66 protein-coding genes and 1 pseudogene are annotated in these 52599 nt (G+C 63.2%); 28 read left to right on the forward strand and 39 right to left on the reverse strand.

The window, feature by feature from the left end; translation table 11 throughout:
- The first annotated feature begins 143 nt into the window (after positions 1 to 143).
- From NKI24_RS28305 to NKI24_RS28320, 4 genes are all read left to right on the forward strand, one after another.
- Positions 144 to 884, forward strand: a complete 741-nt coding sequence (locus NKI24_RS28305; protein WP_036238341.1) for an ABC transporter permease — start codon at positions 144 to 146, stop codon at positions 882 to 884.
- Between the two features lie 10 nt (positions 885 to 894).
- Positions 895 to 1677 (forward strand): ABC transporter ATP-binding protein, encoded by a 783-nt coding sequence (locus NKI24_RS28310; protein WP_352451005.1) that lies wholly within the window; start codon positions 895 to 897, stop codon positions 1675 to 1677.
- A 204-nt stretch (positions 1678 to 1881) separates the two neighbouring features.
- Complete coding sequence (locus NKI24_RS28315; RefSeq protein WP_352451006.1) at positions 1882 to 2283, forward strand: YciI family protein; 402 nt, start codon at positions 1882 to 1884, stop codon at positions 2281 to 2283.
- Positions 2284 to 2369: 86 nt separating this feature from the next.
- Complete coding sequence (locus NKI24_RS28320; RefSeq protein ID WP_352634581.1) at positions 2370 to 3626, forward strand: RNA polymerase sigma factor; 1257 nt, start codon at positions 2370 to 2372, stop codon at positions 3624 to 3626.
- A gap of 87 nt (positions 3627 to 3713) precedes the next feature.
- Here NKI24_RS28320 and NKI24_RS28325 read toward each other — a convergent pair whose 3' ends face one another.
- From NKI24_RS28325 to NKI24_RS28340, 4 genes are all read right to left on the reverse strand, one after another.
- Positions 3714 to 4121: a PIN domain-containing protein gene (locus NKI24_RS28325; protein ID WP_352451008.1), complete on the reverse strand. Its 408-nt coding sequence runs from the start codon at positions 4119 to 4121 to the stop codon at positions 3714 to 3716.
- Positions 4111 to 4341, reverse strand: a complete 231-nt coding sequence (locus tag NKI24_RS28330) for an AbrB/MazE/SpoVT family DNA-binding domain-containing protein (protein WP_023676182.1) — start codon at positions 4339 to 4341, stop codon at positions 4111 to 4113. The genes NKI24_RS28325 and NKI24_RS28330 overlap by 11 nt, the downstream gene beginning before the upstream one ends.
- Positions 4342 to 4448: 107 nt before the next feature.
- Entirely contained in the window at positions 4449 to 4877 is a 429-nt protein-coding gene (locus NKI24_RS28335; RefSeq protein WP_352743996.1) for a type II toxin-antitoxin system VapC family toxin, read from the reverse strand.
- Positions 4874 to 5116, reverse strand: a complete 243-nt coding sequence (locus NKI24_RS28340) for a type II toxin-antitoxin system Phd/YefM family antitoxin (protein ID WP_352451010.1) — start codon at positions 5114 to 5116, stop codon at positions 4874 to 4876. Before NKI24_RS28340 ends, NKI24_RS28335 begins: the two co-directional genes overlap by 4 nt.
- Positions 5117 to 5375: 259 nt before the next feature.
- Here NKI24_RS28340 and NKI24_RS28345 point away from each other — a divergent pair, with 259 nt between their 5' ends.
- The 6 genes from NKI24_RS28345 (at position 5376) to NKI24_RS28370 (ending at position 7853) form a co-directional block, all read left to right on the forward strand.
- Positions 5376 to 5699 carry an ArsR/SmtB family transcription factor gene (locus tag NKI24_RS28345; protein WP_023716560.1) on the forward strand — a complete coding sequence of 108 codons (324 nt, stop codon included), beginning with the start codon at positions 5376 to 5378 and terminating at the stop codon, positions 5697 to 5699.
- Entirely contained in the window at positions 5696 to 6106 is a 411-nt protein-coding gene (locus NKI24_RS28350) for an SRPBCC family protein (protein WP_352451011.1), read from the forward strand. Before NKI24_RS28345 ends, NKI24_RS28350 begins: the two co-directional genes overlap by 4 nt.
- Before the next feature lie 98 nt (positions 6107 to 6204).
- On the forward strand, positions 6205 to 6570 hold the full coding sequence (locus tag NKI24_RS28355) for a VOC family protein (protein WP_352750015.1): 366 nt from the start codon (positions 6205 to 6207) through the stop codon (positions 6568 to 6570).
- Positions 6571 to 6657: 87 nt separating this feature from the next.
- Complete coding sequence (locus NKI24_RS28360; protein WP_352750016.1) at positions 6658 to 6888, forward strand: hypothetical protein; 231 nt, start codon at positions 6658 to 6660, stop codon at positions 6886 to 6888.
- A gap of 4 nt (positions 6889 to 6892) precedes the next feature.
- A complete protein-coding gene (locus tag NKI24_RS28365) occupies positions 6893 to 7363 on the forward strand; it encodes a DUF1801 domain-containing protein (RefSeq protein WP_023676176.1) in 471 nt (156 codons plus the stop codon).
- Positions 7364 to 7454: 91 nt separating this feature from the next.
- Positions 7455 to 7853, forward strand: coding sequence for a DUF1801 domain-containing protein (locus NKI24_RS28370; protein ID WP_352623196.1), 399 nt, complete (start codon positions 7455 to 7457; stop codon positions 7851 to 7853).
- Here the strand turns inward: NKI24_RS28370 and NKI24_RS28375 are convergent, their stop codons facing one another.
- Entirely contained in the window at positions 7854 to 8762 is a 909-nt protein-coding gene (locus NKI24_RS28375; protein ID WP_352750017.1) for a dihydrodipicolinate synthase family protein, read from the reverse strand.
- Positions 8763 to 9001: 239 nt separating this feature from the next.
- Here NKI24_RS28375 and NKI24_RS28380 point away from each other — a divergent pair, with 239 nt between their 5' ends.
- The 6 genes from NKI24_RS28380 to NKI24_RS28405 all read left to right on the forward strand — a co-directional run bounded on the left by NKI24_RS28380 (position 9002) and on the right by NKI24_RS28405 (position 14774).
- A complete protein-coding gene (locus NKI24_RS28380) occupies positions 9002 to 10099 on the forward strand; it encodes a Gfo/Idh/MocA family protein (RefSeq protein ID WP_352750018.1) in 1098 nt (365 codons plus the stop codon).
- An 11-nt stretch (positions 10100 to 10110) separates the two neighbouring features.
- Positions 10111 to 10770: a ThuA domain-containing protein gene (locus tag NKI24_RS28385; RefSeq protein WP_352750019.1), complete on the forward strand. Its 660-nt coding sequence runs from the start codon at positions 10111 to 10113 to the stop codon at positions 10768 to 10770.
- A 155-nt stretch (positions 10771 to 10925) separates the two neighbouring features.
- A complete protein-coding gene (gene uxuA / locus NKI24_RS28390; RefSeq protein ID WP_352750020.1) occupies positions 10926 to 12125 on the forward strand; it encodes a mannonate dehydratase in 1200 nt (399 codons plus the stop codon).
- Entirely contained in the window at positions 12122 to 13036 is a 915-nt protein-coding gene (locus NKI24_RS28395; RefSeq protein WP_352750021.1) for a PfkB family carbohydrate kinase, read from the forward strand. The genes uxuA and NKI24_RS28395 overlap by 4 nt, the downstream gene beginning before the upstream one ends.
- A 99-nt stretch (positions 13037 to 13135) precedes the next feature.
- Positions 13136 to 13918: an SDR family NAD(P)-dependent oxidoreductase gene (locus NKI24_RS28400; RefSeq protein ID WP_352750022.1), complete on the forward strand. Its 783-nt coding sequence runs from the start codon at positions 13136 to 13138 to the stop codon at positions 13916 to 13918.
- Positions 13919 to 13988: 70 nt separating this feature from the next.
- Positions 13989 to 14774, forward strand: a complete 786-nt coding sequence (locus NKI24_RS28405) for a GntR family transcriptional regulator (protein ID WP_352451507.1) — start codon at positions 13989 to 13991, stop codon at positions 14772 to 14774.
- A 17-nt stretch (positions 14775 to 14791) separates the two neighbouring features.
- On the opposite strand, the gene NKI24_RS28410 is transcribed toward NKI24_RS28405, so the two are convergent.
- From NKI24_RS28410 to NKI24_RS28420, 3 genes are read right to left on the reverse strand one after another with little or no spacing between them, the layout of a single operon-like run.
- Entirely contained in the window at positions 14792 to 14980 is a 189-nt protein-coding gene (locus NKI24_RS28410) for a hypothetical protein (RefSeq protein ID WP_352451508.1), read from the reverse strand.
- An 8-nt stretch (positions 14981 to 14988) separates the two neighbouring features.
- Positions 14989 to 15117, reverse strand: a complete 129-nt coding sequence (locus NKI24_RS28415) for a hypothetical protein (RefSeq protein ID WP_280952094.1) — start codon at positions 15115 to 15117, stop codon at positions 14989 to 14991.
- 5 nt (positions 15118 to 15122) lie between these two features.
- Entirely contained in the window at positions 15123 to 15338 is a 216-nt protein-coding gene (locus tag NKI24_RS28420; protein ID WP_023676165.1) for a DUF2934 domain-containing protein, read from the reverse strand.
- A gap of 240 nt (positions 15339 to 15578) precedes the next feature.
- Here NKI24_RS28420 and NKI24_RS28425 point away from each other — a divergent pair, with 240 nt between their 5' ends.
- The 6 genes from NKI24_RS28425 to NKI24_RS28450 are packed head-to-tail and all read left to right on the forward strand — an operon-like array spanning position 15579 to position 19667.
- Positions 15579 to 15956: a hypothetical protein gene (locus tag NKI24_RS28425; protein WP_352451509.1), complete on the forward strand. Its 378-nt coding sequence runs from the start codon at positions 15579 to 15581 to the stop codon at positions 15954 to 15956.
- A complete protein-coding gene (locus tag NKI24_RS28430; RefSeq protein WP_352750023.1) occupies positions 15953 to 17173 on the forward strand; it encodes an NRAMP family divalent metal transporter in 1221 nt (406 codons plus the stop codon). The genes NKI24_RS28425 and NKI24_RS28430 overlap by 4 nt, the downstream gene beginning before the upstream one ends.
- A complete protein-coding gene (locus tag NKI24_RS28435) occupies positions 17173 to 17535 on the forward strand; it encodes a hypothetical protein (RefSeq protein ID WP_352451511.1) in 363 nt (120 codons plus the stop codon). Before NKI24_RS28430 ends, NKI24_RS28435 begins: the two co-directional genes overlap by 1 nt.
- Positions 17532 to 17873 (forward strand): hypothetical protein, encoded by a 342-nt coding sequence (locus NKI24_RS28440; protein ID WP_352750024.1) that lies wholly within the window; start codon positions 17532 to 17534, stop codon positions 17871 to 17873. Before NKI24_RS28435 ends, NKI24_RS28440 begins: the two co-directional genes overlap by 4 nt.
- 34 nt (positions 17874 to 17907) lie before the next feature.
- Positions 17908 to 19194 carry an SDR family oxidoreductase gene (locus tag NKI24_RS28445; protein WP_352743978.1) on the forward strand — a complete coding sequence of 429 codons (1287 nt, stop codon included), beginning with the start codon at positions 17908 to 17910 and terminating at the stop codon, positions 19192 to 19194.
- Positions 19194 to 19667: a DUF2269 family protein gene (locus NKI24_RS28450; RefSeq protein ID WP_352451514.1), complete on the forward strand. Its 474-nt coding sequence runs from the start codon at positions 19194 to 19196 to the stop codon at positions 19665 to 19667. The genes NKI24_RS28445 and NKI24_RS28450 overlap by 1 nt, the downstream gene beginning before the upstream one ends.
- A 39-nt stretch (positions 19668 to 19706) precedes the next feature.
- Here the strand turns inward: NKI24_RS28450 and NKI24_RS28455 are convergent, their stop codons facing one another.
- The 9 genes from NKI24_RS28455 to NKI24_RS28495 are packed head-to-tail and all read right to left on the reverse strand — an operon-like array spanning position 19707 to position 28241.
- On the reverse strand, positions 19707 to 20276 hold the full coding sequence (locus NKI24_RS28455) for a c-type cytochrome (RefSeq protein WP_023676158.1): 570 nt from the start codon (positions 20274 to 20276) through the stop codon (positions 19707 to 19709).
- Positions 20257 to 21141: a cytochrome c oxidase assembly protein gene (locus tag NKI24_RS28460; protein ID WP_352451515.1), complete on the reverse strand. Its 885-nt coding sequence runs from the start codon at positions 21139 to 21141 to the stop codon at positions 20257 to 20259. The genes NKI24_RS28455 and NKI24_RS28460 overlap by 20 nt, the downstream gene beginning before the upstream one ends.
- Entirely contained in the window at positions 21138 to 21479 is a 342-nt protein-coding gene (locus NKI24_RS28465; RefSeq protein ID WP_352743974.1) for a hypothetical protein, read from the reverse strand. The genes NKI24_RS28460 and NKI24_RS28465 overlap by 4 nt, the downstream gene beginning before the upstream one ends.
- A 1-nt stretch (position 21480) precedes the next feature.
- A complete protein-coding gene (locus tag NKI24_RS28470) occupies positions 21481 to 22086 on the reverse strand; it encodes a cytochrome c oxidase subunit 3 (protein WP_352451517.1) in 606 nt (201 codons plus the stop codon).
- The gene (ctaD, locus tag NKI24_RS28475; protein WP_352451518.1) at positions 22083 to 24059 is read right to left on the reverse strand and encodes a cytochrome c oxidase subunit I; all 1977 of its coding nucleotides are present in this window, start codon (positions 24057 to 24059) and stop codon (positions 22083 to 22085) included. The genes NKI24_RS28470 and ctaD overlap by 4 nt, the downstream gene beginning before the upstream one ends.
- Positions 24056 to 25072: a cytochrome c oxidase subunit II gene (gene coxB, locus NKI24_RS28480; protein WP_352750025.1), complete on the reverse strand. Its 1017-nt coding sequence runs from the start codon at positions 25070 to 25072 to the stop codon at positions 24056 to 24058. The genes ctaD and coxB overlap by 4 nt, the downstream gene beginning before the upstream one ends.
- Positions 25069 to 25602, reverse strand: coding sequence for a c-type cytochrome (locus tag NKI24_RS28485; RefSeq protein ID WP_352750026.1), 534 nt, complete (start codon positions 25600 to 25602; stop codon positions 25069 to 25071). Before NKI24_RS28485 ends, coxB begins: the two co-directional genes overlap by 4 nt.
- A gap of 1 nt (position 25603) precedes the next feature.
- Entirely contained in the window at positions 25604 to 26467 is an 864-nt protein-coding gene (locus NKI24_RS28490; protein ID WP_352451521.1) for a substrate-binding domain-containing protein, read from the reverse strand.
- Positions 26448 to 28241, reverse strand: a complete 1794-nt coding sequence (locus NKI24_RS28495; protein WP_352750043.1) for a methanol/ethanol family PQQ-dependent dehydrogenase — start codon at positions 28239 to 28241, stop codon at positions 26448 to 26450. The genes NKI24_RS28490 and NKI24_RS28495 overlap by 20 nt, the downstream gene beginning before the upstream one ends.
- Positions 28242 to 28570: 329 nt before the next feature.
- Between NKI24_RS28495 and NKI24_RS28500 the strand changes: the two genes are divergently transcribed.
- From NKI24_RS28500 to NKI24_RS28510, 3 genes are all read left to right on the forward strand, one after another.
- Positions 28571 to 29401 carry an SIR2 family NAD-dependent protein deacylase gene (locus tag NKI24_RS28500; RefSeq protein WP_502894793.1) on the forward strand — a complete coding sequence of 277 codons (831 nt, stop codon included), beginning with the start codon at positions 28571 to 28573 and terminating at the stop codon, positions 29399 to 29401.
- Between the two features lie 92 nt (positions 29402 to 29493).
- The gene (locus NKI24_RS28505) at positions 29494 to 29679 is read left to right on the forward strand and encodes a hypothetical protein (protein WP_352451523.1); all 186 of its coding nucleotides are present in this window, start codon (positions 29494 to 29496) and stop codon (positions 29677 to 29679) included.
- Between the two features lie 188 nt (positions 29680 to 29867).
- Positions 29868 to 30362: a hypothetical protein gene (locus NKI24_RS28510; protein WP_352750027.1), complete on the forward strand. Its 495-nt coding sequence runs from the start codon at positions 29868 to 29870 to the stop codon at positions 30360 to 30362.
- A 32-nt stretch (positions 30363 to 30394) separates the two neighbouring features.
- Here the strand turns inward: NKI24_RS28510 and NKI24_RS28515 are convergent, their stop codons facing one another.
- The 3 genes from NKI24_RS28515 to NKI24_RS28525 form a co-directional block, all read right to left on the reverse strand.
- Positions 30395 to 30694 carry a DUF982 domain-containing protein gene (locus tag NKI24_RS28515; protein WP_023676146.1) on the reverse strand — a complete coding sequence of 100 codons (300 nt, stop codon included), beginning with the start codon at positions 30692 to 30694 and terminating at the stop codon, positions 30395 to 30397.
- 70 nt (positions 30695 to 30764) lie between these two features.
- Complete coding sequence (locus NKI24_RS28520) at positions 30765 to 31058, reverse strand: DUF982 domain-containing protein (RefSeq protein ID WP_352451524.1); 294 nt, start codon at positions 31056 to 31058, stop codon at positions 30765 to 30767.
- 125 nt (positions 31059 to 31183) lie between these two features.
- On the reverse strand, positions 31184 to 31387 hold the full coding sequence (locus NKI24_RS28525) for a hypothetical protein (RefSeq protein ID WP_023676144.1): 204 nt from the start codon (positions 31385 to 31387) through the stop codon (positions 31184 to 31186).
- Positions 31388 to 31700: 313 nt separating this feature from the next.
- On the opposite strand from NKI24_RS28525, the gene NKI24_RS28530 reads away from it, so the two are divergent.
- Both NKI24_RS28530 and NKI24_RS28535 read left to right on the forward strand, forming a co-directional pair.
- Positions 31701 to 32264: a sigma-70 family RNA polymerase sigma factor gene (locus NKI24_RS28530; protein ID WP_023676143.1), complete on the forward strand. Its 564-nt coding sequence runs from the start codon at positions 31701 to 31703 to the stop codon at positions 32262 to 32264.
- A 52-nt stretch (positions 32265 to 32316) separates the two neighbouring features.
- Positions 32317 to 32445: a hypothetical protein gene (locus NKI24_RS28535; RefSeq protein WP_352743966.1), complete on the forward strand. Its 129-nt coding sequence runs from the start codon at positions 32317 to 32319 to the stop codon at positions 32443 to 32445.
- 188 nt (positions 32446 to 32633) lie between these two features.
- On the opposite strand, the gene NKI24_RS28540 is transcribed toward NKI24_RS28535, so the two are convergent.
- The 10 genes and pseudogenes from NKI24_RS28540 to NKI24_RS28585 all read right to left on the reverse strand — a co-directional run bounded on the left by NKI24_RS28540 (position 32634) and on the right by NKI24_RS28585 (position 41224).
- A complete protein-coding gene (locus NKI24_RS28540) occupies positions 32634 to 32852 on the reverse strand; it encodes a hypothetical protein (protein WP_023676213.1) in 219 nt (72 codons plus the stop codon).
- Positions 32853 to 33101: 249 nt separating this feature from the next.
- A pseudogene (locus NKI24_RS28545) lies at positions 33102 to 33842 on the reverse strand (class I SAM-dependent methyltransferase); the annotation flags it as partial.
- Positions 33839 to 34828 carry a GNAT family N-acetyltransferase gene (locus NKI24_RS28550; RefSeq protein ID WP_352451526.1) on the reverse strand — a complete coding sequence of 330 codons (990 nt, stop codon included), beginning with the start codon at positions 34826 to 34828 and terminating at the stop codon, positions 33839 to 33841. The gene NKI24_RS28550 and the pseudogene NKI24_RS28545, both read right to left, overlap by 4 nt.
- A complete protein-coding gene (locus NKI24_RS28555) occupies positions 34815 to 35900 on the reverse strand; it encodes a glycosyltransferase family 4 protein (RefSeq protein ID WP_352743963.1) in 1086 nt (361 codons plus the stop codon). Before NKI24_RS28555 ends, NKI24_RS28550 begins: the two co-directional genes overlap by 14 nt.
- 20 nt (positions 35901 to 35920) lie before the next feature.
- Positions 35921 to 36853, reverse strand: a complete 933-nt coding sequence (locus tag NKI24_RS28560) for a glycoside hydrolase 5 family protein (RefSeq protein ID WP_023676139.1) — start codon at positions 36851 to 36853, stop codon at positions 35921 to 35923.
- The gene (locus tag NKI24_RS28565) at positions 36846 to 37607 is read right to left on the reverse strand and encodes a TIGR04290 family methyltransferase (protein ID WP_023676138.1); all 762 of its coding nucleotides are present in this window, start codon (positions 37605 to 37607) and stop codon (positions 36846 to 36848) included. The genes NKI24_RS28560 and NKI24_RS28565 overlap by 8 nt, the downstream gene beginning before the upstream one ends.
- Positions 37608 to 37609: 2 nt before the next feature.
- On the reverse strand, positions 37610 to 38410 hold the full coding sequence (locus tag NKI24_RS28570) for a nucleotidyltransferase family protein (protein WP_352593695.1): 801 nt from the start codon (positions 38408 to 38410) through the stop codon (positions 37610 to 37612).
- Positions 38410 to 39513 (reverse strand): CgeB family protein, encoded by a 1104-nt coding sequence (locus NKI24_RS28575; protein ID WP_352451531.1) that lies wholly within the window; start codon positions 39511 to 39513, stop codon positions 38410 to 38412. The genes NKI24_RS28570 and NKI24_RS28575 overlap by 1 nt, the downstream gene beginning before the upstream one ends.
- A gap of 14 nt (positions 39514 to 39527) precedes the next feature.
- Positions 39528 to 40124: a histidine phosphatase family protein gene (locus tag NKI24_RS28580; protein ID WP_352743960.1), complete on the reverse strand. Its 597-nt coding sequence runs from the start codon at positions 40122 to 40124 to the stop codon at positions 39528 to 39530.
- Entirely contained in the window at positions 40121 to 41224 is a 1104-nt protein-coding gene (locus NKI24_RS28585) for an inositol-3-phosphate synthase (protein WP_352451533.1), read from the reverse strand. The genes NKI24_RS28580 and NKI24_RS28585 overlap by 4 nt, the downstream gene beginning before the upstream one ends.
- A 239-nt stretch (positions 41225 to 41463) precedes the next feature.
- Here NKI24_RS28585 and NKI24_RS28590 point away from each other — a divergent pair, with 239 nt between their 5' ends.
- Positions 41464 to 43209 carry a protein kinase family protein gene (locus NKI24_RS28590; RefSeq protein ID WP_352750028.1) on the forward strand — a complete coding sequence of 582 codons (1746 nt, stop codon included), beginning with the start codon at positions 41464 to 41466 and terminating at the stop codon, positions 43207 to 43209.
- Here NKI24_RS28590 and NKI24_RS28595 read toward each other — a convergent pair.
- From NKI24_RS28595 to NKI24_RS28635, 9 genes are read right to left on the reverse strand one after another with little or no spacing between them, the layout of a single operon-like run.
- Positions 43146 to 43430, reverse strand: coding sequence for a hypothetical protein (locus NKI24_RS28595; protein WP_352750029.1), 285 nt, complete (start codon positions 43428 to 43430; stop codon positions 43146 to 43148). The two genes, NKI24_RS28590 and NKI24_RS28595, sit on opposite strands and share 64 nt — an antisense overlap.
- A gap of 23 nt (positions 43431 to 43453) precedes the next feature.
- Positions 43454 to 44500 (reverse strand): UDP-glucuronic acid decarboxylase family protein, encoded by a 1047-nt coding sequence (locus NKI24_RS28600; protein WP_352750030.1) that lies wholly within the window; start codon positions 44498 to 44500, stop codon positions 43454 to 43456.
- Positions 44501 to 44523: 23 nt separating this feature from the next.
- Positions 44524 to 45633, reverse strand: a complete 1110-nt coding sequence (locus NKI24_RS28605; RefSeq protein WP_352750031.1) for a CgeB family protein — start codon at positions 45631 to 45633, stop codon at positions 44524 to 44526.
- The gene (locus NKI24_RS28610; protein ID WP_352750032.1) at positions 45630 to 46724 is read right to left on the reverse strand and encodes a CgeB family protein; all 1095 of its coding nucleotides are present in this window, start codon (positions 46722 to 46724) and stop codon (positions 45630 to 45632) included. Before NKI24_RS28610 ends, NKI24_RS28605 begins: the two co-directional genes overlap by 4 nt.
- Entirely contained in the window at positions 46721 to 47851 is a 1131-nt protein-coding gene (locus tag NKI24_RS28615) for a CgeB family protein (RefSeq protein WP_352750033.1), read from the reverse strand. The genes NKI24_RS28610 and NKI24_RS28615 overlap by 4 nt, the downstream gene beginning before the upstream one ends.
- A gap of 2 nt (positions 47852 to 47853) precedes the next feature.
- Positions 47854 to 48957 carry a glycosyltransferase family 4 protein gene (locus NKI24_RS28620; protein WP_352750034.1) on the reverse strand — a complete coding sequence of 368 codons (1104 nt, stop codon included), beginning with the start codon at positions 48955 to 48957 and terminating at the stop codon, positions 47854 to 47856.
- Positions 48942 to 50234: a TIGR04295 family B12-binding domain-containing radical SAM protein gene (locus tag NKI24_RS28625; RefSeq protein WP_352750035.1), complete on the reverse strand. Its 1293-nt coding sequence runs from the start codon at positions 50232 to 50234 to the stop codon at positions 48942 to 48944. Before NKI24_RS28625 ends, NKI24_RS28620 begins: the two co-directional genes overlap by 16 nt.
- A complete protein-coding gene (locus NKI24_RS28630) occupies positions 50231 to 51310 on the reverse strand; it encodes an NAD-dependent epimerase/dehydratase family protein (RefSeq protein WP_352750036.1) in 1080 nt (359 codons plus the stop codon). The genes NKI24_RS28625 and NKI24_RS28630 overlap by 4 nt, the downstream gene beginning before the upstream one ends.
- Positions 51307 to 52413, reverse strand: a complete 1107-nt coding sequence (locus NKI24_RS28635) for an NAD-dependent epimerase/dehydratase family protein (protein WP_352750037.1) — start codon at positions 52411 to 52413, stop codon at positions 51307 to 51309. Before NKI24_RS28635 ends, NKI24_RS28630 begins: the two co-directional genes overlap by 4 nt.
- Positions 52414 to 52599: the final 186 nt, after the last annotated feature.

A 52599-nucleotide genomic window follows, 5' to 3' on the forward strand; every position in this document is an offset into this window, starting at 1 on the left:
CCCCCCCCCCCTATTTTTTTAACACGACAAACCCCCAAACCCTCATTCCCTCAAGTGCTGGGGGGCCGCTCTTGTTTAATAACACCCCGCCCCTGCCCTTTTCCCCGGGCTGCGCCGCGCCCATCGCACGCTCGCGCTTCCTGATGATAGCAGTGGCGGTTTTTGCCGGCCTCGGTCTCGCCTGGTGGGCGGCAACGGGGCTGGGGCTGGTAAAGCCGATTTTCCTGCCCTCGCCGGGGAGCGTGGTGACCCAGCTCGGCAAGCTCTCGGGTGACGGCACGCTGTGGCTGGATGTCAGAGCCTCGATATACCGTATTTCCATTGGCTTCCTCATCGCCTCGGCATTGGCGATTCCGATTGGCGTGCTGATCGGCAGCTTCAGGACTTGGGAAGCGGCGATCGAGCCGCTTGTCGATTTCATCCGCTACATGCCGGTGGTCGCTTTCGTGCCCCTCTCCATCCTGTGGTCGGGGACGGGCGATGCCCAGAAGTTCCTGATCATCTTCATCGGCACCTTCTTTCAGCAGGTGCTGATGATCATGGACAATGTGAAGCGGGTTCCCGCTGATTTCATTGGCCTTGGCAGGACACTCGGCCTGCCGGATCGCAGGATCTTGACCCGCATCGTGGTTCCCAGCGCCTTGCCAGGCATCTGGGACACGTTGCGCATCAGTCTCGGCTGGGCATGGACGTGGCTGGTGTTGGCGGAACTTGTCGCGGCGACATCAGGGCTCGGCTACCGCATCACCGTGTCCCAGCGTTATTTCCAGACAAACACCATCATCGGCTACATCCTGCTGCTGGGCGTGCTTGGCCTCATTACCGACCAGGTCATGAAGGCACTGGGAAAAGTGCTGTTCCGGCAGGAGGGCCACGTGCAATGAGGCCGGGCCGATGAGTTTGCCCAAACTGCGGATCGAGGGTCTCCACAAGAGCTTCGGCACGGGCGCGCGGCGCACGGAAGTGCTGCGCGATATCAATCTCGATCTTGCCGACAACGAGTTCGTCTCGCTGGTGGGCACGTCGGGTTGCGGCAAGAGCACGCTGCTGTCGATCGTTGCCGGACTGCAGGATTTCGACGCGGGAGATCTTGCCATCGATGGCGCGCCAATCCTGCAGCCGGGCCTCGACCGCGGCGTCGTCTTCCAGTCCTACACCCTGCTTCCCTGGCTGACGGCGCAGCAGAATATCGAGTTCGCCCTCAAGGCCGCGGGTCATGATCGCGCGACCTGCCGCAGGATAGCACGCGAGCATCTCGATCTGGTCAAGCTCCCTCACAGCGCCAATCGTTATCCGTCTGAGCTTTCGGGCGGCATGAAGCAACGGGTGGCCATAGCGCGTGCTCTTTCCTATCGACCCAAAATGCTTCTGATGGACGAGCCCTTTGGCGCGCTCGATGCCTTGACCAGGCATCAGATGCAGGAACTCCTGACGCAGATCTGGGAGGAGCACAGGCTCACCGTGCTCTTCGTCACCCATGATGTGGAAGAAGCCGTCTACCTGTCGGACCGCATCGTCGTGATGGGGATCGGCCCGGGACGCATCATGCAGACCTTCAATGTCGATATCGAGCGCCCGCGCCGGGAAGAGGTCATGGAAACCCCGGCCTTTATGGATTTGCAGCGCAGCGTACACAAGGCGATCCGCGAGGCTTCAAAACGTCCCGAAATGGTTTAGGCGAGCCACTCAATTACTTACAATCGGCGACCAGCGTTGCGCCCAATCTCGATATCGCGCCATCGCGATTCCTGACCAGACGAGCCGCGATCGGCGGCTTTCTCCTCAACCTCGAAAAAAATTTGCAGGACAATGTCGATTTCCTAAACTCCGTTCGTCGTTTCGATGCCGGCCGGTGAGTCCGGCTCAACAAGGAGACAGACGATGCGTGTGATGGTGCTCGTGAAGGCTACCGAGGACAGCGAAAAGGGCTTTGTCCCCACGCCCGAGGCGAAGGAGGCGATGGAGGCGATGGGCAGGTTTAACGACGAGCTGCGCAATGCCGGCATCTTGCTCGACGCCGATGGCCTCAAGCCCTCCTCGCAGGGCAAGCGCGTTGCGTTCGATGGTCCCCGCCGGACGGTCATCGACGGGCCTTTCGCCGAGACCCGCGAACTGGTCGCCGGCTTTTGGCTCTGGGAAGTCAAGGACATGGACGAGGCGGTCGCCTGGGTGAAGCGCTGCCCCAATCCCATGCCGGGACCGAGCGAGATTGAAATCCGGCCGCTGTACGAGATGGCTGATTGGCAATGGGAATCTGATGCCGGAGGTCGCGGAAATCCATGACCGGGCGCGTGAGAAGCTTAGCGGCAACTGAACCTGTCGGCCGCAACCTGCTTTGCCTTCGTTATGGCTTTGGCCGATAAGGCAGCATGACGGCAGGCGAGACGCAGCAGGCGATCGAGGCGATTTTTCGCATTGAACGAGCCCGGCTCATCGCGGGCCTGGCCCGCCTCGTGCGCAATGTCGATCTTGCAGAGGAACTGGTGCAGGACGCCCTGGTCATAGCCTTATCCGAATGGTCCAGGACCGGCGTTCCGGCCAATCCCGGCGCTTGGCTGATGACGGTCGCCAAACGCCGCGCCATCGACGCGATCCGTCACGACAAGATGCGCGAGCGCAAGCATGAGGAGATCGCGCGGGAGCTGGACGGCGAGTGCGATGGTACGGCCGAGGGAAACGAAATGGCCATGAACGACGATCTTGGCGACGAGCTGCTGGGCCTCATCTTCACAGCCTGCCATCCCATACTTTCGGCCGACGCCCGCGCGGCCCTCACGCTGCGTGTCATCGGCGGCCTGACGACAGACGAGATCGCCCGTGCTTTCCTGTCGAGCGAGGTGACGATCGCCCAGCGCATCGTCCGCGCAAAGAGGACGATCGGAAAGGCCGGGCTCAGCTTCGAGGTGCCGCGCGGCGCCGAGCGTGCGGCGCGTCTGTCCTCGGTGCTGGAGGTCATCTATCTCATCTTCAATGAAGGCTATGCTGCCACGGCAGGCGACGACCTTGTCCGGCCGAGCCTGTGCCTGGAGGCACAACGGCTCGGCCGCATGCTGGCGGGGTTGATGGCCGAGGATGCCGAGGTGTTCGGCCTGCTGGCTCTGATGGAAATCCAGGCATCGCGCCTGCCGGCACGCATCGGGCCGGACGGCGCCCTCTTGACCCTGACCGAGCAAAACCGCGCGCGCTGGGACCAGCTGCTGATCCGCCGAGGCCTTGACGCGCTGGCCCGTGCCGAAGCCCTCGGGGGCGATGGCCCCTATGTGTTGCAGGCCGCGCTTGCAGCCTGTCACGCGCGGGCGCGCAGTCCGGCCGACACCGACTGGCCCCGGATCGCAGCGCTCTACGACCGGCTGCGTGCAGTGATGCCCTCGCCGGTGGTCGATCTCAATCGAGCGGTCGCCCACAGCATGGCCTTCGGGCCCGAAGCGGGCCTGCGGTTGGTAGACGAGATTGCCGACGCCGCCGCCTTGCGCAATTATGCGCCATTGCCGGCGGCGAGGGGCGATTTTCTGTTTCGGGCCGGCCGGCTGGCCGAGGCCCGCGCCGAATTCGAGGCTGCGGCCAAGCTCACCCGCAACGTGCGCGAAGCGGCCTTTCTCCTCGCCCGCGCAGACGCTTGTGGTTGACAGCATCGCTCTCCGTGCCCGACGCGCCGCTCGGCAACATCGAAAGCCGCCAGTTCGCTCCCGGCCAGCCCCCTTCAATGAGCGTGATCAGCTCGCAACGCGAAAGGGATTAACGATGCGCAAGCCTTCGTCGAGCGCCATTGCGTGCTGCATGTCCTCCGACCAAAGTGTATCGCAGCCAGCGTGAACCGCCGCGGAGGCGATCATCGCGTCATAGGTGGAAAGGCCGTACCGCTCGGCGAGCCTCAATCCTGTTTCGTGGGTCTCGAGCGTGAGCGGATGAACCGTCAACAGGCCGCGCAGCGTGGTCAGCAGCGCATGCGTGTCGTCCCATGACATTTGCATCTTCCGACGCGCGACATTGGTGAGTTCATTGAGAACCTGCACGCTGATCGCCCCGCCATCGGCGATGGCCGCCTCGGCCCGATCCGCCTTCGCCGTGTCGCCTGACGCGATATGAAGAAGGACATTGGTATCGAAAAAACTAACGGGCATTTGCCTCGTCCCGATCGAATTTGAAGTCAGCGGGAAGCCGACCGCGGAAGGCGCGGAGACGCTTCAGCAACTCCTCACGCCCGGGCTTCCGCGCGACGCCAAGCTGGCGGGCGTCAGCGACATGGATTTCGATCTCATCGCCTTCCCTGAGTTCAAGCGCTTCGACCACAGCGGCGGGAAGGCGGACCGCAAGACTGTTTCCCCATTTGGCGACCTGCATGCCACTTCCTCTCTTAGATATACGCTGGAAGAAATGTATATCCACAAGTCGTCAAGGTCAAGAATTGCAGCCAATCGGTTTATTCATTTTGGAGGAGAGGGCCTCGATCATGCCAGCAACTGCGTCGGCACGCCGAGAATCGGTCCTGCCTCGGCGAGCCGCTGGTCGAGGGTCCACACCGTGGCGCCATGCTCCGATGCCGTCGCGAGGTGCAGGGCGTCGCCAGCACGAAGCCCGAGCATATGCTGATCGGCGAATTTCGCGGCGACCCGAAAATGCCCGCCCGTCACCGGCAGCACGGTGAAGCTCTCAGCGACAAGCCTATTGAACATCGCGAGCGCTGCCGCGCGTTGCTCCAGGTCGATCTGTCCGGTCCGAAGCTTGATCGCCATGGCGGAGGACATCTCGGTGATGGTCCAGCCGCTGATCACAAGTTGCGCTGGGTCCTGCTCCACCAGCCAGCCCTGAACGCGCGCGGTCATGGCTTCGTTGGATAGCGCCGCGATGATCAGCGAAGTATCGAGATAGGACGTCAATAGCGATCGCCATCTCGCATCGATCGCACCAGATCGGCGGCAGCCTGAGCCTGCAGAGGCATGGTTGCGGTCAGGGATTGGAGCACGACGGCGTCGATCCGTTTGCGAGGGCGGGCCACGGCCGTGAGCCTGGCGACCGGCTTGCCACGCCGGGTTATGTCGATCGAGTCTCCAGCTTCAACCCGGTCGACGAGCTCACTCAGATGTGCCTTGGCGTCCGCCAGATTGACCGCGTCCATGTCACGCTCCTGACCATGTAGATAGTCATATAGCGCATCATACTTGACGATTCCAGCGCAGAGTACTTTGGCACACCAGGCTGCCCCAGGTCAGCGACTGTCGCGGCGCGCGACCATTTTCTCGTTCCACTTCTTGAAGACCGCTGTGTGAGCGAAGCAGGTGATCGCTCCTGCAACGAGAATTATGCCGCTTCCCGCTTGACTCACACATATCCCGGTGGTTATACATCGATCAATAGCCGAAGGGTTATCGATCCCAATGCCAAACGCTCACGATGTACTCTTCAGAACGCTTGCCGATCCGACTCGGCGCGCTATTTTTGAGCGGCTGTGTCGCGAAGGAGAGCAGACGGTCGGGGCTCTAACGGCTCAGGCCGGGATCTCGCAACCGGCCGTGTCAAAACATCTCGGCGTTTTGAGGCAGGCCGGGCTCGTGCGCGACCGCCATGCAGGGCGACAGACCCATTATAGCGCGCAGCTTGCTGCGCTTGCCCCCCTGATTGACTGGACAAGCCAGATGACCGGGTTCTGGCAGAGCCGGTTCGACGACCTCGAAGACCTGCTCAAAAGGATGGACCAGTGAACGAAATGGCGACCGAAACGCTCTCCGTCGTTGTCGAACGGGAAATCGCTTATCCGCCCGAGAAGATCTGGCGCGCGCTCACGCAACCACACTTGATCGAGGAGTGGCTCATGAAAAATGACTTCAAACCTGTCGCGGACCACCGTTTCAATCTTCACGCAGACTGGGGCGCTGTCGAATGTCAGGTGCAGACGGTCGAGCCGAACAGAACACTGACTTACACGTGGGATACCAAGGATCTCAAGAGTGTCGTCTCCTGGACCCTCACCCCCACGAGCACCGGAGCCCGCTTGCGCATGGAACAGTCGGGCTTCCGGCCGGATCAGCAGCCTTACTTCCGGGGTGCCAAAGTGGGCTGGCCGAGGTTCTTTGACGACCTGGAGCAGGTTCTGGCGCGGACGGACTGAGATCCGCTGGGCTATCCAAGCAAGGGCTCTGTTACAGAGCGACATCACGAGGCGATAATGGAGGCAAGCCAATGAAGATCAAGTTGGCCAAAGTATACGTGGACGACCAGGAAAAGGCACTGGGCTTTTACACCGAAACGCTCGGCTTTACCAAGAAGGCCGATTTCAGCAATGGGCCGTTTCGCTGGCTGACCGTTGGATCACCCGACGAGCCGGACGGTGCCGAGCTGCAACTCGCGCTCAATGAAAACCCCGCTGCAAAGACCTACCAGCAAGCCATTTTCCAGCAGGGCCAGCCCGCGGTCATGTTCTTCACCGATAACGTCAAGGGCGACTACGAGCGCATAAAAGCGCGCGGCGCCGAGTTCACGATGCCGCCGACCGAAGTAACCGGCTCGACCATCGCCCAGCTGAACGACAACTGCGGCAATCTCGTTCAAATCACCCAACTGGCGCGCTGGTAAAGCATGCGTTCAGTGGCGTGGCTGCCCGGCGGGAGTCGCCAAACGGGCCGCCCGATCCGCTTCGGTTCGTCTTCAGAGGAGGTCTCAATGGATTGGAACAAATGGGTTCGGCAGATCCACCGCTGGCTGTCGATTATCTTTGCGGCGGTCGTCGCCGCCATCTTCATCAGCCTGGGAGTAGGCAAGGAACCCGCCTACTGGGTATACCTGTTGCCGCTGTTTCCAATCGGCTTGCTCCTGCTTACCGGTCTGTACATGTTCGTGCTGCCTTACGCGCCCAAGTGGCGCAACGCAGGGGGCACCGGCGCATTGGAGTGAACGCATGGCCAACAAGACGTCCATCAAGTCAGCGGCGGTCGCGAAGAAGCCCGCCGCCAAGCCTGCAGCCGCCAAGCCGGTCCTCCTCGCAGGCGGCAACCCGCAGATCCCGAAGGGTGATGGTGACGCTCCTGTGCAGGCCTACATCGCGGCCATGCCGGGCTGGAAACGCGACGTCGGCCGCCGCCTCGACGCACTCATCGAGCGCAACGTTCCCAACCTGCGCAAGGCCGTCAAATGGAACTCGCCCTTCTATGGCGTAGAGGGTCAAGGCTGGTTCCTCAACTTCCATTGCTTCACAAAGTACATCAAGCTGGCTTTCTTCCGCGGCACGTCGCTGCATCCTGTCCCTCCAGGCGAGTCCAAGCACAAGGACGTGCGCTACCTCGACATCCGCGAGGACGACCAGCTCGACGAAGCTCAACTCACCGACTGGGTAAAGCAAGCCAGCCAGTTGCCTGGCGAGCGAATGTGAGTGGAATGCGAGTCATTCCCGCAAACCCGGTGCCGACTAGCGGTATTCATGTGACGGGCGAGCGGCAACAACCCTAGGGAAAGCGACAATGATGATGAAGAGCGGCTCTATGGAAGGAAATGCAGAAAGCTCTCCCTCTCAGCTGATAGATGCGAGGATCAGTGAGCTGGGCGATTGGCGAGGCAAGACGCTTTCCCATATCCGCGCTCTCGTCAAGCAGGCTGACCCGGAAGTGGTCGAGGAGTGGAAGTGGCGAGGCGTTCCGGTGTGGTCGCACGCCGGAATAATCTGCACCGGCGAGACCTACAAGAACGTCGTGAAGGTGACCTTCGCAAAGGGCGCCTCCCTGCCGGATCCTTCAGGCCTGTTCAACTCCAGTCTCGAAGGCAACACCAGGCGCGCCATCGATATCCGTGAGGGCGAAGATATAGATGAGAATGCGTTCAAGGCGCTGATACGCGCTGCTGCCGCCCTGAACACGGCCCGATAGTCAGCTCCGGCCGATATGGTCGGCTAGCGGGCCGAGAGCGGCGAGCAAAGCTTCGCCGGTGGCTTGCGTCGCGTTCTCATGCGGCGCGCGCAGGTTCAGCCAGCGTCTGTCGCCGGACCGTACCGCCAGCACTGCCTTCATCGCGGAGATGAGGCCGGCGTCCTGGATGATTTTGCGGAACGCCTTGATGGCGGCATCCGCGTCAGTAATGTCCTCTCCCGCCAGTGCTGCGTCGTAGAGGGCCCGGATCGCTGCGGCATTCAGATTGACCGTCGCCGAGATGCACCCCGCAGCACCGTTGGCGAGGCCTTTCGTCAGCTGTGCTTCCGAGCTCGGGAACACCGCGACCCCTGGGGCTGCCGCAATGACCGCCGCGGTGTTGTTCCAATCGCCGGCGCTGTCCTTGTAAGCCACCACGACATCCGGAAACGCTTGGCTCAAGCGGGCGGTCAGCGCCGGGCTCACCGGTACGCCGGAATTCTGCGGGATGTGGTAGAGGATCATCCTCATCGCCGGGTTCGCCACCCGTTCGATCAGCTCGCCATAGTAGCGGGCCTGTCCGTTGTCGCCGGCGGCCGTATAGAAGAACGACGGCAGCACCATCACCCCGGCACAGCCGAGCCCGACGGCATGCGCCGTCAGCTCGACGGTTTCGGCAAGTGCTGTGACACCGGTGCCGGGTATCAGACGGCCTGGCGAAATGCCGGCCTCGACCAGCCACTCCAGCGCTTGCATGCGCTCGCGCAACGAGACGGACAAGGCCTCGCCCGTGGTGCCGAACGGCGACAGGAAATGCGCTCCCTGATCCAGCACCCATTTGGCGTGTGACATCCAGAGGTCGCGGGCAATGCGGCCGTCGTTTTCGAACGGCGTCAGGATCGGTGCGATGGTTCCTTGTGGGCGGATCATGTGCGTCCTTCTAAAGCCGGCATCAAAAATGTCGAGCAAGCTACATGAAGCAATGTTGCTGAGTACCGGCCGTTCGACCTCGAAAGCAAGCGGCTCGCGCATAGGCGCGCGATTGTGATCGGGCGGCGGTTCTGAGGCTCTCGAGGTATATCCTTGTCACGGGATAACGTCGTCTGGCCGAAAGGGGGTGACAAACGAGTTCTGCTGTTTCATCAATGCCGCCTTTTGAGGAGAAGCCCATGCGGAGGATCGGTGTCGGCATAATCGGCTGCGGCAACATTTCGGATGCCTATCTGAAGGCATCGCCACAATTCCCGGTGCTCGACATTGTCGGCGTCGCCGACATCAACCGGGCGGCGGCCGAGGCCAAGGCAGCGGCCTACGGCCTGGCTGCCATGCCGGTCGACGCGCTGTTGGCCGATCCGCGCGTCGAGATCGTGCTCAACCTGACGACGCCGCAGCATCATGTGCCGGTCGGCCTGCAGGCTGTCGGGCAAGGCAAGCACGTCTATTCCGAGAAGCCGCTGGCAACGACGCTCAGCGACGCCGAGCGGCTGGTCGCGGCCGCGCGCGAAAAGGGCGTGCGCGTCGGCTGCGCACCCGACACCTTTCTTGGCGGCTCCCACCAAACGGCGCGGCGGCTGGTCGATGAGGATACGGCTGGGACCATTGTCGCCGGCTCTGCCTTCATGCAGGTGCCCGGCCACGAGCTCTGGCATCCCAATCCGGATTTCTACTATCAGCCCGGCGGTGGGCCGATGCTCGACATGGGACCGTACTATCTGACCTGCCTTGTCAATCTCCTGGGTCCGGTAAAATCCGTGACCGGGCAGGCGAAGTCTTCCTACGCCACCCGCACCATCGGTTCTGGACCGCGCCAGGGCGAAACCATCCGGGTCGAGGTGCCGACCCATATTTCCGGCCTGCTCGCATTCGAGAATGGCGCCGCGGTCTCGATCACCACCAGCTTCGACGTCTGGAAGCATGAGCACAATCACATCGAACTTTACGGAACCACGGGCTCGATGATCGTCTCCGATCCCAACCAGTTCCAGGGCGACATCAGGACCAGCCAGCGCAAGGGCGACTGGACGGTAGCCGATCAGATCCATTCCTATGGCAACGGCAATTACCGGGGCCTCGGCCTTGCCGACATGGCGCAGGCGATCGTCTCCGGCAGACAACACCGCGCCAGTCTCGATCTTTCCCTCCATGTCCTGGAAATCATGGAATCGATCATCTCTTCAGCAGAGATAGGCCAGCGTATCGATCTCAGATATGGCTGCGCCCGGCCGGCGCCGATGCGCGCCGACCTGCCTTTCGGAATTCTGGAATAGGGAATAATGCGATGAGCAAGACGGCACTGATTTTCTGGGGCGGCTGGGAAGGTCACACCCCGGCCCGAAGCGCCGAAATCGTCAAGGAGATGCTGGCCGGCAACGGCTTCGACGTGCAGCTGGAGCAGGGGACTTCGGCGCTTGCCGATCCGCAGCTGAGCAAGCTCGATCTCATCGTCCCGGTGATCACCATGTCGACGATCGAAAAGCCGGAGCTGCAAAACCTGACCAGCGCCGTCGGGGCCGGCACCGGCCTTGCGGGCTTTCACGGCACCATGTGCGACAGCTTCCGCAACGAGCCGGAATACCAGTTCATGACCGGCGGCCAGTGGGTCGCCCATCCCGGCAACATCATCGACTATCACGTCGACATCACCAGGCCGGGCGATCCGGTCATGCAGGGCATCGACGGCTTCGCCTACCGTTCAGAGCAGTATTACATGCATGTCGATCCGACCAACGAGGTGCTGGCGACGACTACTTTCACCGGCGAGCATCTCGATTTCATCGCCGGCGTCGTCATGCCGGTTGTCTGGAAGCGCCGCTACGGCAAGGGCCGCGTCTTCTACAGCGCGCTCGGGCACACCGCCGACGAGTTCGCCGTGCCGCAAATGCGCACGATGTTCGAACGCGGCGCGATTTGGGCCAGCCGAAACTCGGATCTTGGATAGCCGTTCAATCTGAACGCCACGTACCGTTGTAATCTCTCATAGGGCGGCCGCCCGAACGCGGACACAGGCACTGGGCTGCGGCAAGCAATTGACTGCCATGGTAGTATCCAATACATCAGCGGTCCTCATCGAGAAATTCCGCAGCTGGAGGTCGAATGGAGCAGACGTGGCGATGGTTTGGGCCGAGCGACGCGGCAACGCTTGCCCATGCCAGGCAGGCCGGCGCGACCGGCATCGTGACGGCACTGCACGACATCCCTTACGGCGAAGTCTGGCCGATCGACGCCATCAGGCAGCGCCAGGCGCTTATCGAGGCGGATCCGACGATGGGCCTGAAATGGAGCGTCGTCGAGAGTGTGCCCGTGCACGAGGACATCAAGCTCGGCCGCGGCGATCTCGACCGGCTCTACGACAATTTCAGGCAGACCTTACGCAATCTCGGCGCCTGCGGTGTGCGCACGGTCTGCTACAACTTCATGCTGATCCTCGACTGGACCCGGACCGACCTGGCTGCGCCGCTGCCGGGCGGCGGACGGGCGCTCCGCATGAACATGCACGAGCTTGCCGCGTTCGATTGCTACATGCTGCAGCGCAAGGGATCGGAGCGCGACTATGCGTCCGATGTTCTCCAGCGGGCGAGCGAATGGTTCGAGACGACGCCGGGTGCGTCAAAAGAGCGTCTGCTTGCCAACATCATGGCCGGCCTGCCAGGCGCCTTCAAGCGCTATGACATAGCGGAATTGCGCGAAGTGGTGGCCGAGCAGTCGAGCCTGTCGCACGACCGGCTGCGTGAGAACGTCGTCCGTTTTCTCGAAAACGTTCTGCCGGCGGCCGAAGAGGCGGGCGTCACGTTGGCGATCCACCCGGACGATCCGCCGCGCGATCTCGTCGGCCTGTGCCGGATCGTCAAGAACGCGGACGACATCGCCTTTATCCTGGACGCAGTGCCATCGGCCCATAGCGGCCTCACCTTGTGCACGGGGTCGCTGGGCGCCAACCCGGCCAATGACGTGCCCGCCATCGCCAGGCGCTTTGCGCACAAGATAAACTTCGTGCATCTGCGCAACGTCAGCAAGGACCCGGACGGCTCGTTCATGGAATCCGAGCATCTGAGCGGCGATGTCGACATGGTCTCGGTGGTCTCGATCTTGCTCGACGAGCAGCAACGCCGCCGCGACGCCGGCGAACCGTCGGCGCTGCTGCCGTTTCGCCCGGATCATGGCCACGAGCTGATCGATGACGCTGCGCGGCACACCCATCCGGGCTACCCCGTGATCGGCCGTCTTCGCGGCCTTGCCGAACTGAGAGGCGTAATGACGGCGATTGCCCATCAGCGCGGCTACCGGCTGCAATGACGGCGCCCCGCCTGCTCTGCGTCGGCGCGCTCACCTACGACACGATCTTGCGCCTCGATGTCCTGCCCTCCGGCGCCGGCAAGTTCCTGCCAAGCGAGGCCGTGCAGATCGCGGCCGGTATGGCGGCAAGCGCCGCCGCCTCGGCCAGCCGCCAGGGCGGTCAGGTCTGGCTATGGGCAAGCGTCGGCAACGATGCCGTCGGCCGGGACGTCATCGCCCAGATGGAGGCGGAGCGGGTCGACTGTTCGCTGGTGCGAAAGGTCGAGGGCGGCCGCTCGGCCATTGCTACGATCCTGGTCGATGCCGCCGGCGAGCGTATGATCGTGCCCTTCTACGATGCCGTCACGCAAGCCGATCCGGACCGTCTTCCACATGCAGATTTTTCCCGCTTCGACGCCGTGCTGGTCGATGTCCGCTGGCCCGGAGCCGCCGCGCTGGCGCTGGCGAAGGCCCGCGAATGCGGCATTCCGGCGATCCTTGATGCCGATGTCGCGTCGCGACCGGTGCTCGACCGGTTGCTGCCGCTCGCCTCGCATGTCGTTGCCTCGCTGCCGGCGGCGCGCATCCTGTGCGGTCCGGAGGCTTCCGCCGGTTCTGCCGTCGCCATTCTCGGCGAACGGACCGGCGCCTTCGTGGCGGTCACCGATGGCGCGAACGGCACCGTGTTCCGCTACTCGGGCAGCAATGACGTCCGTCATCTGCCGTCGCCGCGGGTCGAAGCCGTCGACACCCTGGCGGCAGGCGACGTGTTCCACGGCACCTTCGCTCTCGGCCTGGCCGAAGGTTGGGACGAAGAGCGGGCGATAGCAGTGGCCAGTGCCGCCGCCGCCCTGAAATGCCTGCGCTTTGGCGGACGTCTTGGAGCACCGACGCGCGCGGAAACGCTGGCTTTCATGCAAGGATCGACATGACGCCGAACACGGTTGGGCCGGTTCGGCAAAGAAGGGCACGTCAAGTGGCGCCGATCGACTACCATGGCAGTCACTGCGCAACTGTTCGAGGGAGGATAAATGGCTGAGTTCAAAAAACGCGCACTGGTAACCGGGGCAGCCATGGGCATCGGTCGTGCTGTCGCCGAAAGACTGGCCGAGCAAGGTGTCGACCTGATCCTGTTCGACCGGGCGGGCGATCAGCTGGACGAGGTCGCGGCACAGCTTTCGGGGCGCGGCGTGACCGTGCACACCGTGCTTGGCTCGACCGCCGACACTGAAGCCTGCGGCCGCGCCGTCGAGCTTGCCCGGTCCGCGTTCGGCGGGCTCGACATGCTCTCCCACAATGCCGGCATCCAGCGTTACGGAACGGTGGAGACCACGGACGAGGCGCTTTGGGACGAGGTGATGAACGTCAACCTCAAGGCTGCCTACCTGCTCTCCCGCGCGGCGATGCCGCTGCTGCGGCAAAGCCGCGGCGCCATCGTCCATATGAGCTCGGTGCAGGGTCTGGCCAGCCAGGAAGGGGTTCTGGCCTACAGCACGGCCAAGCACGGCCTGATCGGCCTGGTCAAATCGATGGCCGTCGACTATGCGCCGCTCGGCGTGCGCGTCAATGCCGTCGCTCCGGGTGCGGTCGACACGCCGATGCTGCGGGATGCGGTCAAACTCAACGATAAGCCCGACGAGATCCTGCGCATCCTCGACAATATGCATCCGCTCGGCCGTACCGCCCGGCCGCAAGAGATTGCCGCAGTCGTCGCCTTCCTGCTGTCCGACGATGCCTCCTTCGTCACCGGCGAGGTCGTACGCGTCGATGGCGGCCTGCTGGCGCGCATCGGCGGTTCTCCGCGCAAGGAATAACGTCGGCGCTGCTGCTTGCGCAGGCATTTCATGAACGGCTTGACGCTGCAGAGCCTATAAGGGGTCGCCGATGGCAGGGCTTTTGGGAATGCGGACCACCACCGAGGGGCGGTTGGGCGAAACCGGCCCCGGCGTATCGGTCGCGGCGAGGACGTTCGAGGTTCTGCTCGACCAGATCCTGACCTTCCGTCTGAAGCCGCATGAAGTGATCTCGGAAAAGGCGATGTCGGAAGCCCTTGGCGTGAGCCGCACGCCGGTCAGGGAGGCGCTCGCCCGGCTGGCCGGTCTTGGCTTGATCGACATTTATCCGCAGCGCGGCAGCATGGTGGCGCCGCTCCGGATTGCCGATCTCGAGAAATCGCAGTTCCTGCGCGAAGCGCTCGAAGTCGGCCTGATCAAGCGCGCGGTCGAGAGCCCGCGCCGTGCCGACCTGCTTGCCGTGCTCAAAGGCGAACTGGCCGTCCAGGAGACGTTCGCCTCAATCGCGGACGACAGGCGCTTCTTCAAGTCGGACGAGCTGTTCCACCAGCACATCGCCAGCCATGCCGGCTTCCCCGGAATCTGGGCCGACATCAGCGCGGCGAAGCTGCACATGGACCGCTTCCGCTTCCTGTCTTTTCCGCGCCTCGACAGCATGTCGGTGGTCCTCGGCCAGCATCGGCGGATTGTCGATGCGCTTGAGCAGGCCGACGCGTTTGCGGCGGAAGAGGCGATGCGAACGCATCTTCGCCGCATCTTCGAGGTGCTCGAAATCGTCCAGCAGCGCTATCCCCACTATTTCGAGGCCCCAGGCTCGACGGGAAAGAGGACCGAAGCAGCTGCCGTCGGTTTGGCCGAACGTCAACCAATAGTGTGAGCCCGCTGTCAGCCGGCTCAATCCAAGCCTGGGCCTTTCTTCGGCGCTTCCGAAGGTGTCTTGGTCTTGCTGCCGGATTTGTCGGAAGCTGGCTCGGCTTTGCGATCTTGACCCTCGCCGCCTTGCTCCTTGCGGAGCTGCTTTTCCACTATCGATCGCGATCCTTCCGCCGGGTCTTGTTCAGGATGAGTATCGGTTCCCGTCATGTCGGCTCCTATCCATTTTGATCAATTGCGTGCGGCGTGGGCTGACCTCCGCCGCCGGTTCTGTCGCGCCCGATCATCAGCCAGGCGGCGAACAGCACGACCAGTACGACCACGATCCAGGCGACGAAACGAGGCATCGGCCTCATGTCCCTCGCCGCCGCTTGCTGCCGCGTGCCTCCGGATCGGAGCCGGCCTCGACCGTTGGATCGGGCACGACCGGGCCGCGTTCGGCCTCGGAACCCTCAGCTTCGATCTCCTGCACGGCCTGATCCCAGTGCTCGCGCTCGCGTCCTTGCGGACGGCCTTCGCGCTCCCAGATCTCATGGGCTCGCTGCCTGATACGCTCTTCCCTGTCCATGGCCTTTGCCTCCTCATCCCCTAATCCGGCGATCGCTGGTTTGTTCCGCGGTGCCAGCGCCGTTCATCGCGGTTCAGTTGACCTGATCACCCAGCGCTCTAGATCAACCTTCGCGCCGAAGTCGCTTGGTGCGGGGAGAACAATCGTGTGGCAGCAACGCTACAAGCACGTATTGTAAATGCCGTTACAGCCGTCGGTCTTCGACCAGACCGCCCGTGCTTGCTGCTGATAATATTTGTATTGACGGCATGCTCGCCTTCCGACCAGGTCGAGCAGCAGTCGAAAACCGCGGCTTCCGCCACACAGACCGCATCGCTGGTCCTGGAGAGCTGGATCGCTGGGGGAGCCCCGTCGGAATACACGTCGCGCACTTTGCAATCGGTCGGCAAGGCGCTCGCCGATGCCGGTGCGCAAATCCAGTCCGCCAAGTCGCCTGAGCCCAGCGGGCAAGCCGGTCTGACGATGGCGGTTGGACGGCTTTCGGCAGCGGTAATTCGCGCGGCGACGGCCGTGCAGAACGGCAACCGCTCGGAAGTGGAACACGCGCAGCAGGATCTGCGGGCCGCCGCCGCCGATCTGAGCACGTCCTACGCGAAATATTTCGCGCCGAAATCATGAAGAAGCTGCTCGAAATATCGCTCGGCGTCGTCACCAGCGTTGGCGGCTTTCTTGAGGTCGGATCAGTGGCGACCGCCGCTCAGGCCGGCGCGGCGTTCAGGTTTCAGCTGATATGGGCCGTCGTCCTGGGCACGATCTGCATCATCTTCCTGGTCGAAATGGCCGGACGCTTCGCCGCAGTTAGCCATCACACCATCGCCGACGGGATCCGGGAACGGTTTGGCTTCAACGCCTTTCTGTGGCCGTTGCTTGCGACCTTGCTGGTCAATTTCCTGGTCATGGCAGCCGAAATCGGCGGTGTTGCCATTGCGCTCGAGCTCGCCACCGGCATCGGCTTTCATTGGTGGGCGCTGCCGGTCGCTTTTCTGGCATGGCTGTTCCTCTGGAAAGGCACGTTCGGCTTCATCGAAAAAGGCGTCTCGATCCTCGGTCTCGTCACGCTGTGCTTCGTGGTTGGCGCTATCATGCTGAGACCCGATTGGGGGCAGGTTGCGGCCGGCGCCGTGCCCACTCTGCCGGACCACGACGCGGCCAAATACTGGTTCATGGCGGTCAGCATTCTTGGCGCGTCGATATCGCCTTACCTGTTCATGTTCTATTCGTCGGGAGCGATCGAGGATCAGTGGGACAGGAGCTATCTCGGAGCCAATCGGGCGATTGCCGGCATTGGCATGAGTTTTGGCGGCACGATCGCGATCGGTGTGCTGATCGTGGCGGCGCTCGTGCTGGCGGCGCACGGCATAGAGCAGGTCGACGACTACCATCAATTGCCGCTGATGCTGATCCAGATCTTCGGTTTCTGGGGATTCATCCTGTTCGTCGCATCGCTCGGCATTGCCTGCTTCGGTGCCGCGCTCGAAATCGGGCTGCAGCAAGCCTATCTCGTGGCGCAGGGTTTCGGCTGGACGTGGGGCGAGGACCAGAAACCGCGCGACGATCCCGGCTTCAGCACCGTCTACACTGTCTCGCTGTTTCTCGCCGCCATTCCGATCGCACTGGGTCTCGATCCGCTGAAGCTAACCATCTTTTCCATGGCGCTGACGGCCGCCAGCCTGCCGCTGACCGTGGTGCCGTTCCTTTTCCTGCTGAATGACGAGCGTTATGTCGGCGAGCACCGCAATGGCATGATCGCGAATGCCGCGGTCATCTTCATCATTGCGCTCGGTTTCGTGCTCGCGATCGGGACCATTCCTTTGCAGATATTCGGAGGCACGTGATGGATTTGCTACGCGACATTCTGGACAAGCAAGTGGTCGACCGCGAGCAGGTCAAGATCGGCAAGGTGGACGGTCTGGTGGCCGAGCTCAGGCCAGGCAAGCCGCCCAAAATCGTTGCGGTCGAGCTCGGCTCGATCACGCTGGCGCGTCGGCTTGGCGAGCGACCCGGGCGCTGGATGGCGCGGCTTGCGGCAAGGCTCGGCGGCAAGCGCCATGCCGAGCCGCACCGCATCGCCTGGAACAAGGTGCGCGACATCGGCGTCGACATCGAGTTCGATATCGACGTCCGCGAAACGGCGATCTTCGACTGGCAGGACTGGCTGCGCGATCATGTCATTGGGCGCATCCCGGGAGCTGGATGATGGCCACCATCAATCTCGAGCAATTGGCTGGCAGGAATGTGCTTTCGCAGCGCGGCAAAAGCATCGGTCATATCGAGGAGATACGCGCCGAACCGGATGGCGACGACCTTGTGATTAGCGAGTACCATGTCGGCATCTACGCGGCCTTCGAGCGTCTGTCCGCTTCGGCCATCGGCATTGCGGTCCTCAATGTCTTTGGACTGCGCAGTCGCGACAGCATGTACCGCATCCCTTGGGACAAGCTCGACATCTCCGATCCGGCGCGGCCGCGGTTGTTATGCGCGACGGAAGAACTTTCCGGTATGAAGGGGAGTATCGAGGGCGATAAACCGGAATGAACGATACTTTCCCGCCGTCGGAGAATGGGGTCCAGTGAAAGTCCTGGTTACCGGCGCCACCGGCCTGATCGGTGCCTCGGTCGTGGCACGCCTTCTTTCCGAAGGACATGAGGTGATCGGATTGGTCCGCAGCCCCGGCGCAAACCGGACCGGCAATTATCAATTGCTGGTGCTGGACATGGCGGTGGCGCTGCAGCCCGAAGACTGGCTACCGCACCTCAGGGGCATAGACGCCGTCGTCAATTGTGCCGGCGTTCTGCAGGATAGCCCTCGTGAAAAGACGCGCGAAGTCCATCGCGAGGCGGCGGCAGCACTCTTCCTCGCCTGTGCGCGGGCAGGGGTTGCCCGGGTGATCCACTTCTCGGCAATCGGCGTCGATCGGGCGCAGCCTTCGACGTTCTCGGCGACGAAACTGGCCGGCGACCAAGCGCTTATGGCGCTTGATCTGGATTGGGTGATCCTGCGCCCGTCCGTGGTGCTCGGCCGGCCGGTGTTTGGGGCCAGCGCATTGTTTAGGGGTCTCGCCTCGCTGCCGGTGCTGCCGTCCATGCCCGCCACCGGCCGGCTCCAGGTGGTACTACTCGACGATGTGGTCTCAACAGTCGTCTTCCTTCTCGATCCCGACAGTCCGTCTCGCGTCGTGTTGGAACTTGTCGGTCCCGAACAGCTGAGCATGGACGAGGTCGTCGGCAGCTATCGCCGATGGCTCGGCTGGGCTCCTGCAGCCAGGTTTGTCTTGCCGGCGGCTGTTGCAAGGCTTCTCTACCGCCTCGGCGACCTTGCCGCGATGTTCGGCTGGCGTCCACCGATGCGCACCAACGCGGCCAGAGAGATCGGCCGAGGAGCGGTTGGAGATCCCTCGGACTGGACCGCTGCGACCGGCATACGCCCGCAAACCCTGGCGGGCTTCCTCGCGCTCAATCCGGCAACGGTGCAGGAAAAATGGTTTGCCCGGCTGTATTTCATCAAGCCGGCGATCTTCGTCGTCCTGCCCTTCTTCTGGATCATGACGGGAATCGTGTCGCTGACAACCGGCTACGGCAGCGGCGTCGATCTGATGCAAGGCACGGGGGCCGGCATCCTGTCGGCACCGGCCGTGATCGCCGGCGCTCTTGCCGACATCGCCGTCGGCGTGCTCATAGCCTGGCGGCCGGCGGCGCGAAAAGGCCTCTATGGCGGCATCGCGCTCTCGCTCTTCTACCTGGTCGTCGGAAGCTTCCTGAGCCCCGAGCTGTGGAACGACCCGCTTGGGCCGTTCCTCAAGGTGTTGCCGATCCTGGTGCTGCACTTTGTGGCCTTGGCAGTGCTGGAGGAGCGTTGATGCTCTATTTCCTGCTGAAATTTCTGCATGTCATCGGCGCATCCGTGCTGCTTGGTACCGGCGCCGGTATCGCTTTCTTCATGCTGCTCGCCCACAGGACCGGCAATGCCGCGACGGTTGCGGCGGTGGCGCGTATCGTCGTCGTCGCCGACTTCCTTTTCACCGCGACGGCCGTGGTCGCGCAGCCTTTGACCGGAGCCGCGCTCGCCTGGCAGGCAGGCTACTCGCTGTCGGAGGGCTGGATCGTACTTTCGATCGCGCTCTATATCTTCACCGGAATGTTCTGGCTCCCGGTCGTCTGGATGCAAATGCAGATGCGCAAGCTGGCATCGCAAGCCGCCACTGCAGGCGCGCCGTTGCCGCCGCGCTATCATCGGCTCTTCTGGCTGTGGTTCGCCTTCGGCTTCCCCGCCTTCGCTGCGGTACTCGGGATTTTCTGGCTGATGATCACTCGGCCTGCGATCGACTGGTGAAGACAGGCCGCGTGCAGCTGCCGGGATCAGCGATGACTTTCATTTCAGCGAATAGAGATAGGCCGCGATATCCCGCGCCTCCTGCTCGGAAATTCTGGTCGAAGGCATTGCCGTGTGCGGATTGATCTCTCTTGCGGCGCGTATCCAACGAACCATGTTTCGCGGGTTGTTGGACAATACGCCGCCGATATAGACCCGGGTGGCCAAGCTGGCGTCGAGGCGTGGACCGACCAGTCCCTGCGCGCCGGGCACGCCAGTGATCGTGTGGCATCCGGCACAGCCATTGGCCATGATGATTGGTATGGCGCGGGCGCCAACACCGCCGGTTGCATTGTCGGCCTTCTGCTCCACTCGACGGCTTTGCTCGAAGTACAACGCGATCCCGGCCAGGGCTGCAACAAGCACGACAATTGCCGCGGCGCCGAGGATGGGTCCGGACGGAGTGAAGCGCGATGTTGCGCGCACGCCGATGCTGCCAGGGGCATTGTCCGTCTTATGCGCGACCCTGACGAGGCGCTCCGGCCACAACGTCAGCGCCGCCCAAGCTGCGGCCAGCACGGCAATTGCCGTCCCGGCACCAATGACCAGCTTAGACAGCCTGGAGCGCATGCGACGCCTCCCATCTTCTCTGTCCACTTGAGCGAATCCACAGACCGGCCAGGAGCAACGCGGCTCCGCCATAAATCAGGCCGGCCGGAACCCACATCACCGAGCCGGCGAGCTGCTGGTCCTCGAGCGGGCTAAGGCTCCACAATTCCGCGCCGGCTGCGTTTACCGGGTACCACAGCCTTGGCGAGACCAGCAGCAGCACCCCGAGCAGGCCGGTGTGCAGCGAGGTGAAAAAGAGGTGCATGACTGCGCTGCCGTAGGCTTGTTCGCGGCCTGAACGCGGCAGCAGCACCCACCAGAACAGCAGCCCCGTACCGAAGAAGCTGGCATGTTGCGCATAATGCAGGACACCCTGTGCAAGCGCCGCCTCGAACAGCGCCGGAACGTGCCACGCCCATATCGCGACGCCGTGCAGGAAGGTCGCGGCTAGAGGGCGGCTGACGGCGGCCCAAACGGCTCGAAGCACCTTCGCCTGCCCGGCTGCGCCAAATGCCAGCCGCAGCTTGATCGGCAATGCCCACATCATCGCCGCCGCCGGACGGGAGGCGACCAGCAGGGGTGCCGCCACCGCCATCAACAGCTCGTGCTCGATCATGTGGGCGGTGAAAACGCGCTCACCCAATGCATGGAGCGGACTGACCAGTGCTGCCGCCAAAATGGCCCAGCCGGTCGCAAACAGCAAGGCTTGCCGCAACCGCAACGGGCGGCTGCGGGCACTCCGCCGCCACAGCCGAAAGGCGCCTGCCGCGTAAAGCAGTGCGATCATGGTTAGTGGCAGCGTGATCGGCAACGCCAGCGTCCAGCCGGCCTGCGGGGCGCCGGCACCGTAGCAGATCGAGGTCGAGAAGAGCGCGTCGAAGCTCATCGTAGGCAGCCGTCAACAATGAGCGAAGCCGCGCCTTGCATGACGATTACCAGCGCAAACAGCACCGCGCTGAGAATGCCGATATTGGCGACGAAATGCTCGGTGCCGCGCGTACGATCCGGTTTAAAGGCGGCGCCACCTTGCTGTCGCGCCCGCCACGAAAGCACGCCGCCGAGCAAGGCCAGCACTGTCAGCACCAGCGCAATGACCGGTATGACGGGAATGCCGTGGGCGCACTGCCACTCCACGACCGCGTAATTCAGCTGCGTCGACACCGCCCAGGCCAAAGGTCCGGACAACAGCCCGCCCCATGATGTGCCCAAGCGAAGCGCACGCATCTCAGTCAAGCCTCGGCATCCAGTAGATCAACAGATAGATCGGGATCCAGGTCGCGACCACGAAATCCCAGTAGAAGACGTTGTCGCCAACGTCCCCGAAACGCCGGCCGCTATAGCCATGGCGCGTGAACATCAGCACCGTCAGCACCAGCGTGTCGCCGACGTCGGTAATCAGGTGCGTTGTGTGAAGGCCGAGCAGGACCCACAACATCGAGCCGTACGCATTGGTATCCCAATAAATGTTGAGGGCCGGAAATTCGAACCACCGCACGACAAGCGGTGCGATACCGAGCAGCGACATGACGATCAGGCCGATGCGCACGGGCACCATGGCACAGGCTTCGGCGTAGCGGTTCAGTATGTGATTGGGCACCACGCTGGCGAGCAGCAACAGCGTGACGATGGTGCCCGGCCAATGGTTGGGCGGCGGCACGCCCAATGGCCATTTGGGCGACAGATAGGCGAGGTAAAGATAGGTGCCTGCGGCGAGCGCAAAGCCGGTGCCTTCCAGCGCCATGAAGGCGAGAGTGCCCCACCAGGTCGGGCTGCGCGGTCCGATCCCGAAGGTCGGGAGTTTGGAAAGATCGGCGACAAGACGCTGTTTCATTCCTCATCCTCCGGATCGCCTTTCGGCCAGAACCAACCGATCAAAGTGATGGCGATCGGCCCGGCTCCCCAGACCACCGCCCACGGGCTGAAGATCGAATAGAGAAAGGTGGCGCCGACGGCGAGCGCGGCGAACAATGGCCAGATCGACGGCGTCGCCGACTTCTCGCGCACCTCTGGATGCGCCTCTGCCACGGTCGAAATGACAAGTTCGCGCGCGTCGACGCGAAGCCCGGTCGCGACAGGCAGCGTGTCACGTTCGGCCCAGAGCGGCTCGGCGTGGGTAACCACCGGGATCCGAGCGAAATTATAGCTCGGCGGTGGAGAGCTCGTCGCCCATTCCAGCGTGCCGGCATTCCAGGGATTGTCCCCGGCCGGGGCGCCCCTCGAGGCGCTGTACACCAGGTTTATAGTGAACAGAACGAAGCTTAGGAACAGGATGATCGCGCCGGCTGTGATGAACAGGTTGATGTTGCCCCAGCCGAGTTCCACCGGATAGGTGTAGACCCGCCGCGGCATGCCCCACAGGCCGACAATGTGCATCGGAAAGAACGCCGCATTGAAGCCCAGGAAGGCAAGCCAGAAGTGCCAGCGTCCGAGACGTTCGCTCATCATCCGGCCGGTGATCTTGGGGAACCAGAAATAGGTCGCGCCGAGCAGCGGGAACACCGACCCGCCGATCAGCACGTAATGGAAATGCGCGACCACGAAATAGGTGTCGTGCACTTGCAGGTCCAATGGCACCGACGCCAGCATCACCCCAGTCAGGCCGCCCGCGACGAACGTGAAGAAGAAGCCGAACACGAACAGCAGCGGCGTTCTGATTATCGGGCGTCCGTCCCACAATGTCGCCAGCCAGCAGAAGATCTGCAACCCGTTCGGAATGGCGATCAGCATGCTCGAGGCCGTGAAGAAGCTCGCGCCGAGCTTGGGCAGACCGGTTGCGAACATGTGGTGAACCCACAGGCCGAACGACAGAAAGCCGACTGCGATCAAGGCGAGTACCATGCCCAGATAGCCGAATACCGGACGCCGGGCGAAAGCGGCGATGATCGAGGACACCATGCCGGTAGCCGGCAGGAATATGATGTAGACTTCGGGGTGGCCGAAGAACCAGAACAGGTGCTGGAACAGCAATACGTCGCCGCCCTCGGCGGGATTGAAGATATGGGTGCCGACCAGCCGGTCGAGGATCAGGAACGTCGACGTGATCATGACCGCCGGCATGGCGAACACGATGACGAAGGAGGTGACCAGCATCGCCCAGACATAGAGCGGAATCTTGTCCAGCGACATGCCCGGCGCACGCTGCTTCAGCACGGTGACGATGGTGGCAACCGCGACCGCCAACGATGACACTTCGGTATAGGTGATCATCTGCGCCCACACGTCGGAACGCTTGCCCGGCCCGAATTCAGGGCCGGACAGCGGCACGTAGGAGAACCAGCCGACGTCGGGCGCCATGTCGAGTGCAAACGACACCCAGGCGAAGAGGCCACCGGAGAGATAAATCCAGAAGCTGAATGCATTGAGGCGCGGAAAGGCGATGTTGCGGGTGCCGACCATCAGCGGCACGAGGTAGATGCCGGTCGCCTGGACGATCGGCACCGCAAACAGGAACATCATGGTCACGCCATGCATGGTGAACAGCTGGTTGTAGCGGTCGGGCCCGATCAGCCCGCGCTCCGGCCCCGACAGTTGGATGCGCATGGCAACGGCGCTGAGGCCACCGAGGCACAGGAAGGCGAAAGCGGTGATCAGGTAGCGCCGCGCGACAATCTTGTGGTCGACGCTCGAGAGCGCACCGATGATGCCCGGCGCCGTCTGCCATGTCCGCGCCAGCCAGCGGTCGAGGCTGGAGTCGTCGAGGCTGGTATCGCGAGGACCGTCGCGCTCGGGGGCCAGGTCTCCTTTGCCGGCCGCTGCTCGCTCGCCGGCGAGCCGACGCTCACGGGCCACGTCGGCGCTGCTCATTTCAGGCCCTCGAGATAGGCGACGATCGCATTCAGTTCGTCCCCGTCCAGTCGCACCACGGGCATGTGGGCGCCTGGCTTGATCCCCTGCGGATTGGCTATCCAGGCTGCGAGATTGCCGCGGCTCATTGTCAGCGTGCCGGCAGCGAGCGTTTGCCTGCTTGCGATATGGGTGAGGTTTGGGGCGACCGTGCCGCCGGCGATGGTGCCGCCGATCTTGTGGCACATCACGCATGGCCGTTTGAGGAACAGGTCGTGGCCGGTTTTGGCCTCGGCCGACACGGGAGCGGCCGCCGGCCGCAGCTGATCGTTCAGCCAGGCATCGAAGACGGGCCGAGGTTCGGCGATGATGAAGGTGCTCATATTGGCATGCTGCGCGCCGCAGAACTCGGCGCATTGCCCGCGATAGACGCCGGGCTTGTCCGCCTTCAGATCGAGAACGTTCTCGTGGCCGGGGATAAGGTCCAGCTTGCCCGAGAGGTTCGGCACCCAGAAGGAATGGATAACGTCGGTCGAGGTCACCACAAGCCGCACCGGCTCGCCCGCCGGGATGTGGATTTCATTGGCGGTCGTCAGGATGCGGTTCGGCTGATCGTTTTCGTAGCGCACCTCCCACCACCATTGATGCCCGGTCACCCGGATCGTCAGCGCCGCATCCGAGCCGATGGCGGCGAGCGTCCGGTTAGCGAAGTAGCTCAGCAGCGTCAGGCCGACCAGGATCAGGGCGGTAGCGGCGAGTGCGGCGACGACAATTCGCATCTTGCTGCGCTCGGCGGCAGCGTCGAGGACAAGCGGGTCGCCGAGCGGCGCCGGGCGCCGGGCCAATGGCACGATCAGCACGGCCATCACCAGAAGCCAGACCACCGTGCACAGCGCGGTGAAGAACCAGATCAGCCATGCGAGTTCGCCCGCGGCCGGCCCCTTTGGGTCGAGCGCGGATTGCCAGCCGCTGCACCCTGCAAGGAGCAGGATGCAGGCCGTGCCCCCGCACACCGTCCAGACACCGCGGCTCACGGCGACTTCCCCAGCGTCGCGGCGTCCGGCAGGCGATTCTCGGATGGATGGGGCATCATGTCGTCGTCGCGGCCCGGCGCGGCGGAGGACGGTGCGTTGCCGCTCAGTGCCCGGACGAAGGCAGCAAGCTCCCATATTTGGTCATCCGGGATCGTGTCGCGGAAGCTCGGCATGCCGTTTGGCCGGCCGTCCCTGATCGTGGCGTGGATGCTTTCGATCGAGCTGCCATAGAGCCACTTCTGGTCCATGAGCGCCGGGCCCATGCCGCCGCCGCCATTGGCATGGCAGCCGGAACAGTTGAACCAGTTGAACAGACGCTTGCCCTCGCTGAGGTGGAAGGCGTTGGCCTCGAACACGGCGGCCTTGCTGTCGGACGAGGTCGGCCGTTGGCCGCCCGGCTCGAGGGCAGTCACGGCTGCCGGTTGATCGCCCGAGCCGAGCGCCGATTGTGGACGCGTGTCGCGTTCCTCACGCTGGCAAGCGGCAACCGCGAGGATTGCGAACACCAGCAAGAGAAGACCTCGCTTCATTTCAAGGCGCTCCGACAGGATCGAGGCGGGGCACCTGGTAGGTCGCCAGGATCGCGTCGATCTCGGCGCGGCGTCTGGTCAGGGCGGCGTTCACCTCGCTGCGCAGCGTATCGTCGCCACGGCGCACTCCCATCGAGATGTCGAAGATCATCGGCAGTTGCGGGCCGTCCACGCGCGGCGAAACCGGCGTGATCCGCAGCGCCACCTTCTGCCTGGATGCAAAGTAGCCGGCCAACGGCCCCCAGACGACGGCCATATCGATGTCGCCATTCGCGACCGCCTCAATGATGCGCGCTGGCGGGTTCGGCGCCGAATAGTCCCCATAGACGGGGAAACCGATGAGATGGCCGACGATGCCACGACGGCCAAGCGCCTGGACGGGGGGCGAGTTGGCGCCATCGTCGCCGATCAGCTGGACGCCGATGTGCAGATCGCGCAGGCGAGGATCGTTGAAGGACGTGATTTCCGGCGCATCCTTGCGTGTCACGAACACATAGGAAGACCGGTAGTAGGGCGCGGTGGTGCGCAGCATCTCAAGATTGGCGGGCGCGCCGGGCACCAGATCGCATAGCCCGGCCTTCAGCGTGTTGCGGACGAAGCCACGGCGCTGTGCCCACCATGTGTAGGAAACAGTCGCGCCAAGCTCCGTCGCGACGAGTTCGGCGATCTTGTTTTCAAAGCCTTGCCTGGCGGCATTGGAGAACGGCATGTTGTTGGGATCAGCGCAGATCCTCAATTCGCGCGCATCGGCAACGGCGGCGACGAGCGAGAGCGCCAGTGCGCCGACCGCGGCGCCAACCCGCCGGGAAGATTTTCTCCGTGCGCGCGCAACTCGGCCGGTCGTCTCAAGGGAGCCGGAACACATACAGTGTACCTCCCGGCGTGGTTACATCCTTCAGATCCTTCATGACGTTGACGAAGCCGAGCGCGGCGGTGGCGTCGCGCGGATCGAGATCGCCGGATACGATCGCGCCGGCCCAGCCGCCGACGCCCGAAAGAATCGCGACATATTGGTGCCCGTCCGGGCCGCGATAGGTGACCGGCTGGCCGATGATGCCGGACGACGTTTTGAACTGCCACAGCAGTTCGCCGGTCCTGGCGCTGACCGCCTTGAACCAGCCTTCCATAGTGCCATAGAACACGATGTTGCCGGCGGTGGCGACGGCGCCGCTCCACACCGGAAAGTTCTCCTTCAGGCTCCACGCCGGCTTGGCGGCGGCGACATCCCAGGCGGTGAAAGCACCGCGATTGCCGCCCGGCCCGGGGATCATGCGCACGTTCATGCCGACATAGGGCGTGCCGGCGATGTAATTCACCTCGACGCCCTCTTCATCCATGCAGAGATTGTTGTGCGGGATGTAGAGCAGACCGGTCTTGGGCGAGAATGCCGAAGGCTGCCAGTCCTTGAGGCCCGATGCGGTCGGGCAGATGTCGCGCACGACCTTGCCGGTGCCGGTCTTCTTGTCCGGATTTACAATCAGCCGGCCGGTCTTGAGGTCGACGCCCGTGCTGGAATTGACTGGCCCGAAGGGGACTGCCGACAGGACCTCGCCTGTGGTGCGATCCAACAGATAGACGTAGCCGTTGCGTTCCGGTCGGACCAGCACCTTGCGGGGCTTGCCCTGCCAGGTCATGTCGAGCAGCACCTGTTCGTTGATGCCGTCGTAGTCGTGCAAATCGTGCGGGGTCCATTGATAGAACCATTTGGCTGCGCCGGTGTCGGGATCGCGGGCAAAGATTCCGGCGGTCCATTTGTTGTCGCCGGGCCGCAGATCCGGATTCCACGGACCGGGATTTCCGGTGCCATGGAAGATCAGGTTTAGGTCCGGGTCATAGGAGATCCAGCCCCACACATTGCCGCCGCCGATCTTCCAGGCGTCGGGCGGCCACGACGTCACGCCGAGATCCTTGCCCTTGTCCATGTCGTAATGCGGCTTGAAATCGGGGCCGATCAGCACCTCGGCGTCCGGGCCGGTATTGTAGGCCGTCCAGACGACGTGCCCGTCGCTGGCGTCGAGCGCCTTGATCCAGCCGCGTACGCCCATTTCGCCGCCGGAATTGCCGACCAGAACTTTGCCCTTCACCACCAGCGGCGCCATGGTGATGGTCTCGCCGATATTGACGTTGCCGATATGGGTGTTCCAGACCGGTTTGCCGGTGGCCGCATCGACGGCGATGGCATGGCCATCGAGCGTGTTGAAATAGATGCGCCCTTCGAAGAAGGCTGCACCGCGGTTGACCACGTCGCAACAGGCAACTCCCTGCGCGGCGGGCTCGGGGTTGGGCTCGAATTTCCACTTCATCGGCGCGCCGGGCTTGGTAAGGTCAAGCGCATAGAGGATGTTGGGGAAGGGCGTCACGATGTACATCGTGTTGCCGACGACCAGGGGCGCGGCCTCCTGGCCCTTGTTGACGCCGGTCGAGAAGGTGAAGGCCACCTGCAGGTTCTTGACGTTGTCCTCGGTGATCTCCGCAAGTTCGCTGTAGCGGGTCGAGGCGTAGTTCTTTGCCGGCATCGCCCATTGGCCGTCGTCGGGCGGAGCAGCTGCGGCAGGCGGATTTATCGCAAAGCTTGACGTTGACTGAGCAACCGCCGCGGTAGTCAGCGCGAAGCCTGCCAGCAGCGTCCATCCCAGCATCGCAGCCAATGGCCTCTTTCCCCTTTTGCCAGGCACCCTATTTTTCGCCGCCACCAGTCGCGCTTGCCTCATTGGCTATCGAGTTTGCCGACGTTGGCGCAGAGCTCCATTAGCTGCAGCTGCGCCGTGTTTGTTGAACACTCTCCAACGCGTGAGCGGCGCAGAAGTGCCAAATGCAACGAAATAAATGTCGGATTCGGTTGGCCAAAGTCGGCGGCCGGGCGCTCGGGACAGCCGATCCGAATGTTAGCACTCAAGTCGGAAGTAAATCTATTCCCGGTGGTCCGGGTTCGGCTGGAACGGAGCGGCGCTTTTCGCAGTTGTGTCGAATGCTGTCTGCAGTCGAGCAACTGGCTCAATCGGTAAAAGAGCGGCGAGCGATCTTGTTCGTTGGAGCCGGGGTGTCGATGAGCGTCGGCTTGCCGTCCTGGCAAAAGCTCATCGAACACATGCAAAAAGAGCTCGGTCTGGACGAGGATACGATCGGTGCGCCGGAGGCCAGCTATCAGGCGCTTGCCGAATACTACCGGCTGAAGCAGGGGAGCCTCGGCCCTTTGCGCAGCTGGATGGATCGTGAATGGAGCGTCTCGCGGGAGAAAGTGCAGGGCTCGGCGATCCACAAGCTCATCGTGTCGCTCGATTTTCCGATCATCTACACGACAAACTACGACCGAAATCTCGAAGTTGCCTTCGAGATCCATAGCCGGCCCTTTGTCAAAGTCGCCAATGCGAAGGATTTGCCAAAGGCCACTGGCGAGGTGACGCAGATCATCAAATTCCACGGCGATTTCGACGACGACAAATCTTTGGTCCTGGCGGAGACCGACTATTTCGACCGGCTATCCTTCGATTCGCCGCTCGACGTGAAATTTCGGGCCGACGCGCTCGGGCGCACCATCCTGTTCATCGGCTACAGCATGTCCGACATGAACATCCGTCTGCTGCTGCACCGGCTTTGGCAGACCTGGCGCCGCTCCGGCTATGACAAGAATCGCCCGAAATCCTTCATCTTCATGTCGCAGCCGAGCATCGTCCAGGAGGCTGTCCTCGGCCGCTGGGGCATCGATATGCTGACCGAAGCGGCCGACGATCCTGAGGACGCGCTGCTCGCATTCCTGAACGAACTCAAGGACAGGGTGGGCCGGCCAGAAAGCGCGTGAGAGAACCTGCGGAAAGCGGATTGGTCCGGCAGTGGGAACCGGCTGATCCGATGTGAGTTCGGGAGGACTAACGTATCCGGGACCGAGCCTCGATGAGCGGACGCAAACACAAGCGCAGAGTGCATGCCAAAGACGGCCTGTCGGCCGAGCAGGCCTATGAGGTCAATTTCTTTGCCCGCAGGTGCGGCCTGACCAGGGACGAAGCACTCAAGATGATGCGAAATGCCGGCAGGTCCAACGATGGCACCAAGGCATCTGGCGAATCCGGGCCGAAGTAGCCGCATGGGTTCTACATAGCGGGCGGCCGGGACGGTCATCCGGCACAGCTGCTTCGTCGTCGGTCTCGGCAATCCGCATGGCAGTCGGTGGTGGCGCGCACCGCTGAGGATCGAGCGATGCAGCGGCCGCCGATGGAACATCCGCCGACAATTTTCGTTGACATGCTCCACAAGGCGAGAGGTCGAACATGTCGAACTTCCAAGCCGCTACCCCGGAGCGTTTGCAGCAGCTCAGGCTTGAGGCGACAGCGCACTTTGCGCCGCTCATACTGCGCGAGGCGCTGGTGCGTCTCTGCCGAGCGTGTGGAAGCGAGAGCCTCGAACGGTTCGAGAAGACCATGGTTGACCAAATCGAGGCATCGCGTGACGAAAAGGCCGATTTCGACACGATGAAGGAATTTGCCATCGAACAGCTCTATGGCTGGATTCGAGAGGTCAGGTCTTCACCGGACATGACACAGCCGCTGGAGAATGTAGACACCCGAAGGACCCCTGGCCGCTCGGAAGAGCCGCAGACGCTGGAAGACCAGCTGCAGGCGGGTCTGGAGGATTCTTTCCCCGCAAGCGACCCGCCGGCTGTTGTTTCCACCGCGATCCCCGGCGGATCGAAGAAGCTGGTCGGAACCGACGAGGTCCTCAGGCAGCAGCGGGAGAAAAAGGCCGAGGAAGCCAGCCATTCGTGATAAACGGCTCTGCGGGGAAGCAGCCTGCCGGTTCACCCGCCGTCCGGCATGAAGGCTGTCCGGGCATGTGTGTCATGCGGCTCGCCTTCGACAAGAATCTTCGCTTCCAAAGCCGCGTCGATAAATGCTTCGCGGGCTTCCGCTGCCGTAATCTGGCCGATCTGGGCGCCATCCAGTGCATCTCCCGCCATCAGCGACAACGGGGCATTGCGGGCAGGCCATTTCTCGCTTTTGAGGCAGTAAGAAGCCTCGAAAACGGAGCTGACCATTCGCGATCGTCCCGGCTTGCCGAAGTAGATGCAAACCGGAGCATCGAACTTTATCTCCAGCATGGCGGTCCTCCCGATTTAACCACCCTTGATATAAATTAGCCTCAGCGGGTCACATGGCCTGCTGGGCATTTTAGCCGACGTCGCGAACCGCAGTGGGATTGATGCCTGCTGGTATTTCGGCGGCGATATCGTAGGCCAGAATGCCCGCCTTGCGGGCGAATGAATCGAACGCCGCGCGCACCGTCTCGACGTCGACCTCGTCAGCCAGCCCGGCGCGACAGGCGTCGAACGCCGCCTTGTGCGCCGGACCGCGGCTCGGCCATTCGTTTAAGACGTCATAGGCCTGCCAGATATTTTCGACATGGCGAGGGAAACCAAGGCCGACGAGAATTGGAACGGGGCGGCCAAACGATTTTTTTGTCATCTGTGTCTCCGCGAAAGAGCCTGTCGCATCAACGCTGGGCGGACGCGAGGCCCATGCTCTTTAACGCGGGATTGCTGCACGGGTTGCAGCGGGTTTGTTCGATCGTGCGCCGGCCGATGCTGGCGTCATTTGTTGGTCCGCATCTTTTGCCGGGGATTGATACCGCCTTGAGGCGTGGTGTCGTTCTCGACATCGCCTTCGAACGTGTTGTCGCCCTGATCGAGCCGGTCGCCCTCCTTGATCGTGCCCTTGGAACTGCCGATGCCGGGATCGTTGGCAAGGTCGCTATCGGCCGGCGTTTTGCCTTTGGCGTGCTTGTTTCCTGTCATGGGTTCCTCCTGTTTTGAGGTGGCGGACTGTCCTTGAGGTGGCGGCCCAGGCTCGCTGCGAAAATCGCGTTTCGACACGCCAATGGCGGCGCCCCGGAATTTCGGACGGCTTAGATTCCAACTCCGCGATCCCGACGGTTGTTCCGTCAAAAATATCGCCGTCGGCCGGGATTGCCCAGCCAAGCCGCTCCGGTTCCTGGACCGGGTGATTTTCGCCAGCCGGAACGATCTTTCGCCCAATGCATTTAACTGGTCTGCGCTCACGAACTCATTCTGGACGGGAGCTGGACCATTGCCACCTACAGCCTACGCCTTGGCGACTCGCGAAACCGAAGAAGTTTCCATCGTCGACCTCATACCCGCTTTGAGGGCTTTCGCCCGCACCTTCTGCCGCACTCCCGATGATGCCGACGACCTGGTCCAGGAGACGCTGACCAAGGGCTTGGCCAACATTGACAAGTTCGAAGCTGGAACGCGCATGAAGTCATGGCTCTTCACGATCATGCGCAACACCTACTACACGCGTGTCAGGGCCGCGGTGAGGGAAGCGCCCGGCCTGCTCGACTGCGCTTCGCTGCGGCCGATCTCGGAAGCGACGCAGGAATGGTCCGTACAGGGCAAGGAGGTCCACCAGGCCATCCAGAGTCTTCCCGAGCACCAGCGCGAGGTTCTGATGTTGATAGGCGTTCTGGGCATCAGCTATGAGGAAACGGCCGAAATATGCGGTTGCGCGGTGGGAACCGTGAAGAGCCGGCTCAACAGGGCACGCGCCGGCGTGCTGGAATACCTTGGCGAAAGTTCCTCGCAGACCCTGATGGAAAGGCGCAGCTATCTGTCCGAAGGACAACTGGACTTCGAAGCCGAGAGGCGCCGCTAATATACATGTCACGCTAATTACTGCTTTCGCGCAAGCGCCTTTCGACAAGCGCATGCTGCAATTCGATCGCAAGTTTGGTCAGCCGGTCAGGAACCCTTTCCTGTTCGATGGCCGCAAGCAAGGAAGCGATTTCCCGGTCTATGGTCAGATCGGCACGCGTGCTGACGGAATCTTCCCTTGAGCGAGACATCGCGTTCTCTTGGCAAATGTTGGTTCCTTCAGCTCACTCTGGTGGCAACAGTGCGAGTTTGCAAGAATTTGCAGGCCATCCATGCGACCGGCTTCGGTCCTTGCACAGCTTCGTCAGCGGTTGGGCTCTCGCTGCGTTTCAATTGCTCGCCGGCTGCAAGCCATATGCTGGCGCAACGATCAGTCTTCAGGCCGCCGATCCGCTGAATGATCCTGGTACTGCTCGGACTTGACCCGATTGCCGTCGAGCCCACGCTCCTTGGTGTGCTGCTTCTTGTCTCTGTTGGACAGAACGGCGTTCTCTCCGATCTTGTCCTTGGGAAGATCGGTCATCGCGCCAGCGCCAGCGCCTTTGCCGTGACTGCCGCGACCGATGTGCTTCTTGCTGCCGGACGCCATCTTGTTCTCCTTCATACTGTCGAATAGCGGCTTTTCCCGTTCGGCATCCGAACCATAGTTGGGCCGCAATGTTCCGCTGGAAATCGTAAGCAGGAAGGCATCGCCGTCCCAGTGCCGGAAAGGCTTTTCGCCGTCGACGAGGACTTGCATGCCATTTGCGTTGGCGAAGTTATGGACATCGGCGCGATCCAGCGCCGGCGATCCGCGATATGAATAATTCAAAAGCGCGGCCATGGCCGGCCTCTTCAGCACGCGCGCGATTTCCACGAAATGTCGCTCCGCAAGGCCGGCCAGCACCAGATAGGGAAAGCTGTCGACGGCCAGCACGCGGTCGAAGCTGGCATCGCAAAAATCGGCAAGATCGAAACCGCGCGCAGGGCGGAATTCTACATTGCCGAGCCCGGCGCATCGCCGGCGGGCGATCGAGATCATCGCTGGGGATATATCGCTGCCCACGATCCGGTGCGACAGAGCGGAGAGCGCCTGTTCGAACCGACCGATACCACAGCCGATATCCAGTGTGTCGCGGTCAGTGCCGGTAAAGCCTCGCCTCTCCAGCCATGCAACGATCTCAGCCGTAGCGGCAGAGAGCTTTTCCTCATTGCCCAGCGATGACAGCTGCACGCTCGCCGCCGGGGAGATCGCCGCCGCCGCGTCAAACCCTGCCGCCAGCCGCTTGACGACCGCATCGTCGGTCTCGCCCTCGCCACGCTCGTGCCGAACGGCACCACCTGTTTTGCGCAGCGTGGCGAATATCTCGGGCCTGCGCCGCAGCAGGTCGGCAATCCGTTGCAGTTTTGCCGTGTTTCGCGGGTCAGCCGAGTGCGTGTTTTGCGCAATCTTCGCCAATTCTGCAGCATCGATTCCTGTCTCGAAACGGAGAGCCAGCCTTGCGATGACGGCTTCGACGCCGGCACCGTCTGCCATGCAATCCTCCAGCACCCGCCTTGCTGATGTCGACCGCCGAGATTCCGGCTGGGTCGCGCTCATCGCCCTTTGCTCCGCGTCCAGATCTTGCGCATCGTCCACCGGTCTACGGCGCCCCAGCTGTACTTGTAGGCCTCTTGTCCGCGCAGAAAATCGAACTCTTCCGCGCCTTCGCAGATCGCCTGCCTTATCGCTTGGCCGATGAGCAGCGCGCCGGGACTTTCCTCGGCATAGGCCGGATCGAAGCCACCGAGATAAGCGCAAGCGCGGCCACGATGATGGAACCCGTAATAGGCGCCCACGATCGCGTTACCGATCGTGATAAGCCAGCATCGGGCAAGCACCTGTGCGACCAGCTGCGGCAGCGCCTGACGGTGGAATGCTTCCACGCGGGAATCGGACAGAACGCCGTCGCCGTGTCCGGCCCAGCGCGCGCGGTGAAGGCGGATCAGATGGTCGAGGAATGTCTGCGGATCGGACAAAGCGGGTTCGATGGAGACACTGCCGCGTCTCGACGCGGCCCTGTGGGCGCGGCGCAATTGGCGCCTCCGCCGCGCCGGAACACAGCCTTGAAGCGTCTGGTCGCCGGCGAGGGCGAGCACCGGGCAAGCGGCGTGACCGACGGCTTGGCACGATTCGAGCGCGGCATGCCTGATGGCAAGGCCGGCGCCGCCGGGAGGCAGGTCCTGCAAGATCCACTGTGTCCAGCCGACGGAAAGAACGGCGCCACCGATGACTGCGCCGACCGGTTCGGCGATCTCGGGAAGACAAAGGACATCCAGATAGTCGCTCAACGAAATGCCGAGCGGAAGCAATCGCGCGCCGGCATCGTGGCGTTCCAGATAGAGTGGCGCCAGGCCGACCAGATCGTCGCCACGCCAGATGGCGACCGTCGCTAGCTCGCCGGGAGCAAATGTCCGCCACCATGGCAGCAACCATGCGGGAGACTGGAACGGCGTCGCCGAGGAACTGCGCGACCAGAGTTCCCACCAGTGCGGCTCAAGGGCTTCGAGGTCCGCTGGATCGTCGATAATCTCACTGCGGAGCATGTCGCGCTCGCTTTGCCGTCGCGAGCTGCCCGCTGTCTGTGCCGAGCCGTGCCAGCGCCCGATAGGCGTCCATGTAGGAGGAAATCATGCGGTCGAGTGAAAAGCGCCGCCGCGCCTCGGCCCGGCAGGTCTCGGGGTCCAGGCTGGGTGCGGCAGCGATGGCTTCGGCCATCTCGTCGACATCCCCGACCAGATACCCGGTCTTGCCGTGCTCGACCACATCCGGCAGTGCGCCATTCGGGAAGGCCACCACGGGGGTGCCGCAGGCGAGCGCCTCCATGGCGACGAGCGAACTGGTTTCCGCGGCAAGGCTCGGGATGACTAGGCAGCGGGCTGTATTCAGCAGGCGCCGCTTGGCGACAAAGCCGAGCGGACCAAGGAAGCGGCGCCGGTCGTCCAGCCGGGGTTCGACCTCGTCGCGAAAATACGCTGTGTGCGTTTCATAGGGGTAGACCTTGCCACCGATGACCAGCGGCACGCTGGCCTTCTTGGCTGCGTCCAGCGCCAGATGGATGCCCTTTTCCGGGCAGACGCGGCCGAGCACGAGCGCAAAGTCGTGTTTGGCCTGCGGTTCGCTCAGCGCGTCGACGTCCACTCCGTTGGGAATCGGCCCGATCAGCCTGGCTCCCGGCGGCGCGGTTCTTTGCTGAGCCGCCGATACCGCATGCAGCCACAGATCCTCCCGCGCCGGATTGAGAGCGTCGGCCGGATACCAGTCGAGCGGCAAATGCAGGGTCACCAATGTCGGCCCGTCGCCCGGCAGATAGGCATCGAAATCGATACCGTGCAAATGGACCACGTCGATTGGCCAGCGAGCGCGTGCGGTAGCAATTGCGGCGCAATGAACACGCTGCGCCCGGCGCTTCGCCGCTTCATCGAGCACGCCCGGTTCGGCCGGCGTCTCGATGAGGACACCCGCAGCGCTCGAGCCCTGGCAGCCGATCACGATCGAGCGGTGTCCGGCCTGTACGAGCGCCTGGTCGAGCACCGACAGCACCTGCTCGGCACCACCGACCGCATCCGGCCCGACCGGGGCGAGGGGATAGGCGACGTTGAGGACGGTGAGCGTCATGGCTGGAGAGCCGAAGCTCCTCACGCTGCGGAGGCGCGCAGCCTGCCGACCGAAGGGGCAGCGATGCTGCCGGCATATCGGCGCGTCATTGCCGCGCAGAAGTCGGCGAATTCCTCCGGCACCAGCGGCGGACTGCTGTGGTGCGGCATCATTCCGCGGTGTTCCGGCGTGAAGCAGAAAGTAACCGTCACGTCGAAGTCGGCCAAAGCCTCCATCTGCCGGTCGAACCAGTCAAGTGCGTTCGGCCTGAAGCTGTCGGCCCAGGAAAGCCCGGTGCGCAGATTGGTGACGCCGAGCCGTTTCATCCAGGCGACGGCGTCGTCCAGCCGGTGATCTTCGAAATGGAACCACTGCACCAGTCCCATTGCCGGCGTGTGGTGCAGGAACTCCTCGAGCGCGGGCTTTGGCGTGCCGTCCTGGCGGAGCAGGCCCATGTAGAAATGGCGGTAGTAAGACGAGCCTTCCGCCTCGCGATGGCGCGTCGTCGCTTCCCACTCGCGCGGCAGGTCGTAGAGGCTGTACCATTGGATGCGCGGTGCGTTGCCGATCAGCAATTCCGCGGTCCGGCGCAGGCCCCAGACCTGTACCTCCTCGGCGCCGAAGGTCGACACGCCGACCTCGCTGACCCATACCGGAAGATCGGTGACAGCCGAAATCTCGCCGATCTTCTGCGGCCATTCGTGGATCTGCCAGAGGTTCCAGTCGAGCGGGAAACCGTGCACGGCGACAGCATCGACATGATCGAGCACGTCGAACTCCTTCATCCGTGTCATGAAACCGGCATCGATCGGCGAGATGCCGCCAAGGACCTTGGTCAAGGCCGGATTCTCCGACGCGATCGCGTCGGCGACCAGGGTTGCCATGTTGGCGAAGCGGCTCCAGTCGGGGTCGAGCTCGGGATCCCAGTGGGATTTGTTGTTGGGCTCGTTCCAGATCATCGCGGCTTCAATCATTTATTTGTCCTTTCGACGGGTAGACGACGCCGCCACCGGCCGGCACGTCGGCGGTGCGGCAGAAATAGACCTCCTGCTCCGGTTGCAGGACGATCTCGAAGCCGGCGCTGCGCAGCATGGCTTCGGTGCAGGCGCGATTGGGAATCCACCAGTTGGTCGGGTCGTCGGCGTAACGATGCTCGATGAAATGCAGCTTTGGGAAATCCGGCCGGTCGAACAGGTCGTGCGTCCAGAAATGATAATTCTGCTCGAGCGCCGGCACGTTGGTGCTGCCGCGCTGCATCGACTGGAAGATCATCAGGTCCCGGGCGACGTGCTCCCGGATCAGATCGAGAGCGAGCAAGGGATGGCGCAAATGGTAGAGCACGCCCATGAACAGCACGATGTCGAACCGCTCATGCAGGGCGCCAACGTCGTAGACCGAGAGCTGCCGGAATTCGATGTCGCAGTCCGCAACCTCGGCGGCAAAGCGCGCCTGCGCTAGGTAAGCCTCATCGAAATCGATGCCAAGCACGCGGCCGGCGCCGCGGCGTTTCATCTCGATCGAATAGAAACCCGCATTGCAGCCTATGTCGAGCACCGCCTTGCCGGAAAGATCGGCGGGGATGGCGTCCGCGAATTTGCGCCATTTGATCAGCGGATAGTTGCCAAGGAAATGGTCGGGAGCGGTTTCGATGCCGGCCAGTTCCATATTGTGGAACCATGGGCCGAGCGCATCGATACGGCGGCGGATTTCGGCATCGGAATGCAGCATGGCTAGCCTCCTTCGCCTGCGAGGACAGGGACGTGCTGGTGGCCGGGCAGCGTAATGGCGACTTGGTCGTCCTTGGTACCGGCGGCGCTTTCAAGCAGGCGAAGTGCGGTGCGGTAGCCGTTGAAGGTGCCGACGTCGACATAGGCGGTGCCAGCCTTGATGCCATAGGCATCGCCTCCGGCGGCGAGATAGGCATTGACCAGCGTGCCGATATATTCGTCGCACCGGTCCCGTTCCCGCCACAGCGCGGCGAGCTGGTGAAGGGTGCGGCCGGGCATCTTGAACGCACCCCAGATCCAGTTCGATTGGGCATTCTGCTGCTTGACCTGGATTTGCTTCACCCGGTCGTCCTGGTCGACAACGACGGCATCGAAGAACTCCGGCTGGTCCACCGGAAACAGCAGGAAGGACAGGCCGTCGTCCGGGAGGGCCAGGAAGCCGTCTTCGGGAAACCAGATCGTATCGGGCAACCCGACCAGAACGGTCTCATCGGCTGTGACGAGCGGTGCGGCACGGAAGATGGCGTCGCAAAGGCCGACCGGAGAGGGCTGCACCACAAACAGCGCAGTCGCGTCGGCATAGCCGGCAGAATAATATTCGAGGATATCCGACTTACCCGAGCCGATGACGAAGCAGATCTTGTCGGCCCCCGCGCGCACCATGCGGCGCACCAGGTATTCGCTGACCGCGCAAGGCCGCTCGGTGTTGCCGTCGATGCGGCTGCCGACCGGCAGAAGCTCCTTCGAAAAGCCGAGCGGCTGGATGCGGCTTCCCCGTCCGGCTGCGGGCACGATGCCCAACATCAAACTGCCTCCTTCAACGGCTCGCCATGCGTGGAGCCGTGCAGTGCATCGGACAGGATGCGGTCGAATTCCTTCGCGCGCCGCGCCGAGGTGTGTTCGTCCAGCACCCGCTCGCGCGCTCGGCGGCGGATAGCGTTAAGCTCGGCGTCGGACAGGTCGAGCGCGGCGACCACGTCGTCGGTGCTGTTCGCCACGACGATCTCTTCGCCGGGCCGGAAAAAGGCCTCCAGTCCCGGCCATGTGTCGCTCACCATCGCGGCACCGCAAGCGGCGGCTTCGAACAGCCGGCCGGAAGGACACCAGCCCCTTTCGGCCATCGCCTCGCGGGTCACGTTCAGGGTCAGCCGTGATGATGAAAAGAAGGCGGGGTGGTCGGCCGGCGGCAGATGCCGGACGAAGAAAATATTGTCGCTCCACGGGAATTCCTGCGGATATTGTGCGCCGCCAATGATGAAGCGGCGCTCCGGCAGGCGCGCAGCCGGACTGACCAGCAGCCTCTCGACCCCGACCTGGCGGTCTGCCGCATAGGTCCCGAGATAGGAAAGGTCGCCGGCAAACTCCGGCCTGGGCGGAGCCGGCCGGTGTCGCTCTGGATCGACATGGCCGTAGAGCGGCATGACGCGGCGTGCACCCAGCATCGACTTCAATGCGTCGATCGCGGTGCCTCCCGTGTAGCTCAGCACGAGATCGAAATCGCGAAGCCCTTCCGGCCCGAAATAGGCCGGAGGCTCACCTTGTTCGATCCGCGCCAGTGTCACCGGCGTATCCAGATCGTAGAACACCTTCAGCCCGCGACAGGCCTGGTGGGCAAGGCGCGATGCGCTCACGGCATCGGGGCAATAGGAGGTGACGATGACCACATCGGCCTCATTCATCGCCTGCTCGGCAACGCGCTGGATGTCCTCCCAATCCTGATAAAGGACGAGGTTGCCGCCATCCAATTGGTCGAGGTCGCGCGTCCCGGCATAATAGGGAGTGTTGCGTTCGAAGAAGGTGATAGACCAGCCCAGCCCGGCCATCGCCCGGATCAATCCGCGCCACAGCGTGGCGTGCCCATTGCCCCACGACGATGTCACGGTAAGACCGAAAATGACCATGCGCATCCGGCAATTCCTCGTCAGGCAGCTTCGTTGAGTCTGATCAGCTTCGACCCCCAGTCCCCCCAAACAACCGTGGTGATCGACGCTGGGTCGATATCGAAGCGAAAGCAGTTTCCCAGCGACAGGCCGAGCACCTTGCACACGGCGGCCTTGATGACGTCGGCATGGCTGACAAGTGCGACGCCCTGGTTCTGGTAGGTGCCGCGGACCTGCTCGATCAATGAGACGACGCGTTGCTGCACGTCCAGCATGGTCTCGCCGCTCGGTGTTCTCGCCTGCTGACGCTGGTCGTTCCACACTCGCCAGTCGGCATCCTGGTTCAGCTCTTCGAAGGTCTTTCCCGACCAGGTGCCGAAGTCGATCTCATCGAGTTCCTCGCGGATCACGATCTCACCGGCATTGCAGGCGAGCGCGATCGGGTTGGCAGTCTCCTGCGTGCGTTCGCGCGGGCTGCAGAAGATTGCCGCTATCGCCTCGCGTGCCATGCGGTCTGCCAGATGCGAGGCCTGTGCCTTGCCGGCTTCGCCGAGGCAAACGCCGGCCATCCGTCCGGCAAGATAACAGCCGACATTGTCGTGCGCGGCGTGGCGCACCAGAAAGAACGTCGTCGTCATTCCGCGGCATCGAGCATCGGCTCGTCCTTGCCGGCGATGAAAGAGAGCGTGCGCTGGCGGGCTTCCGCGTCGGTGAACTGCTCGGGCGGCGATTTCATGAAATAGCTGCAGGGACCGGTCAGCGCGCCCGCGATACCGCGGTCGAGCGCCAGCTTGGCGCAACGCACCGCATCGATGACGACGCCGGCCGAATTGGGCGAATCCCACACTTCCAGCTTGAGCTCGGCATTCAGCGGCACACCGCCGAAGGTCGTGCCTTCGACCCGGATATAGGCCCACTTGCGATCGGTCAGCCACGGGACATGGTCGCTCGGCCCGACGTGAATGTTGCCGGGCTCCAGGGGAACGTCGATCTGGCTGGTGACGGATTGCGTCTTTGAGATCTTCTTCGATTCCAGTCGCTCGCGCTCCAGCATGTTGAGGAAGTCGGTGTTGCCGCCGAAATTGAGCTGGTAGGTGCGATCGATACGCACGCCGCGCTCGCGGAACAGGTTGGCGAGCAGACGATGTACGATCGTCGCACCGACCTGGCTCTTGATGTCGTCGCCGATCAGCGGCAGGCCGTGCTGCTCGAAGCGGCGGCGCCACTCCGGCCGCGAGGCGATGAAGACGGGTATGCAGTTGACGAAGGCGCAGCCGGCCTCGAGCGCGCACTCGGCATAAAAGCGCGTTGCCTCCTCCGAACCGACAGGCAGATAGGACACCAGGATTTCGGCGCCGCTTTCGGCGAGGATCTTGCTGATGTTGGCGACGGGGTCGTCGGCCTCCTGGATCTCGTCGCGCAGATATTTGCCGATGCCGTCCAGTGTCGGCCCGCGTTCGACGCGAACGCCGGTAGCCGCCACATCGGCAAAGCGGAAAGTATTGTTCGGCGCGCTGTAGATCGCGTCTGCCACATCGCGTCCGACCTTGCCCTTGGCGACGTCGAAAGCGCAGACCACTTCGATGTCCTTGACATGATAGCCGCCAAGATCGGCATGCATCAGCCCGGGTATGGGCTCATTGCTCCTTGCGTCGCGGTAATAGGTGATGCCCTGGACAAGGGAGGAGGCGCAGTTGCCGACGCCGACTATTCCGATCCGAACTTTCTTCGATCCCACGAAACCGCTGCCTATGCTGTTGAAGGTAAGTTCTTCGTGCCAAACCGCCTGCCTCGCTGATTGTTCCTTGCCGGCTGCAAAAATCGTGCAACCGATGGTGGATCAAAGTAGCGCTCGCCGAGTTGTGCAGTGAGGCCAACCGGGACGGGACAATGATCGTCTATGGCGACCACAAGCGAATTGAGAGCGCGGGATATGTTCGCGGCTCAGCCTGCAAAGCGGCCGGGCACATTGCGGACATGCCAAGCGGGATCGAACGCCACGCAGCCCTGGTCGGCCTGTTCATCAAGATCTCGGAATTGGTCCAGGGCCTTGCCGATGCTGAATTCGAGGCCAACTGCATGGACAGGAATTCCCGACAGCGGATCGCGGGCGCAAATCTCCTGGTCGGCTTGGCCCGGGACGTGGGCAGATCGTGGGCGGCCGGATTCGCGATCGACGGCCCGGTCCGTGCGGACGTGCCGCGAATGCTGGCCGAACTCGATTGCGACGGCGAAATCCTCATCGACACGGCCGAGGGCTACGCCCATTACGCGCTCTATCCGGAGAGCTATTTCGTCGCCGCGCGGCAGTCGGGTCTCGATGCGAACACATGCGTAATCGGCATCCGCAGCATCGGCCTGGGGCTTGCAGCGATGGTGGCTGCAGCCATCGGCGCACCGGCACCCGTCAGCGTCCGTCCGACCGGTCATCCGTTTCGCAGGCGGCTTGCCGCCGATCCGGAACTGATCGGTAGCTGGATGACGAAGCCGTCGGCCCGCTTTGCCATCGTCGACGAAGGCCCGGGCCTGTCAGGAAGTTCGTTTCACGCCGTCGTCGCATGGCTGCAAAGGCTGGGCATCGATGCCGGGCGCATCCATCTGTTCCCCAGCCATTCGGGTGGGCCGGGTCCCGAGGCATCGGCGGACAGTCGTGAGGCATGGACGGTTTGCCAAAAACACACCGCGGATTTCGAACGGACTTTCCCCGCTGGATCCGCTGTCCCGACGTTGCGGGATTGGGTGGCCAGGACGATCGGCCGCACAGCGGCCAGCCTGACCGAAACATCCGCCGGAGAGTGGCGTCGCTTGCACTATGGCTCGCTGGATCATTGGCCACCTGTTCACCGCGGCTTCGAGCGGCGAAAGTTCCTCGCTTTTGCGGGCCGGGGAAAATGGTCGGTCAAATTCGTTGGCCTCGGCGAAATCGGAATGCAAAAGGCCGAGACCGCCAGGAAGCTGCACGATGCAGGCTTTGGCCCGGAAGTCGCCGGGCTGTGCCATGGCTTTCTCGTCGAACGCTGGATCGACGGTGCAACGCTGGACCGGGCAAGGCTTTCGAAAGAAAAAATGGTCACTCGTCTCGCGCGCTATCTGTCCTGGCGGGCAGCCAATCTGCCCGCCTCCGAACCGGGCGCCTCGCTGGAGGCGCTTGCCGACATGGCCGTGCGGAATACAAGCGAGGCTTTGGGCGAAAGCCGCGCGGCGGAGCTGCGGAACTGGTTTTCGAAACAGGCTCCGCCAAAGACCATGCAGCGGGTCGAAATCGACGGGCGGCTTCATCCGTGGGAGTTCATCCTTTCGCGAGGCGGAAGGCTGGTCAAGACGGACGCCCTCGACCATTGCCGATCGCACGATCTGATCGGCTGCCAGGACATCGCCTGGGACATTGCCGGCGCCCGTGTCGAGTACAGCCTCGCCGACGCGGCGACTGCGGCACTGTGCAAAGCTGTCGAGGCGACTACGTCTCGTCCCGTCGATGCCAAACTGGTCCACTACTACGAGCCCTGCTATCTCGCCTTCCAGCTTGGCTTGTGGAGCATGGCTGAGCGATCGGGCGATGATCGGGAACAGATCCGGCTGGCGGCCGCGGCAAGACGTTACGCTGCCGCGCTGCTTCGTTTCCTGGAAAGCCAAGGCGACCTGCCGCCGCTCGACCAGGATCAGTCCAGCCGGCGCAGCATATCCGCTTCCTTTTCGAGGATGGCCGCCACCTCCTCGCGCTGAAGATGCGTCATCATCAGGCTCACACAACATTCCAGATAGGTGATGGAGGCGCGCCGCAGGAAGGCAGCCGTCTCCTTTGCGGCCATTTGTTCGATGTCTTTGGCGGATCGCTTCGGATGCACAATCGTCTCCATTGCCGGTACCTTGACAGAACCAGAAGCTGGACGGGTTGTTCCCGCGACGAGAAAAAGTGACCAAATCCGAGACGACGGCGCTTTCATGCAGAGGCCAGACGCTCCCCGCCTCAGGCCGGCAGGTTTTGCAGCCGGCCTGAGGCAGAACGCACGGTGGCGGCAATTCGACGTCTTCTGTCGACCATCTGCGCCGTCTCAAGCTCGGCAAAATAGGCGATTGTGCGCATCAAACCCTGCCTGAGCGGCACTTTGGGCGACCAGCCGAGAAGCTTCCTTGCACGGGAAATGTCGGGTTGCCGACGACGAGGATCGTCTTGCGGCAGCGGCAGGAATTTCAAGTCCGATTTGGTGGCGGTCATGCCTCTCACCAGGCCCGCCAGTTGCAGGATGGTGAACTCCCCCGGATTGCCTAGATTGATCGGCTGGCGCGGATTGGGATTGACCTCCATCAACCGGATCAAGCCGTCGACCAGATCGGAAACGTAGCAGAACGACCTGGTCTGCAGCCCGTCGCCGAATATCGTCAGCGGCCGTCTCTCGAGTGCCTGCATGATCAGATTGGAAACGATCCGTCCGTCCGCAGGGTCCATCCTGGGACCATAGGTGTTGAAGATGCGCGCGACACGGATATCGGCTTTTCCCATTCTCAGATAGTCGAAGCACAAGGTTTCGGCGGTGCGCTTGCCTTCGTCATAGCAGGCGCGGGGGCCGATGCAGTTCACGTGGCCGACATAGTCTTCCTTCTGCGGATGCTGTTCGGGATCGCCATAAATTTCGCTGGTGGACGCCTGCACGAACCAGGCGCCATTGCGGGCGGCGAGCTCCAGCAGATTGAGCGTTCCGATGACGCAAGTCCGTGTCGTGTGGACCGGGTCGGCCTGATAGCGCGGCGGCGAGGCCGCGCACGCCATGTTGAAGATGCGGTCAACCGGTTCGCCAAGCTCCAACGGTCGGCAAATGTCCTGCTTGATCAACCGAAAATCCGGACGATCGGCGATCGATGCTATGTTCTCCATGCGGCCGGTAAGGAAATTGTCGACGCAGATCACGCGCCAGCCGGCCTGGAGCATTGTCTCGCAAAGATGCGAACCGAGGAAACCGGCGCCGCCGGCGACAAGCACGGTCCTGGTCCGTTGCGCCTTTCTTGATAGCTGCATCTCTATTTTCTCCCGTCTGCGGGTCATGCTGCACTCTCGACATCCAGATCGAGAGCAGAACGTGGCGATTTGGCCTGCGCCAGCAGCGAAACGAATTCGCGGGCTCTCGCGGTGCTTGTGTGGGCTGCCAGGATGAGCGCGCGCGCTTGCCTGGCCATGGCAAGCCGGGCGCTGTCGGATTCCCCAGACAGGATGCCGATCACGTCCTCGGTCCTGCGCGCCATGTGGATCGTTTGCCCCGGAAACAGGCTGTCCAGTCCCGCCCAGCTATCGCTGATGATCGCCGTGCCGCAGGCGGCTGCCTCGAAGAGGCGCACGCTGGGCGACCATCCGGCCGCGATCATGGAACTGCGCGTGACGTTCAACGTGTAGCGTTGGCGGCTGTAAAAGGCGGCGTGATCTGCCGGCGGCAGGTGTTCGATGCGATCCACATTGTCCGGCCAGGCGATTTCGCGCGGATATTGCGAGCCTGCCACGACGAAGCGGCGCTCCGGCATGCGACGCGCCGGTTCGAACAGCAGGGCCTCCAGCGTCGCCTGGCGGTCGGGGCTGTAGGTGCCGAGATAGCCGAGATCCCAGCGGATTGGATCACCGGTTCCGTGATGCCGTTCCGGGTCGACGGAGCAGTAGAGCGGCTCGGCCCGCCTCGCGCCGAATTCCGCCGTCAGACGGGCAAGCGTCGGCCCGCCGGTGAAGGAGAAGTAGACGTCGAAATACGGGACCTGCCGCCTGGCAATGTACTCGCAATCATCGGCCGAAAGCTTTGCCAGCGTGACCGGCGTGTCGATGTCGTAGAAGCAGAACTGTCCCGTGCACAGCGATGCCACGACGTCGATGATCTCAGGGCCTTCCGGAACGAACGAGCCGACGACCACGATATCGGCATCGCGCAGGCAGCGCGCAAAATTGCGGCGAAGATCATCGATCGTTTCATAGTAGCGCAAGGCGCAGAAATCGGGATCGCGCAGATCCCGGTGACTTGCGTACCACGGCACGTCGCGTTCGAGAAAAGTGACGCGGTGGCCGAGTTCGTGGAGACCTTTAAGCAGCCCCCGAAAGGTGGTGGCGTGGCCGTTTCCCCAGGATGAGGAGAGCGACAGGCCAAGAAAGACGATGTCGAGCGGCTTTGTCATTCGGCCGCCTCCACGGTCGGACGCTCGAAATGGCGCCGGAAGATGGCGTCGGCTAAAACGGCACGTGTCGTATAGGTATGTTCGCCAAGTGCGCGCCGAAGCGCCGATGTCCCGATCGCCTTGGCCCGTTCGGCACTAAGGCTTTGCATGATCTCGGCGACGTCCTCGCCATCGCGCGCGACTAGGATTTCCTCGCCGGGCTTCAGGAACAGGTCGACGCCGAGCCAGGCGTCGGTGATGAGGCATGCGCCGGCGCCCGCCGCCTCAAAAACGCGCGTCGCAGGTGAAAAGCCATTGGCCGCCATGCTGTCGCGGCTGATGTTTAGCACCGCCTTGGCCGTGACGTTCAATGCATTGTGGTCGCGCGTGCCGACATGGCCGAGCCATCGGACATTGGCGGGCATCTGCTTGTCGCCCCAGCCCGATCCGCCGAGCAGGAAGCGCTGATCGGCGGAGCGGCCGGCCGGGTCGAGGAAGAAGGCCTCGACGCGCGCCTCGCGGTCCGGCAGCCGGTTGCCGAGAAAGGCGAGATCGCAGGCAAAGCGAATGTCCTTGCCGACCGGATGATGCGTTTCCGGATCGAGCGCGTTGTAGATCGGCACGCATTCGGCCGCCCCCATTGCCCGATAGGCCCAGACCACCGGGTCGCCGCCGCCATAGGTCAGCACCAAGTCGATTTCCTGCAGCGCGCGATGCAGCGGATGGTCGGGCTCGTCGCGCAACTGGCCAAGCGTCGCCGGCGCATCGACATCCCAGAATACGGTGAGCGCACCGGCACGGGCGTGATCGAGCACCGCCCGCAACAGCGCGTCGTCGGCGAAACCGACGCCGCTCGCCTTGACGACGATATCTGCCTCCGCCGCCCGCGCCGCCACCTGCATCAGCGCCTGTGGGGTCGCCTCATAGACGACGACGGCACACCAGTCCGGCGCCTCGATGTCGCGGTTCTTCTGGCGATCGTAGACATCGGGCTCATAGAAGGTGATGTCATAGCCGAGCCTGGCCAGAGCCTTGAGCAGCCCGCGGTAATAGGTGGCCGCGCCGTTCCAGTAGGACGACAGCAGGCTTGACCCGTAAAATGCAATCTTCATTCGGCGGCCTCCGTTGCAAGGATCGTGTCGGCGGCTTGGCGGCGCCCGCATTCGGCGAGCACGCCGAACAATTGATCCGCCCGGTGCCGGCATGTGTGCCGCAAGCGGATGGTCTCGAGGCCCGATGTCGCCAGAGAAGCGGCGAGATCCGCGTCGTGCAGCACGGCGCGAAGATGACGCCGCATCTCGGAACCGTTGTTTGCAAACAGAAAATCTACGCCGGGCCTGAACAGGCGTTCGACATCGGACCACGGCGCCGAAACGAGCGGGATGCCGCAGGCGAGCGCCTCGAACATGCGGATGGTCGGGATGCCGGGCAGGCTTTCGCGGTATGGACGCCTGGGGATGTGCACTGTGATGCGGTTTGCTGCAAACGCCTTCGGCACGTCGGCGTTGGCGATCCAACCTTCGTAGTGCAGGCCAGCGGCCGCAAGGTCGGCGAGCGCTTGCCGTGGATAGCGAACGCCGTGGACAGTGCCGCTCAATCCGAGCTCACGCACCGGCTCGACCAGGAATTCTCTGATTTCGGCGCTGCGCTCGTCGTCGCCCCAATTGCCGATCCAGATCAGGTCGGCGCTGCGCTCGATTTCAGGATGGGGCTGGAACAGATGGTCATCGGCTGCCTCGTGCCAGGTAAAGACCCGCTTGCCCCATCCGGCGCGAAGATAGCTTTCCCGCAGCGCCTCGCCGAAGGCGAGCACGCCGTCGTAATGTTCAAGCTGCAAGGCAGAAATCGCTTGCGTGGCCGAGATGACGCGATGGTGCGTGTCGTGGAACAGCAGCGTGAAACGGCCGCCAGTTGCTTTCGCCTTGCCCAGCCGCGCAACAAGGTCCGGCTCGGTCCACTCATGCACGATCACCACATCGGCATAGGATATCCAGGCTTCATGGTCGAAAGCGGCATCGTAGGTCACCGGCATCAACTCGGGGAAATCCTTCCGGAATCGCTCGATCGCGAAGGACCCTTTCTCGGCTACCAGGTTCGACCGGCTCCAACCGTCGGCGGGTTCCAGCGCGATCGTCTGGTGCCCGCGCGCGACCAGCTCACGCATGATGCCGCGCAGGAAATGTGCGTTGCCGTGGTTCCAGTCGGAAACGATCGAATGGGTGTAGAACAAAAACCGCATGATCAACTATCCGCCATGGTGGCCAGGGCCGCCTTGTCGTAGACGCCGCGCATGGCAGTCGCCTGTCTTGCCAATGAAAATCTGCGGCTTCGGCGGGCGGCTGCCTCACCGAGTTCTCGCCGGCGCTGCGCGTCGCTACAAAGGTTGTTGATGCATCTGGCGAGATCGTCCGGATCGCGCGCGTCGTAGAATAAGGCCGCGCCGTCCCACAATTCGCGATAGGTCGAGATATCGGCGAGCACCAAAGGCGTCTTCGACATCGCGGCTTCCAGCGTGGCCAGACCGAACGGTTCGTAGAGCGACGGCGATACGAAAATGCCGGCCCGGGCCATCAGCAAGCGCACTTCCTCATGCGGCACCGGCCCGACGGGAACCGCATGACTGAAGCCAACATGCTGGCCGTCCGGCCCTTGCAGCGAACCGGCGACGAAAACCGGCCATTGCGTCAGGGAGGCGGCCTGGTCCAGCACCGCCGCATTCTTTCCTTCGTCCCACCAGCGCGCGGCGGCGAAAACGACCGATTCCCGTCTTTCGCTCTTCGCGCCGGGCCGTGCGCCGTTGCCGACGACGCTCAGGCGCGCGATCGGCCCGTAGCAGGTTTCGAGCATGTCGGCATGGCTGCGGCTGGGCGCAACGACCATGCCTGCTTTGTCGAAACCGCGCCGGTTGCGGTCCTTCTGCCAGGCCCATTCGCCGTCCGCCGCCTGTCCCTTGACGGCGTGGAACCATGTCACCACGCAGGAATGCGAGACCGCTACCACCGGGCAGGGCACATCGAGCCCCGCGGCCTGCGTCGGCGCGTTGAGATGGACGATTTCGACGGCGTAGTCACGTATGAGCGGGTGCAGCTCCTGCTGCAATGTGTCGAGGTCGTGCTCGTTGCGGGTCATCCAGTCGGGCGGCGTGTTGAGCCATGTCAGCGTTGCGAATGACTGGGCCTCCTCCGCCTGCTGCCTGGACGGTTCCGGACCAAGCCCGGCAAGCACGACGCTGTCGCCGCCGGCGACCAGTTGCCTGGCCAGATCGAGCGCATAACGCCAGACGCCCCCAACGGCATCGACAGTCATCAGGATACGCCGCGGCCGCGGGCTCAGTGTCCGCAACATGTGGCCTCCAATTCGGCCAGCGGACGCGGCCGCTTCTCCTGGATGTCGCTGAACGTTCGGAAGGATGCGAGATAATGTTCATGCGCGCGCTCCCAGGCGAGATCGTCCGGCTCGCCCCAAAGTTCGCGGTAGCTCGGCGAACTCGGATAAGGATAGAGCGGCACCGGTTCGTTGGCCCAAACGCCGTTGTCGATCAGGTGCTTCCGCCAATAATCGACGAGCGCGGGATCGTCCTCGACCACGCCGATCAGATTGGCCTGCACGAACGGCACGTGGCGCCTTGCGTCGACCAGCAGCGCGGCCAGCTCCTCGGTGCCCAAACGGCAGCGTTTTGCCAGCATGGCGCGGCCTTCCACCGTCAGGCTTTCGAGCCCCGCCTCTATGGAGACGCAGCCGGCGGCGCCGAGCAGTCTCAGCAGTTCCGGTTTCCAGAGGTCGATACGGGTCTGCACGCCGAACTTCACATCGCGATCGACCAGCGCTTCCAGCAATGCCTTTTGTGGCAGGAATATCTCGTCGATGAAGTAGATGTAACCGACACCCTGTGCGATCAGCCGGTCGATCTCGGCGATCACCGCCTCGTGGTTCCTGCGGCGGTAAGGATCGCGGAAATCGATCTTGGCGCAGAAGCTGCAATTATACGGGCAACCGCGTGACGCTTCGACCTCCGCTCCGAAACCGACCTGATCATCGTCGAAGCGATGATGGTGGTGCGAATGGGCGGCAATCCAGTCCGATGGCCATTCGAGCGGCGGGTGATCGATGAACGAACTCGCATGGACGCCGCCGTTCGAGACCAGTTTTCCGTTCTCGAAACGGGCGGTGGACGGCACCGCAGTCCAGTCGTCGCGCCGGGCAAGTTCCGCGACCACTTCCTCGCATTCGCCGCGCACGACGACGTCGACGCCAAGCTTGCGTAATGTCGGCGCCGGCGTCGCAGAGCCATGCGGACCGACGGCGACGGTGCGGCCGCCGCGTCCGGCAAGCCGGTTGAGGAAATCGGCCGGCACGCGCAACTCGGGCGGTGCACAGCGCCAGAACAGGTAGGTCGGCGCGGTGCTGACGACGGTCATGTCAGGCTCGAAGGCGGCGACGCGATCGGCGAGCGCGGCGTTGTCGAGCTTCTGGATCTGCCCGTCCAGCATCAGCACCTTGTGGCCGGCTGCTTCGAGCAGCGCTTTCGAATAGCCGAGTTCGAGCGGCAGATGCGGCTGGCGGCAGCCGAAATAGATGCTGTCCTGGTACGTCCAGGACGGATTGACCAGAGCGACCCTCATGCCACGTACCTCGCCGGTTCGGGATGCGGGTCGAGGCGATGACGCTGCAGCCAGTCGGCGAGGTCGCGGATGCCGTTTTGCCACGGGACGTGCGCTTTCCATCCCAGTGCCGCCTCGATCGCGCGTGTGTCGGCGACGAAGAACGGTTGGTCGCCGGTGCGTTCGCGGTCGTAACGTATCGGAACGTCCCGTTTCGTTATGTCGCGAATCTCCTTCAGCAGCATGCGCAGGCTGACGGCGTTGTCCGGTCCGCCGCCGAGATTGAATGGCTGGCCCTTGACCGCCTCGATGCGGTCGAGCACGGCGCGGTAAGCCGCGACCGCGTCGGCAACGTGGAGGATGTCGCGCACCTGCTTGCCATCACCGTAGATGGTGATCGGCCGGTCGGAGAACGCGTTAAGCAGGAAATGGGCGACCCAGCCCTGATCCTCCGTCCCGAACTGGCGCGGTCCATAGATGCAGCTCATGCGCAGCACCGCCGTCGGCAGATCGTATGACTTGGCGTAATCGAGGACATACTGGTCCGCTGCGCCCTTGGAGCAGCCATAGGGCGTGCAGAAATCGAGGCCGCGCGTCTCGTCGACGCCGTGCGCTCGGACGCCCGCGTCGCGAGGCGCGTATCTGCCGTCTTCTTCGCGCATGGCGAGGTCGGCGAGGCGGCCATAGACCTTGTTGGTGCTGGCGAAAACGACGGGGATGCGCTTGCCGCTGCGGCGAGCGGCTTCCAGGACGTTGAACGTCCCGCGCAGGTTGATGTCGAAATCCTCGTCCGGCCGAACTAGGCTCGTGGTGACGGCGGTCTGCGCGGCAAAGTGGAAAACTGCCCTCGAGCCTGCCACCAACGGCGTGAGCGCCTCGGCGTCACGGACATCGGCGATCTCGACAGCGAGGCGGTTGCCGTGCTTTTGCGTCAGCCATTCCAGGTTCTGCTCGACGCCGGGACGGCTCAGATTGTCGATGACCAGCACCGGCTCGCCGTCCGACAACAGGCTGTCGGCGAGGTTCGAGCCGATGAAGCCGCTGCCGCCGATAATGGCGACGGGCGCTTCGCGAAAATTGCGTGAATCCGGTCTCATGATACCAGCCCTCGCGCTTCGAGTTCCCGCTTCATCTCTGCACTGCGATCGATGGCGACCGTGTTGCGCACCCAGGCGACGAAATCGCCGAGCGAATGCTCCAGCCGGTACTGCGGCTGGAAGCCGAGCAGTTCGCGCGCCTTCGAGATGTCGGCAAAGCAGTTGCGGATATCGCCGGAGCGTGCCTTGCCGAGGATTTCCGGCTGGCGCCCAGGCACGCCCATGGCTTCGGCGAGCAGCCGGGCGACCTCGCTGACCGGGTAGGCCCGCCCGCTGCCGATGTTGATCACGTGGCCGCGCGCCTGAGGCTGTTCCAGCGCCAGCCGGAAGGCGAGGGCGACATCGCGTACATGAACGAAGTCGCGCTGCTGTTCGCCGTCTTCGAAAATCAGCGGCCGCTGGCCATTGGCGATGCGCGAGGCGAAGTTCGCCAACACGCCGGTATACGGGTTGGAGAGTGCCTGTCCGGCGCCGAAGACATTGAACAGGCGCAGCGCCACCGCATCGACGCCATAGGCTTCGCCGAAGATCAGCACGGCGCGTTCCTGGGCGTATTTTGTCAATGCGTAGATCGAGGCGAGGTCGACCGGTTTCTGCTCGTCGGTCGGCAGCGGCGACAGGACTTCACCTTCCGGCGACAGGGGATTCCATTGGCCGCTGCGGATGTCGTCCGGCTGCCGTCTTGCATTGTCGATGCGCCGGCCGTCCGGCGTGGCATAGAGACCCTCGCCATAGACGCTCATCGACGACGCAACGACGATCCGTTCGATCGGGCGTTTGATCAGCACTTCCAGCAACGTGGCGGTGCCGAGGTCGTTGGCGCCGACATAGCGGGCGATCTCGTACATGGACTGGCCGACGCCCACTTCAGCCGCCAGGTGAATGATCGCGTCGACATCGTCGACCGCCTCTGCGACGGCGTCGCGATCGCGAACGTCGCCTTTGATCAGCTTGGCGCCTGGCGGCAGGCTGATTGCCTCGCCGCCATGCACCTGGTCCAGCAGCGCATCGAGAATTGAAACCCCATAGCCATGTTCAACGAGTTCCTGGGCGACGTGGCGGCCGATGAAACCGCAGCCTCCCGTGACCAGTATACGTTTCACGACAACTCCTCATACGAATGGCTTTGCCGCCCCAAACTTCCGGGCGAAAGGTTTGTTCCCTTGCTTCAACAAAGTTCAGGAGGCTCGCCGGGGTAGGTTCAACCAGGCGTGGGAACATCGAAGGCTGCTTGGTGTTAGGAGCCATGTTCGACTAACCGCGCGCACATGCCGGGCAGCGATGCATCT

Origin of the sequence: Mesorhizobium sp. M0701 (assembly GCF_040320365.1) — a bacterium.
Classification (GTDB): domain Bacteria; phylum Pseudomonadota; class Alphaproteobacteria; order Rhizobiales; family Rhizobiaceae; genus Mesorhizobium.

Bases quoted from the DNA above. Each gene is read 5' to 3' on its own strand.
- NKI24_RS28305 (WP_036238341.1), top strand. From the start codon at position 144: ATGATAGCAGTGGCGGTTTTTGCCGGCCTCGGTCTCGCCTGGTGGGCG.
- NKI24_RS28310 (WP_352451005.1), top strand. From the start codon at position 895: ATGAGTTTGCCCAAACTGCGGATCGAGGGTCTCCACAAGAGCTTCGGC.
- NKI24_RS28315 (WP_352451006.1), top strand. From the start codon at position 1,882: ATGCGTGTGATGGTGCTCGTGAAGGCTACCGAGGACAGCGAAAAGGGC.
- NKI24_RS28320 (WP_352634581.1), top strand. From the start codon at position 2,370: ATGACGGCAGGCGAGACGCAGCAGGCGATCGAGGCGATTTTTCGCATT.
- NKI24_RS28325 (WP_352451008.1), bottom strand. From the start codon at position 4,121: ATGCCCGTTAGTTTTTTCGATACCAATGTCCTTCTTCATATCGCGTCA.
- NKI24_RS28330 (WP_023676182.1), bottom strand. From the start codon at position 4,341: ATGCAGGTCGCCAAATGGGGAAACAGTCTTGCGGTCCGCCTTCCCGCC.
- NKI24_RS28340 (WP_352451010.1), bottom strand. From the start codon at position 5,116: ATGGACGCGGTCAATCTGGCGGACGCCAAGGCACATCTGAGTGAGCTC.
- NKI24_RS28345 (WP_023716560.1), top strand. From the start codon at position 5,376: ATGCCAAACGCTCACGATGTACTCTTCAGAACGCTTGCCGATCCGACT.
- NKI24_RS28360 (WP_352750016.1), top strand. From the start codon at position 6,658: ATGGATTGGAACAAATGGGTTCGGCAGATCCACCGCTGGCTGTCGATT.
- NKI24_RS28365 (WP_023676176.1), top strand. From the start codon at position 6,893: ATGGCCAACAAGACGTCCATCAAGTCAGCGGCGGTCGCGAAGAAGCCC.
- NKI24_RS28370 (WP_352623196.1), top strand. From the start codon at position 7,455: ATGATGAAGAGCGGCTCTATGGAAGGAAATGCAGAAAGCTCTCCCTCT.
- NKI24_RS28375 (WP_352750017.1), bottom strand. From the start codon at position 8,762: ATGATCCGCCCACAAGGAACCATCGCACCGATCCTGACGCCGTTCGAA.
- NKI24_RS28380 (WP_352750018.1), top strand. From the start codon at position 9,002: ATGCGGAGGATCGGTGTCGGCATAATCGGCTGCGGCAACATTTCGGAT.
- NKI24_RS28385 (WP_352750019.1), top strand. From the start codon at position 10,111: ATGAGCAAGACGGCACTGATTTTCTGGGGCGGCTGGGAAGGTCACACC.
- uxuA (WP_352750020.1), top strand. From the start codon at position 10,926: ATGGAGCAGACGTGGCGATGGTTTGGGCCGAGCGACGCGGCAACGCTT.
- NKI24_RS28395 (WP_352750021.1), top strand. From the start codon at position 12,122: ATGACGGCGCCCCGCCTGCTCTGCGTCGGCGCGCTCACCTACGACACG.
- NKI24_RS28400 (WP_352750022.1), top strand. From the start codon at position 13,136: ATGGCTGAGTTCAAAAAACGCGCACTGGTAACCGGGGCAGCCATGGGC.
- NKI24_RS28405 (WP_352451507.1), top strand. From the start codon at position 13,989: ATGGCAGGGCTTTTGGGAATGCGGACCACCACCGAGGGGCGGTTGGGC.
- NKI24_RS28410 (WP_352451508.1), bottom strand. From the start codon at position 14,980: ATGACGGGAACCGATACTCATCCTGAACAAGACCCGGCGGAAGGATCG.
- NKI24_RS28415 (WP_280952094.1), bottom strand. From the start codon at position 15,117: ATGCCTCGTTTCGTCGCCTGGATCGTGGTCGTACTGGTCGTGCTGTTC.
- NKI24_RS28420 (WP_023676165.1), bottom strand. From the start codon at position 15,338: ATGGACAGGGAAGAGCGTATCAGGCAGCGAGCCCATGAGATCTGGGAG.
- NKI24_RS28430 (WP_352750023.1), top strand. From the start codon at position 15,953: ATGAAGAAGCTGCTCGAAATATCGCTCGGCGTCGTCACCAGCGTTGGC.
- NKI24_RS28435 (WP_352451511.1), top strand. From the start codon at position 17,173: ATGGATTTGCTACGCGACATTCTGGACAAGCAAGTGGTCGACCGCGAG.
- NKI24_RS28440 (WP_352750024.1), top strand. From the start codon at position 17,532: ATGATGGCCACCATCAATCTCGAGCAATTGGCTGGCAGGAATGTGCTT.
- NKI24_RS28450 (WP_352451514.1), top strand. From the start codon at position 19,194: ATGCTCTATTTCCTGCTGAAATTTCTGCATGTCATCGGCGCATCCGTG.
- NKI24_RS28455 (WP_023676158.1), bottom strand. From the start codon at position 20,276: ATGCGCTCCAGGCTGTCTAAGCTGGTCATTGGTGCCGGGACGGCAATT.
- NKI24_RS28460 (WP_352451515.1), bottom strand. From the start codon at position 21,141: ATGAGCTTCGACGCGCTCTTCTCGACCTCGATCTGCTACGGTGCCGGC.
- NKI24_RS28465 (WP_352743974.1), bottom strand. From the start codon at position 21,479: ATGCGTGCGCTTCGCTTGGGCACATCATGGGGCGGGCTGTTGTCCGGA.
- NKI24_RS28470 (WP_352451517.1), bottom strand. From the start codon at position 22,086: ATGAAACAGCGTCTTGTCGCCGATCTTTCCAAACTCCCGACCTTCGGG.
- ctaD (WP_352451518.1), bottom strand. From the start codon at position 24,059: ATGAGCAGCGCCGACGTGGCCCGTGAGCGTCGGCTCGCCGGCGAGCGA.
- NKI24_RS28485 (WP_352750026.1), bottom strand. From the start codon at position 25,602: ATGAAGCGAGGTCTTCTCTTGCTGGTGTTCGCAATCCTCGCGGTTGCC.
- NKI24_RS28490 (WP_352451521.1), bottom strand. From the start codon at position 26,467: ATGTGTTCCGGCTCCCTTGAGACGACCGGCCGAGTTGCGCGCGCACGG.
- NKI24_RS28495 (WP_352750043.1), bottom strand. From the start codon at position 28,241: ATGCTGGGATGGACGCTGCTGGCAGGCTTCGCGCTGACTACCGCGGCG.
- NKI24_RS28500 (WP_502894793.1), top strand. From the start codon at position 28,571: ATGCTGTCTGCAGTCGAGCAACTGGCTCAATCGGTAAAAGAGCGGCGA.
- NKI24_RS28505 (WP_352451523.1), top strand. From the start codon at position 29,494: ATGAGCGGACGCAAACACAAGCGCAGAGTGCATGCCAAAGACGGCCTG.
- NKI24_RS28510 (WP_352750027.1), top strand. From the start codon at position 29,868: ATGTCGAACTTCCAAGCCGCTACCCCGGAGCGTTTGCAGCAGCTCAGG.
- NKI24_RS28515 (WP_023676146.1), bottom strand. From the start codon at position 30,694: ATGCTGGAGATAAAGTTCGATGCTCCGGTTTGCATCTACTTCGGCAAG.
- NKI24_RS28520 (WP_352451524.1), bottom strand. From the start codon at position 31,058: ATGACAAAAAAATCGTTTGGCCGCCCCGTTCCAATTCTCGTCGGCCTT.
- NKI24_RS28525 (WP_023676144.1), bottom strand. From the start codon at position 31,387: ATGACAGGAAACAAGCACGCCAAAGGCAAAACGCCGGCCGATAGCGAC.
- NKI24_RS28535 (WP_352743966.1), top strand. From the start codon at position 32,317: ATGCTGCAATTCGATCGCAAGTTTGGTCAGCCGGTCAGGAACCCTTTC.
- NKI24_RS28540 (WP_023676213.1), bottom strand. From the start codon at position 32,852: ATGGCGTCCGGCAGCAAGAAGCACATCGGTCGCGGCAGTCACGGCAAA.
- NKI24_RS28550 (WP_352451526.1), bottom strand. From the start codon at position 34,828: ATGCTCCGCAGTGAGATTATCGACGATCCAGCGGACCTCGAAGCCCTT.
- NKI24_RS28555 (WP_352743963.1), bottom strand. From the start codon at position 35,900: ATGACGCTCACCGTCCTCAACGTCGCCTATCCCCTCGCCCCGGTCGGG.
- NKI24_RS28560 (WP_023676139.1), bottom strand. From the start codon at position 36,853: ATGATTGAAGCCGCGATGATCTGGAACGAGCCCAACAACAAATCCCAC.
- NKI24_RS28565 (WP_023676138.1), bottom strand. From the start codon at position 37,607: ATGCTGCATTCCGATGCCGAAATCCGCCGCCGTATCGATGCGCTCGGC.
- NKI24_RS28570 (WP_352593695.1), bottom strand. From the start codon at position 38,410: ATGTTGGGCATCGTGCCCGCAGCCGGACGGGGAAGCCGCATCCAGCCG.
- NKI24_RS28575 (WP_352451531.1), bottom strand. From the start codon at position 39,513: ATGCGCATGGTCATTTTCGGTCTTACCGTGACATCGTCGTGGGGCAAT.
- NKI24_RS28580 (WP_352743960.1), bottom strand. From the start codon at position 40,124: ATGACGACGACGTTCTTTCTGGTGCGCCACGCCGCGCACGACAATGTC.
- NKI24_RS28590 (WP_352750028.1), top strand. From the start codon at position 41,464: ATGCCAAGCGGGATCGAACGCCACGCAGCCCTGGTCGGCCTGTTCATC.
- NKI24_RS28595 (WP_352750029.1), bottom strand. From the start codon at position 43,430: ATGAAAGCGCCGTCGTCTCGGATTTGGTCACTTTTTCTCGTCGCGGGA.
- NKI24_RS28600 (WP_352750030.1), bottom strand. From the start codon at position 44,500: ATGCAGCTATCAAGAAAGGCGCAACGGACCAGGACCGTGCTTGTCGCC.
- NKI24_RS28605 (WP_352750031.1), bottom strand. From the start codon at position 45,633: ATGACAAAGCCGCTCGACATCGTCTTTCTTGGCCTGTCGCTCTCCTCA.
- NKI24_RS28610 (WP_352750032.1), bottom strand. From the start codon at position 46,724: ATGAAGATTGCATTTTACGGGTCAAGCCTGCTGTCGTCCTACTGGAAC.
- NKI24_RS28615 (WP_352750033.1), bottom strand. From the start codon at position 47,851: ATGCGGTTTTTGTTCTACACCCATTCGATCGTTTCCGACTGGAACCAC.
- NKI24_RS28620 (WP_352750034.1), bottom strand. From the start codon at position 48,957: ATGTTGCGGACACTGAGCCCGCGGCCGCGGCGTATCCTGATGACTGTC.
- NKI24_RS28625 (WP_352750035.1), bottom strand. From the start codon at position 50,234: ATGAGGGTCGCTCTGGTCAATCCGTCCTGGACGTACCAGGACAGCATC.
- NKI24_RS28630 (WP_352750036.1), bottom strand. From the start codon at position 51,310: ATGAGACCGGATTCACGCAATTTTCGCGAAGCGCCCGTCGCCATTATC.